The organism is Hymenobacter roseosalivarius DSM 11622 (assembly GCF_900176135.1).
GTDB classification, from domain to species: Bacteria; Bacteroidota; Bacteroidia; order Cytophagales; family Hymenobacteraceae; genus Hymenobacter; species Hymenobacter roseosalivarius.
In genome coordinates this window covers 1-44,270 of record NZ_FWWW01000096.1, presented here as the reverse complement: position 1 = coordinate 44,270, position 44,270 = coordinate 1, and the positions used below count along the sequence as shown (strand labels likewise).

The window sequence follows — 44,270 nt, the reverse complement described above, 5'->3', positions numbered from 1 at the left end:
CCAGAATGACTCTGGGGGGCTTTTTTACGTGGTTAGAGTTTCTCAATAATGGGTGGAAAGTTAGCTCCTGAACCATGAATAGGACCTAGCACAGAAAATATTTAAAATATTTTGTTATTTATATTAATAGCCTATATATTTGTACTATATGTAAACAAGGGCAAACAAAACCTTTTTATTATCCACTCGTTGTAGCGCTCAATCTCACGTACCGTTTACCTTTCATTTCCTTCATCTTTTCTATGAAATCACTATTACTACTCGCACTCTTTATTGGTTGTTTTTGTGGTTCGGCCTCCGCTCAGAAGCGTGACTGCTACGCTGAGCGCCCCGGTGCTTTACTGCCTTCATTGGCCCGTGTAGATGGTCTTACCCGACAAATGGGTAGCCAGCTTCGCCTGAACGAAGCCCAGTACATTCGTCTGCGCTTCGTTAATCAGATTAAGCTCGCCCGGCTGGATGAGATTGAGTATGAATACACGGATGCTGAGCAGCGCCGTCAGAAAGCCGCTGAGCTGGAGGCGCAGTACGAGGCCGAGTGCAGCCGCATTCTGACCCCAACGCAATTAAGTGTCTTTCGCGCTGAGCAAAACCAGCAACCGGAGCAACCCAATAAGAATGATACAAATGCAGGTGGATTGGGTTAACCAACTCTGGCCTCTTTTGAAAGAAGATCATATTCGATTATAAAAAAGCCCCCCAGACATGACTTAGGGGGGCTTTTCTATGACCTGGTTTTTGATTTGTTGTCATAATTTATGACGCAGGCACCGCTAACGGGCGCTCATACAAAACCTCCGTTACCACTCCTAAGGGACCGAAGCGAAAGGTAAGCTTGTTGGCCGTGGAGCGCTGATGGCTTGGCTCGCACTGCGCACCCGGCTCCACATAATAGTAATAGGTCTTCTCGGTCTGGGCGCTCAGCTCTTCCTCATCGGGACGGCCCAGCAGGTCATCAATGCTGGCAATGCGGGCACCGTAGAGCTGTTCCCGGTAGCGGTTCAACGCTGGCAGCTGCGCGGCTCTCTTGTTCAGGCAGGCGTAGGGGTCACTGCGCCACGCCGCATCATCAAAGCCATCCATTTTGGGCAACGAATGCCCACAGGCGGTTAAAAGTAAAGTAGCCGCTCCAGCCGCAAAAAATCGGAATAGGTACATAGGTTGACAAGCGCAAAGATGGGGCAGCCGGCCGGCCATTGACTGGCTGAGTATTCGACGCTAGGCCGCTAAGCTACTTGTTAGAAACCGGATGAAGGACGATTAGTTGGCTAAAACAAATCGGGGGACGGGGCGGATGGCTTAAAATCTGAAATAGCCTTTTCCCGCTCCCAATACTCGAATTGGTCAGGAGTAAGGCGAGCTGCCATAAACTCGCGTAGGTAGATGCCGCGCCGCTCCAGGCAAAAAAGCTGAAACTGCGGGAGCAGACACGTCATATCGAGGCCCTGCTGCCGGTACCGGCGACGATTGTCAGCGTCCAGCGTATCGAGCCAGTCGTTAAAGTCAATGTCAGTAGGATAAAGCTCACGGGCCTGTCGGTAATAGGCAGCCGTAGCACGCGCGATTAAGTGCGGCAAGGAAGACATAAATAAGAGAAATGCAAAGGCGGAAGCAGGGAGCGGAGCGAGGTACTGGTAAGCGTACTGGATAAGCAGAATGTAAGCGTAGCTTTAAAGGAGTTTGTGCTGGATATGAAGGGATATAATCAGGAAAAAGCCAAAGCAGAATATTTGGACGTAGACTGGCTACACTGTAATCTGCTGAAATTACACCTTAATTCTGCTATAATGCTACTTGTGCGAGCCATAAAGTTAGTTTTTAAGTAAAAACGCTAAATCATTAAATTATCCATTTGTTTTAATATTGATTAGTAAAAGACAATTAATATCCTAAAATTAAGGATAATTTCTACATAAACAACAAGTAAGCCAGTTCATTCGCTACGTTGTTTAAAAATATAATTATTTTAGGCTAGTAAGATGTAGGTGTTTTTTAGACGATTATAAGTACCTGTTCGCTATTGGATAGGAAGGTACGAGCCTACGTGAGGGCATAAAAGCTCGTTAGCCGTTGTTGGCCACAAAATTAGTAATGCTAGGTGTTATGGTTGCAGTAAGTATCAAACACTCGGCCCATCTCCCAACTGAAACAGGCTTTTTGCATTAATTGCCGACCACGCTGCTGTAATGTAACCATTGTATCATACAACTTTTCAGTCGCGGGAGCCAAGGCCCGGATATGACGTGTCAGTAGCGTAATCTGCTGACCGTTTATGTAGTAGAGAGTCAGCTCGGCCCCCTCCATAGGCTGAGGTACACGCACGCTTAAAGTAGCCGGTGGCTGCCGCGAGGTGAAGAGCAAGAACAGAGTCAGGCGAGCGAGCAACTGCTGTTGAATGTGAGGCGGAATATCAGCGGCATGCATCAACGGCCGTAACTCAGCGTGCAACTGCTTGGATAAAGCGCTAAACGTTGTCATAGAAGGAGAATATGACAAGAGTAAACTATGAACCCACTTACTCAAGCGAATCCGATGCGATAGGGGTAGAGCGGCGGGTAGCAGAGTTCTATAACGAAACACCAATTATATTGTATAATACAGAGAAAATAACAGAAAGTTGCATTGCATTTCAATGAATTTTATACTAACGATTTGCGCTTTTATCACTATTTAATTTTTAAGTGAGAGAATTATCAAAGGCTGACTGGAAGGGAGAGACTCGCTTTCTCACTATTTAGCTAGCTACCTGAAAGGTCGTCCCGTGTAGTATTTACCTGCTCTGCGCAATAATTATCGTGTAATGTTGTTAGGTTTGAAAGGTCCGACTTTTGCATAAGCCTTTTTTTACCCTGTTTCCGCGACAATAGCTCCAGCCGATAATGCGTACACCGACTGCCTTCGCTTGCTTTTCCTTAAGTCTGCTTTCCCTATTTTGCCCCTCCGAAGCTATACCTGCCGCCAAAGCCAGTCCGGTAGCCGATAATACCCCGGAGTCGGTTTTGAGTGGAAATCGGCGGGCTATCTACTTGGCGGCCTTTGAGCAGCATACGCTGCATACGTATGCCCTGGCCGGCCTGACTACCTCCGGCCTGCCACTCGACGTGTATAGGCAGGCTTTGATGGGCTATTATCAGCTTCAGAAACGCGGCCTGGCAAACCCTGCCAAACAAACCCTGACCATCATCGACTTCAATCGCTCCAGTCGTCAGAAGAGGCTGTGGGTTATTGATTTGCAGAAATCGCAGGTGGTACACCACTCGCTGGTAGCCCATGGCATCAACACGGGGGAGGAATTTGCGCAGGCTTTTTCCAATCGGGTAGGCTCGGAGATGAGCAGCCTGGGGTTTTACGTGACCAGCCACACCTATACCGGTAAGCACGGGTTGTCCTTAAAGCTACGCGGCGTTGATCCGAACTATAACACGAATGCCGCCAGCCGAGCCGTGGTGGTGCACGGAGCTGAGTACGTGTGTGAGAAGTTTGTGCAGCAGCACGGTCGGCTGGGGCGCAGCCAGGGCTGCCCCGCGCTGCCCATGAAAGAAAGCAGCGCTATCATCCGAACCATTCAGGATGGCACCGTACTCTTCGCGCATGCCCCTGCCAGCGTCCGCTACGATTCCGACTGGCTCGACCTGGACCCAGCCCTACAGGCTTTCGCCCAGGTAAAAGGCCTGAACTAGTAGCGGTTATGTTTCCGGCCCACTAAAAAGCCCCCCGACCAGAGCGTCGGGGGGCTTTTTAGTGGGCTTTACTGTCTGGTGAGTTATGTTTTGGTTATGCCCGGTCGCTGGTAGTTTTGACTAAGTTGATGCCAGCGAGGAAGAAAATAAGGCCCACGATGAAGGGCACCAGGCTGTTCATTTTGCTGAGGTTCACGCCAGCTATTCCCAAGAACCCTAGGGCGGCGTAGATAATGCCAATGATACCCAGGATGGTAAGAATGGCGCCGAAGGTGCGTTTCTGATTCATAAAAGAGGGAGATTAGAGAGTACAGGCGAACAACAGAAACCGGTTGCGGACCGGTTTTGCGCCTGATACGCGAATCAGGGCAAATTGGGTGCCGCGTTGTAAGCAACCCTGCTGCTGAGTGCGCGTTAGAAGCCCGGCGGCTCTCTTTAAGGCCACCTTTTCCCTCCCCTAATTCCCCCTACTGCTATGAGAGGAAGCCTTCGTTTTATCATTGCCCTGGCCGTTGCCGCCTTTTCCTTTGTAACCTACTATTGCAACCGGCAGACTAACCCCGTGACCGGTGAGGTGCAGCACGTAAACATGACCACCGAGCAGGAAATCGCGCTCGGCTTGCAGGCGGCTCCGCAAATGGCCCAGCAGTATGGTGGTCTGCACCCCGATCAGCAAGCCAGCGCCGCCGTAAAGCGCATTGGCGCCGCGCTGGTCAAGTCTTCCAAAGCCGACCAGTCGCCCTACAAATTTGATTTTCATCTGCTGGCCGATGAGCAGACCATCAATGCGTTTGCCCTGCCCGGCGGACAAGTATTTATCACGGCGGGCTTGCTGAAAAACATGAAGTCGGAAGGGCAGGTGGCCGGCGTGCTGGCCCACGAGGTTGGCCACGTCATTGGCCGTCACTCGGCTGAGCAGTTGGCTAAATCGCAGCTGACGCAGGGCTTGGCTGGTGCCGCTACCATCGCCGCCTACGACCCTGATAGTCCCGGTAGCTCCATTGGCAAAGCGGCCGTAGCGGCGGCTATTGCGAAGGTGGTGTCGTTGCGGTTTGGGCGCGAAGATGAGCTGGAGTCGGACCGCCTGGCCGTGCAGTACACCGCCGATGCCGGCTACGACCCGCGCGCGATGATTCAGGTAATGCAGATTCTGGAGCAGGCTGGTGGCCAAAGCCGCGGCCCTGAGTTTATGAGCACGCACCCCAATCCGGGCAACCGCGTGGGTGTGCTGGAGCAGGAAATCACGGAGCGTTTTCCCGGCGGCGTTCCCAGCGGATTGAAGCAGTAATTACCTAATCCTGAATAGAAAGGGAGGAGACTTAAAGCATAGTGCAGGAAACGCATTATTCGCCTTGGCTCTCCTCCTTTTTGTTCTTAAAACCTACTTCCAATGGCTGCTGAATCAACTCCCCACCTGCATTCACTGCTGTTTGTGCTCAATCCGATTTCCGGCGATATTGATAAGCAGAATCTGGAAAGCACCATCACCGCCTTCTGCACGCAGCGCGGGCGGCAAGCTGCGTTTTTTCATACCTCCGGCGAAAACGACCTTGACAAGCTCCGGGCTCACCTGGCGGCCAACGCCTACAACGCGGTGTTTGCCGCCGGTGGCGACGGTACCGTGAATCTGGTAGGCGAGGCGTTGCTGGGGGGCAAAATTCCGCTGGGAATACTGCCCCTGGGGTCGGGCAATGGCTTGTCTAAAGACTTAGGCATTCCGCAGGATATGGGCGGCGCGCTGGAGGTCATTTGGAAACATAAGCTGCGCGCCCTGGATACCCTGCACGTTGGGGGGCATTTTTCGGCGCATCTCGCCGATCTGGGCTTTAATGCGCTGGTGGTGGAGCGGTTTTGCAGCGGCGACAAGCGTGGGCCGGGCGCTTACATTCGGATTGCCCTGCAGGAATACCTGAGCTACGAGCCCGTCACCTACCACATCGAAACCGACCGCGAGCAGTTTGAGGGCCCGGCTTTTATGCTCACCATCGCAAATGCTAACACCTTCGGCAGCAACGTCGTGATTAATCCTGACAGCCACCTCGACGACGGCGAGTTTGAGCTGTGCCTCATTGAGCCTTTTCCTGCCACCGCGGCTCTCGGTATTCTGTACCATCTGTACACCGATGCATTTGATACCTCCGTGTATACCAAGCGCCTGCGCTGCCGCCGCGCCAGTATTCAGGTGATGGGGCAGCCGCGCGTATTAGTGCAGGTAGATGGAGAGCCCCTGACGCTGGACACGCCGATTGAGGTGAAGATTAATCCGCGGAGCTTGCAGGTGCTGACGCCCGCGCCGTACTAGTAACCGCGCCAGAAATGCCCCCCAGGCCGGTTAGCAAGCGACGCCGGAAGGGTTCGGGCGCGCGCTCGGTGCCGTCGGCGTTGCCGGGCTCCAGGGTGCGCAGCCAGGCTTCCCCATTCTCATAGAAGTCCAGCGCAAAAAAGCCTTTATGCTCGTGGGTGAAAGTGGCCTTGCCGCCTTTACCCACGTACGCCGTTTTGCTGCCCGACCCACTGACCAGGTAGTGACCTTGCTTGTAAGCAAAGTATTGTAGGTTGTGGTCGTGGCCGGCGGCGTAGATGATATTCGGGAACTGATGCAGCACGCGAAGCAGGCGACGGCGCATTTTGCGGTAGCGCGGGTGGGCCATGTCCTCTTCCGCGCCCACCACCCGCCGATACATCGGAAACAAGGAGCCCACGCCCGGCAGCGGCACGTACGCCCGCTTATGCACGGCCGTGAGGGGAAATACGTGCTGCTTGGTCGTGAATTGACCCCCATGCATGGCATTGGAGTAGAGCGGGTGGTGCCCGGCTACCACAATTTGCTGGTGGCGGTTGGCTTCCAGCAGAAGCTGCAATTGTTGAAACGGCATACGGCTATCCGTAGCCGTGCAACCATCGGCGGGGCCCAAGGGACGTTTGCCGTGTTGCACCCACCACTGCGTATTCAGCACCACGAGCAGCAGCTTGTCGGCCAGCTGCACTGTTACGGGGTCGGGGCAGCCGCGGGGGGGCAAATACTGAGCAGCGGGCAGATGTTCCCGCACATAGGCTTCCTGGCGCAGCAGGTACTGCAAACCGTCGCTGCGGCCTTTGTTCCAATCGTGGTTGCCGCTCAAAAACACCACGCGGCCAGGGTAGCGTAGGGCATCGAGCTGAATAGCTAGGCGGCGCTCGGCAGGAGCCCGCCCGATGGACGTTTCGGCGGGCAAACCGGTCGGGTACACATTATCGCCGAGAATAACCACCGTACTGTTGGCACCAGCTTCTTCCAGCCAGCCGTGCAGCAGGTTCAGTACCGGGTCGCGGCCGTCGGTGGCGACGGCACCTAAGTCGCCAACCAGGGCAATGCGGTGGCGCAGCGGCCACGCAGGATCGGGCTGGTGCTGCTCCCAGTCGCGCACCGCTGGGGCTACATAGGGCAGCCGCCGGAAGCGGCGCTCCTGCATGTATCGCCACAGCAGCCATGCAATCAGCACCAGGGTGAAGCCCAGCAGAATGTAGAAGAGAAGGGTAGGAGTCGGCAAAGCAGATAATCAGGTGGACGGTAGCTTATACGCGCTACTGGCAGCGTAGTATAGAAGCATCTGGCCTAGGCAAGTGTTTTAGGTACGTTTTGAAAACAGAGCACATTTCAGGCTATCGGGAAGCTGGCGCGGGGCGCTTGCTTCGCTCCCAAAAGTAGCTGCCCAGCGCCGCGATGGTCAGTGCCGCCAGCAGCCAGGGAGCGAAGGTAGCTGCTTGCTCCACCAGGTCAGTAAGCAAGTTGCTTTGCCCCCATAGGCGCTCACTCATCCAGGCCAGCGCGGCTACTCCGGCAAATATGCCCCCCAGAACCCTAATAGGGCCATAAACTGATGCGCGGCTCAGGAGCCGCCGCCAGAGTACGGTCAGGGCCACGACAAATAGTTGCATCAGGTCAATACCGAGGTTAAAACCGAAAATGCTCAGCGCCATGCGGCCTGCGTCCAGGTGCAGATTGGCCAGCGTACCAGCGAAGGCCAGGCCATGTACCAGCCCAAAGCCAGCCGCCACCCCGGCTTCACACCCCGGAAATAAGGGCCGCACCGCGTGCAGGGCAGAAATCAGAATCGAGAAGGCAATCAACAATTCCACTGACTGACTGGGCAACCGTAGCCAGCCCGCCGCGCCGGTTAACAGAGTCAGGGAGTGCCCCAGGGTGAAGGCCGTGACAATGAGGAGCAGGCGCTTAAGGCTGTAACGCACGCCGCCAAAAGCCCCCCAGCGTCCGCGGGCGGCCAATAATGGTGCCGGCAAAAGCAGCACCAGCAGAAACAGCAGATGGTCAGTGCCCTGGGCAATGTGCTGAATGCCAAGCGCTATCATCGCCCAAAAGCCCGTCCAGACGCTGCCCGCGGCCAGGTTGACCAGCAGCGGAAGCACCCGGTTGTTGACAATATCTAGTTCGATAACGCCTACCTGCGCCGGCGGCGCGCCGGCTACCTGCCCCCGCGCCCAGTCCTGCCGCACCGACACCAGAATTTTATGCGTCACCACTTGGTGGAGCACGACATCGTAAGTCAATGCGAAGCGCCGAATGTCCGCTCCGGCTGGCGGGAGCAAGCGAACCTGCGCCGTAAGTTCGCGGTAGCGGCTCATGCGGGCGTTTGCTGTTGGTGCGCCGGGCTGTATGCTGCTCGCTACCGGTGGCTTCTTCGCAGATCTCTTCGTGGGCATAGTCGGTGTAGCCCGCGTCGGTGTAGAGGACACTGCCCTCCGGCAGGTCCGGGTCGAGTTGGCGCAGCCCGGTCAGATCGGCCTCACTGCCGGGGTGCAGGTGGTAGGCCACGGGCAGCCCGTCGGCCGTGGCCAGCACTTGGACTTTGACGCTGTAGAACCAGCAGCGTTTACTGGCACAGTGCCCATGATAGGCCTTGCCGGTCAATAACTTGTAGCGTGGAATCCAGGTGTTGTGGCATACCGTTACCGGAAACGAGTCGAGCACGTAGCGCGCCGCCGCGTTCTGTTCTTTCAGCAGGTGGCCGAAGGTAACAAACAGTTCGTCGAGCACGTCCTTAAGCCGGTGCAGGTGGCGTGACAAGCCACTTTTGTGCAACGGTCGCTGCTCCCAATGCGCCTGCCTATAGCGCTGGGCCTGGGCCAGGTTGCCGCCGAAGTAGAGCGCTGCCAGCAACGCCGTGGTCAGCACTTCAGCGTCCGACAAGCGCTAGCGCGGGTCGGGGGCAGGGGCCCAGGCCGGACGGATGGCGGCCAGCAAATCGTCGATGAAGCAGTACATTGCTACCATCTGTTCCGTCATGGGGCGAGTAAGAAGGGAAGCGTCATATACTTCAAACCTACTCTGTTTCATGCGGAACAGACTTTTTTATGCTTATGCTACTACTCCGCAACTTGCGTTAGCTAGATTAAATCGAAGGCGCGCGCGTACTGCCCCAGTTCAAAGGCCGAGGTAGTTTGCAGCTTCTGGCGCAGGTTGCGCCGGTGCGTGTCTACGGTTTGAGCCGAGATAAACAGAGCCTCAGCCAGTTCGCCCGAGCTCAGCCCCCGGCTGATGCCGGCCAGCACCTGGCGCTCGCGCTTAGTGAGGCCCGCGAAGCGGGCGGCGTGGGCACGCAGGAAAGTGTTCTCATCCAGCAGCCGCTGCACTTTTGTTGTAATGTGGCTGTCGGGGTCGATGCGGCAGGACAGGCAAATGGTGAGCAGGGGCCGTCCCTGCTGCCCCTGCAGCAAGACCCGCGCCGTGCTCAGGTGGAGCTCAAAACAACCCTGGGGGCCAGTGCGCACCTGTTGAAAGAAGGTGACCGTGTAGCTCAAGTCATTGCGCTCAAGCAGCCCCACCACTTTGGGCACGTACTCGTGGGCTTCGTCGGGATTGAAATAGCGGGCGTAGTACTCTTCCCCCAGAGCCGTTACCTCGGCTAGCGTAGTACCCAGTTCAGCCAAGCCCCGGGCCGACATATAAAGCACCCGTCGGCAGTCATCGTTGAGCACGATCACCACGCCAGGCATAGAGTCGGCCACGGCAGCAATCTCCGCTAGTCTCTGCTGGATGCGGTGCTCGTCGGTCATGGAAAGCAAGCGATTCGGTAAACGATGAGGATAGAAACAGCGGCCGTGGAGCGCGTGCCTGCCGGAATTTGGGCAATATACGGGAGTCGCCTCGAACGGCAAATAGGGTGAGAAGCAGTCGGAAAAATCGGCCGATGGCCCAGGCCGCGCAGCACCAGTTTGGCTTATATTCCACTGGGGTGCCTGTTCACGCACCCCGCACCAGTAGACAAGGATGAAGATTGCTACAGCATTAATTATACCTGTTAGCCAGTATATGAACACTTACCTGTAGTTATGGATAGTTATAGATACTTATATATAACTAATTTGATATTTTACATTATCAAGGCGGCTTATAAAGCCGCACACAGCCCATCATCCTTGATTTTATTCTCCGTTAGTGGTAATAATCTATAATCTGGCGGCTGAGAATGGCTTTTCACTCAGGTACAAACTTTTCTAATACCCTCTTCTATGCCCAAACTCTACCGTTATCTGGTATTCCTGTTCATGCTCTTGATAGCCGCGTGCTCCAAGTCCGATGATCCGTCTGTTAGTTCTCCATCCCCTAATCCGGCCCCCCCAACCGTTCCGGCTCCTACACCGGTTCCTGGCGGAAGTCGGCGCATTAGTATTACAGTCGATAGTCAGTATGACCTGCGCAATACGAAGGCGTACAGCTTAATGGATTCGATCACCATGAAAGCCGAAGCGTCAACGATGCTCGCGCCGTCAGGTTTTAAATCCGCTGTCTTTTTTAAGGACGGGACCTCGGGCAAAATCTTAGCTCTAGTCCGTACCCCAACAACCAGTGCTAATGTGGTCGTGAACGCGGAGACAGTTGCCGACGCCTTGCTTACGCTCATTCCTGCCTATCAAACCCTCTCGGTAGAGCAAAAGCCAAAGTTTGAGCAAAATGGCCGAGCCAGCAAGCCCTACCAAGACTTTGTGCAATTGGTAGACGGGCTACTGAAAAGCAAACGACCCATTTACTCGACGGATGCTAGCTTCCTTACGCAGGCACTGGCCCTGAATAGCTATATTCTACAAGAGTATTTAGGCAACCCAAAGCGGGAAGGTGGGCGTTTGACAACAGCAGCGATTAAAGCCGTCAAGAATGGCGGAAGCGAGTTTCCCAACTTGCTGGCTCCTCCCTTTTATCGCTGGATGCTCCGGAAAAATGGCGGCACCATCCACTAATGGGTACGGAGCTATGTGGACGCGGAGTTTACGCCTATCAAGGAAAAAAAAGTGATTTATACGCTTCTGGATCCACTGCCTTTATAGCCTGAGTGCGCCTTGTTGACTACGTTATCTTCACTAGGCTTACCCGATGACTGCTACACCGTTCGGCTCAATCAAACCCACGTATCGGCCAAAGAAAGGAATCAGTTAGCCATCGCCACCAAAATTACAGGTAAGTTTCTCGGCGCTATTTTTGGGAAAACAGGCGATAAGGATCGAAATGATTGCAATGCCGCCATTGCCTTATCTATAACAAGCGATGTGTCCACCGCCGTGACGGGAATGGCCAATAGTGCCTCGCAACTGGAAATACTCTTTGCCGCCCTAAACGGCCTGGTCCTCGAAGGCTTGTTATAGCTTAAATACAGGGGCATTCCTAGAAAATACAGCGATGGGACGGGAGGGGCGATGGGATCCTATTCGTTCGTGCCAAACATTGCCTATATGTATACGACTTGTCCGAGCTATATCATCAAAGAGAAAGATGTGGGTGCGATTAACTTAAATGCGCGGGAAGCGGTATTGTCTGGGTTTATTATTATCAACGAAGATGGCTCGTTGAGCGCGAATAGTTTTTATGCCTGTAAGGATTGGATAACCACGTTTAAGATAGAGTAAGCGGTGACCTGCCGGGCACCTATGACAGGTAGCCGTACCGACTGCTGTCGTTGTTGCGCCGGATTAACTGGTAAAGCTCAGTCTAATTAAAAATTTGGCGGGGTCAGGTTCTTGAAGTGACCGTTGAGGCGGGCCCGATCCTTTAGCCGCTCGGTTTCCAGAATAATGGGCAGCACGTTTTCCAGGTGCTCCAGTACCATGGCTTGGCGCTCCAGCTCGCTGGTGGCCTGCAAGAGCTGATACTCCTGCTCGGTGCTGAAGCCCAGGTTGTGCGCGATGTCGTAGATGCGGTAGCTGGGGGGCAAATCCAGGAATATTTTGCGCAGGCCCAGCGTATCGTAGAGCTGGCGCACGTACTCGTTGATGCGTACCTTTAGGGCAGGGTCTTCTTCGGGGTCGTCCTCGATTGTGTCTACCTGACCGGCAGCGTAGAGCTTGCCGGGGGCTTCGCGGTAGAACTCCCGGATGCGAAACACCCCCACCGCCTTGGTTTTAATATCCAGCTCACCGCTGTCATAGGCCTTTTCTACGCTCAGCAGGCGTACTTCAGTGCCCAGCTCGCTTACGCCATCATTGAGGAAAGGCGGAATGCCAAATGTCAGGTCCGACTCGATGCAGTCGCGCACGAGCTGGCGGTAGCGCGGCTCGAAGATGTGCAGATTGAGCTTCTCGCCGGGAAATACGACGAGGTTCAACGGAAAAAGGGGGATGGTACGAGGCATAAAGACTCAACAATGTCGGCGACGAAAATAGGCTAAAAACGCTGGTATTGGGTTGCTGCGCGCCCAAATGCGTTACTTTTGCTCTCTCTGTGCCTCTCAGCGGGATGGATAGGAAAGGAGAATGGCTTTATTTCATGAAAACAAAATTTCGGCAGCTTGGGCGGCGGGTGTGGCGGGTATTGCTGCAACTAGTAGCGACTCTGTTTCTTGCCTCGGTGGCCTGGGTGCTTATGTATCGGTGGCTGGCCCCGCCCGCTACCTGGCTCATGCTCGACCGCCGCGCCCATGCGCCCATTGGCCGCGGCTACTACGGTATCCGCGAGGACGACCGTCGCATCAGCTACAATTTCAAAACCCTGGACGAAGTGTCGCCCCAAGTGCCGCTGGCGCTGGTGGCGGCCGAAGATCAGCGCTTTTTGCAGCATCGGGGATTTGATGTGAAGGCCATTCAGCAGGCGGCCAGGCGCAATTTTGAGGGCGGCAAACAGTTGGTTGGCGGTAGTACCATCAGTCAGCAGGTAGCTAAAAATGTGTTTTTATGGTCGGGGAGGAGCTATTTGCGTAAGGCTGCGGAAGCGTATTTTACGGTGCTCATTGAGCTGCTGTGGAGCAAGCGCCGCATTATGGAAATGTATCTGAGCGTGGCTGAAATGGGCGACTGCACCTTTGGGGTAGAAGCCGCAGCCCAGCGCTATTTTCACAAATCAGCCGCTAAGCTTAATGCCTCTGAGGCTGCCCTGCTGGCGGGTGTGCTGCCAAATCCGCTACGGTTTCGGGCCAGCAATCCGGGTCCGGTGGCGCGGGCCAAGCAGCGGCGAGTGCAGCGCAATATGCGCCGCCTGGGGGGCATTTCTTACGTGCGGGCGCTGCTGGAAGAATAGACGCAAATTCAGAAGCGCCGCCGATGCCTATATTCAGGTCGTTATATAGTTGTTTTCACGTTTCTCAAAGAATTGACATGAAGCAAATTGTCGGATTGGTGCTGGGCGCCGCCCTGTTATGTAGCTGCGCGACCACGCGTCCCGGCAGCCAGCGGCAGGATATCAGCCAGGTGCTGACTACCCAAACCGCCGCCTGGAACCAAGGCGATATAAGCGGCTTCATGCAAGGCTACTGGCAGTCCGACTCCTTGGTGTTTATCGGTAAAAGCGGGCTGACCTACGGCTGGCAGCCTACCCTCGACAACTACCGCCGCAGCTACCCCGATGCCGCCGCTATGGGGCAGCTTACGTTTTCCAATCTGCGCATTACGCCTATCAGCCCCGACGCGGCCCACGTAGTAGGGCGCTGGCAGCTCGCCCGCCCCGCCGCCGGCAACCTTGGGGGGCATTTTCTGCTGGTTTTTCGTCGCATTGCCGGCCGCTGGGTAATTGTAGCCGATCATTCCAGCTAGGTTTATTCTGGAATTAAGAACGTCATGCTGAGCACGGCGAAGCATCTCGCGTGCTCAGCGTGACGTTTAAGAGCCAGCGGGCGAGATGCTTCTTTCCTCAGCATGACCGCCGTTTGGTAGTGCAACAGCCATACGCAAGTTGGTTCGTGCCATGTAGCCGCTCTCAGCATGACAGGCTACTAACTACCCTTACGCGACGTTACGGAGCATGTGCAATACCATATGCTCGGTAGGAGAGAGGACATCGTTTTCGGTTGGGTCGATGTCGTGGTGGCGGAGGTAGTTGATGAGCTTGTCGGAGTGAAAAAGCTCTACTACCTGCGGATGAATGTAGTACTTGCTGCACACCGTGGGCGTGTTGCCCAGGCCGGAGGCCACGTCTTTCACGGCGCGTTTCAGCACTTTGTCTTTCGGTAGGTCCGGCTCCTCTTGCAGTACGCTTTCGAGGCACTCCACCATTTTGACCGTGCCGCCCCAGGTTCGAAAATCTTTGGCAGACAGGCTAATGCCCGTTACATCCTGCAAGTACTGGTTTACGTCGCCCGACTCCAGCTCCTGACGGTGGCCATCGGCGGCGTAATACTGAAACAGGTGCTGACCGGGAATCTCCTTGCATTTGCGCACCATGCGGGCCAGCCGACGGTTTTGCAGGGCTACATCGTGGGCCACGCCTTTTTTGCCCACAAAGGAGAAGCGCACTTCGTCGCCTGCTATCTGCACGTGCCGGTCGCGCAGGGTAGTAAGGCCGTAGCTCTTGTTTTTCTTGGCGTATTCCTTATTGCCAATGCGAATAAAGGACTGGTCCATCAGGGTCAACACCAGGGCAATAACCTTTTGCTTGTCCAGCTCCGTGCGCTTCAAATCCTGTTGCAGACGCTGGCGCAGGGCCGGCAAAGCCTCCCCAAAGGCCAGCAGGCGACTGAACTTGGTCAGGCTGCGGGCCTGGTCCCAGGCAGGATGATAGATGTACTGCTTGCGTCCCTTCGCGTCGCGGCCCGTTACCTGAAGATGAGCCGAGGCCGACGGCGCAATCCAGACGTCGGTCCAGGCCGGCGGGATGACGAAGCCTTGCAGCCGGGCAAGCGTTTTCTCATCCGTGATTTTCTCGCCTTTAGCCGTGAGGAAGCTGAACGCGCCATCGGGGCCGGGCTGGCGGCTGATGCTGGGCTTGGTATCAGGCTGGTAGCGGAGGCCAGCCAGCTCCGCCTGCCGGGCCGGATCTTTATACAGTTCGTGCGCCTCTTCTGCGGGTGGCAGGTGCTTCTTTTTGGTTTTTGATCGGGGGGTGGAGGTGGTGGGCATAAAGCGCTAAAAATGCCCCGGCCAAAAGCAGCCTGGGGGGCATTTCTGTACGCAAAAGCCGGGAAAAAGTAGCACTGCCTGGTCCAGCGGAAACGCAGTAGCAGGGGCCTTCTGAGTGAGTGCAAACCAAAAGAGTAAGGAAAATGATTAATAATGCCCCGCTGCCGGAAAATAAAATTTCAGAGTGAGCATCTGAGCCACAGCCTTATTATCCACGTATTGGCAACGCCATGCAGTCCGTGCCCGTAGGGGTAGCCGCCAGCTTTGGCACCGTTTTTAGACGGTCAGTTCTGCCCCCTGTTCTATCTACACTCCTATTTGCAGTATGCGTCGTATTTGGCTTAAACCCTGGATTTTTCTTGCTCTTTTAACATACTTGGGCACTTCTGCCTGCTCCGGGAATGGGGATGGGGTGGTGCTGTTTTCTGTGGAAGATGATAAAGCGCTCGGTCAAAAAGTGGCCGCGCAAACTGACTCCACCTACCGGGCCAGCGGGCAGCTGCTGGAGCGCAACGTGGTAGCCAACCAACGGGCCTACGTTCTGCTGGATGCGGTAGTCAGCAAGGTGCTCAGCTCCAACCAGCTGCAGTATCGCAATGAATTTCCCTGGGACGTTAAAATCATCAAGAACGATGAGATTCAGAATGCCTTTGCCACGCCTGGGGGGCATATTTATGTGTTCTCGGGCCTGATTAAGTTTCTGGAAACCGAAGACCAGCTCGCCGGGGTATTAGGCCACGAAATTGCCCACGCCGACCGCCGCCATACGTCGCGCGCGTTGCAGAAGGAGTTTGGTATCTCCTTTCTGCTCAGCCTGCTGTTAGGTGAAAACCCCAATCAGCTGGCGCAAATCGCGACCAGCCTGGGCCAGCTGCGCTTCAGCCGTGAGTATGAAGTAGAAGCCGATGACTATTCGGTGCGCTATCTCAACGGCACTTCCTACTCCTGCGACGGCGCGGCAGGCTTCTTCGTAAAGGCCGCGGCCCAGGTGACTACCAGCATTCCCGAGTTTTTGAGCACGCACCCCAACCCCGGCGACCGGGTGCTGGCCATTCAAGCCAAAGCCAAAGAGCTGAATTGCGCGGGCCGCACCACCGACAATGCTGGCTTCCGGGAGCTGCAAAGCCGCTTATAAACGTTGTGTTATTAATCGCTTAGTAGATGGAGAGCCGGCCTTGACAAGGCTGGCTTTTTTTATTTTGGGCGGGCGCTAACTGAATTGGCAGCGTGGTTCCTAGGCTCGCTGCTACGTTATGCAACTCCGGCTTGGGTTTCGCTCGTACCTTGCTTTCTATTCTTTTGCTTTCTCTATGGCATCATTTCTAAACAAACTAAGCGACATGGCCGAGCGGGCCGATGATCTGGTAACGCGCACCCGCGCCCGTCTGGGCCTGTTGCACCCGCTCCAGCTGGTTACGTATCGCAGCTACGGCACCGCCGGCCGCCTGTACGTAAAAGGCCGTTTGCTTACCGACAAAGGTATTGGCGAGCCCGGCGAGGGCGACTCGCGCTGGCAAAACCTGCTGAATATGTATCGGCGCTTCGAGAGCAACGAGATTCCAGGTGCCGAGCTGGTTATCCGGCCCGGCGACGGCACTGAGCACACCGTAACGACCGACGAAGATGGCTACTTCACATTGAATATTGAGCCCAAAAGCCTGCCGGCTCCCATCGATTTTCTGTGGTATCCGGTGGAGGTAGAGCTGAAAAAAGTCCCCCAGCACCTCCAGATGCCCGCCGACGTCAAGGAACCGGCCCACGTCCTCATTCCGCCCCTCGACGCCGAATACGGTATCATCAGCGACCTGGATGATACCGTGATTCAAACCTCCGCCACCAACCTCGTGCGCATGGCGCGCACGGTGCTGGTGCGCAATGCCCATTCGCGCCTGCCTTTTGAGGGTGTGGCCGAGTTTTACCGCGCTCTTCAACTGGGGCGCAATGGCAAGCGCAATAACCCGTTTTTCTACGTGAGCAGCAGCCCCTGGAATCTGTATGATTTGCTCGACGATTTCCTGGCCCTGAACGACGTGCCGCCCGGTCCGCTGCTGCTGCGCGATATGTCATTGGCCCGCAAGGCAACGAAGCCCGAAGCCTCAGCCCACCACGGCCACAAGCTGCACGAGATTGACAACCTGTTGCTCACGTACCCCGAGCTGCCGTTTGTGCTTATCGGCGACAGCGGGCAGGAAGATGCCAATATCTACCGCGAAGTAGTCCGGCGCTACCCTGGTCGCATTCTGGCCATCTATATCCGCGACGTGCAGCGCCAGGATCGGGCGGCGCTGGTAGAGCGGGTGGCCGAGGAAATACGTCAGGATAAGGTAGAAATGCTGCTGGTGAAAGACACAGTACAGGCCGCCGAGCACGCCGCCAAGATTGGGCTGCTGTATACGGAAGCTATTCCGGCCATTGAAGTTGAAAAGGAAAAAGACCAAACGGCGGTGGAACCGACGTTGTAGTTTCAATGCTTTTTAGAAGCTTGCTATGGTATAAAAAAGCCCCCCGCACAGTTAGCAGGGGGCTTTTTTGTTTTTTAGAACGTCATGCAGAGCGAAAGCAAAGCATCTCGCGTGCTGATGTTGGAATACTACAGCGGTTTCGTCGTCTGAGTACGTGGACCTCACCCCCGGCCCCTCTCCTCGGGGAGAGGGGAGCCAGCCGGAAGCTTCCGTCAGAACGCACCCCTCTCCCCGAGGAGAGGGGCCGGGGGTGAGGTCCCCCTAGCGCGACAACACATACGCTGACTGCGAAACGGCTGTACTCCCACTAAACACGCGAGATGCTTCGCGTTGCTCTGCATGACGTTCTAAGGGTATTATTACCAATTCTAGACTACCACTATCAACACCAACTCACGTTCCTTCCCGGTCGTAGGCGTGCATTTTTACGCCCTTCTCCGTTTTGTCGCGGGTTTCCTTGCTCTTGGTCAGCTCATTATCCGAGTGGGTATCGTAGTAGCGGGTTTTCTTGCTTAGGCCCCTTACCTGGGTTGAGTCGGTGACTTTGTCCGAGTTGGGGCCGCCGTAAATATTGATGCGCGGGCCGCGGCGCACTTCGCCGCTTAGCTCAAATACGTCCTTGCCTTCGAGGCCGTGCAGGGTAATCTCCTGGGTTTCATCACTGCGAAACACGCGGTTATAAAATACGGAATCCCGGTCCGATTTGCCCCCCAGGGTGTACACCGTTACGGCCGTGGTCGAGTCGGTGAGGCGGCGCACCACGAAACGCTCGTTCTGGTCGGTGCCGACTACCGTGACGTGGCGGGCCAGCAAACGATAAAACGCATTGGCCGCCGTCGGCAGATTGGCGCGGCGGGCCTGCAACGACTTCTGAATATACGCGCCTTCCCTGGCAAACACCGGCGGCGGGAAACGCTTGAGGGCATCCGCAATAACGGCGTCATCGAGGCGCGTTTGTAGGTCGGTGGCCAGGCGCTGGAAGTCGGCGGCGGTTACTTCATTCAGGAAGCGCTCATCGATAAAGCGCGAGTTCTGCGTCATGCCTTCAAGACTCTCATATTCAGGGCGAAATGTGCGGAACTTGCCCACCAAAAACGGCCGACTCACGATCCAGGGAATGATGCCGTCCTTGAAGCGGAAGAACGCCTGGTCGCGGTCCTGGGGTACGGGCCGATACGTGGTAATACCGTTGGCGTCGGGGTAAGCGGCCCAGCTCCACTGGCCCTCGTGGCGGTCCCAGTCGCCAATCCATAAGTCGAACAGACGGGCGCGGGCGAAGGCTACCTGATCGACGCGGTGGGCGGGGTCGGCAAACCGGTCGCGCAGCAGGTCGTCGCTTTCCAGCAGGTCGGTGGCCTTGCCAAACGCGGGCGTCAGGCTGGCTTTATCCTCAAACTTCTCCTCCAGCAGCACCAATTTTCCCTGAAAAAGCGCCGACTCCTCGCCCAGGCCGGTTTCATCGGAGCGCACGTAAAACGGGCGCGGCGTGGTGTGCAGCAAACCGGCCGCTTCCGCCAAAGGAGCCACCACAAAGGAGCCATACGGATTGGCCGCCGAGGTGGCGTCGCGCACCAGATTCAGGGCGAATGTCTTGCGAAATATCTTGGGCAGCGTTCGGAACGGGTCTTTGTCGATGCTGCGCAGCGCGTACTCGCGGCCATCGGGGCCAAGCACGGTCATGCTGGTGCTCTGAAAACCGCCCCCCAGCTTGCCGGGCGTCAGGCCCCCCGGTACGGCGGTGGCCGGGTTTAGCACCGGCACCCACACCGGCGTGGCCCACACCGGGCGGTAGTGCTTGCCTAGCAGCAGGTTGTGTACGGGGCCGCGCTGGTAATGCCGACCAGCGGTAACGAGGACACTATCGGTGGCGGCAGGGTCGGAGGTGGCATCAAGACGAGCATCGGGCTGGAAAAAGTTTTCACGTGCACAGCCCGTCGAGAAGGCCAGTAAGAGAAGAAGGGTGGATAAGCGTGGAGGCATGGGCAACAGATGTGACGTAACTTACTGCCTTCAACGCAACAGTGGGCAAAAGCGGTTGCCGATAGCATAATTTCCCAACGCAATTGCTCTTTTCCCGTTTGCGCTATAAATTAAGTCATCGACTGCCTATGCAGCCGACTTAACTCGTAGCGCTATTCCTGGATCTGTGTACTTTCTACTGCAAGCCTTCCGGCCCGGCCGCTTATTGAAATTAGGTACTAGTTGGCTGGTGCTGGCCGCGTGCTCGTCCCGTGAGGTGCCGGCCAGTGCGCTGCCCGTTATTGGCCCCGACTCCACGGTGCGCGCGGCAGCCGGGCCGCAGTACCAGCGCGGGGCCGTACATCGGTTTTTCTGGGGCGAGCACTACCGCCGCGAATGGGCTACGCCGGTGGAGGCACCCGTATTTAATCTGCGTACGGCCGTGCCGGGTGGGTTGCGCCCCTTACAGGCCGGCGGCAGCTTTCAAACCAAAAACCTCCGCCTCGTGGATGGGGCCGGCCAGGAGTATGTATTGCGCTCCGTGGATAAGGACGCGACCAAAGCTCTGCCCGCGAAGTTGCAAAACGGCCCCATTGGCCGCCTGATGAAGGACCAGACCAGTGTTATTCAACCGTATGGGGCCTATATCGTGCCGCGCCTGGCGCAGGCGGCGGGCGTGTATCATACCAATCCTCGTCTGGTGTGGCTGACGGCTGAGCCGGCGCTGGGCGAGTTTCGGGAGGAGTTTGGCAATGCGCTGTATCTGTTTGAGGAGCGCCCCGACGGCAACCAGATCAACAACCCGAACTTCGGCCACTCATCACTGGTAGAAAGCTCCCGCAAGGCGTTCACTTCCCTGTTTACTACGCATAACTACCGCGTGGATGCCCGCCACTACCTGCGCGCCCGCCTATTCGATATGTGGCTGGGCGACTGGAGTCGGCGCGAAGACCAGTGGCGCTGGGCCAGCTTTCCGGGGCCGGGCGGCACAGTTACGTATCGGGCCATTCCCCGCGACCGTGACCACGCCTTTTTTAAGTTCGATGATGGCGTGATGACGCGGGTAATAAGCTGGTTTAAAGCTAACTACCAAACATTTAAAGAGAATATTCGTCTTCAGGACGTGGAGGGGCTCAATAAAGCGGCGCGCCCCATGGATAAGTCGCTGCTGGCTTACTTATCGGCCGAGGACTTTCGCCAAATCGCGGATTCCTTGCGTCTGCGCCTTACCGACGGGGCCATTAAAGAGGCCGTAGGAGTGTGGCCGCCGCAGATTTACGCCTTATCAGGGGCGGACTTTGAGCATAAGCTGCGCAACCGACGAGAACAGCTGTCGGCCGTAGCGGCCAAATTCTACGAGCTGCTGGCCCGCGACGTCGAGCTGCCCGGCACCGACCAGGCTGAGCGCTTTCTGATTGAAGCAGTAGCGCCGGGTGAGGTCCGGATCAGCCTGCTGGCCCGCCGGGTGGCGATGGCGGATAGCCTGCTGAACCAACGCACGTTCAAAGCCGGCGAAACCCGCACCATCAAGCTCTTCGGACTAGGCGGCAACGACGTATTCGAGTTTAGCGGCCTGCCCGACCCTGATTTCGCCATCAGCATCTACGACGGGGCCGGCCAGGACCTGCTCATCACCGAAAAAGCCCCCCAGCCGGATTCTGACACGGATGTAACCATCTACGACAGCGGCGACGGCAATCTGTTGCAGCTGCCTGCGGATAGTAAAATCAAGGTAGAGGCGTACCTGCCCCTGGCCAACGAGTTCGACGCGGCCGGCTGGCTGCTGCGCCACCGCCTGTACTAAGCCCGTATTTCCGCGCTACTGCCTGTGCGCTGTTTCGGCAACTGCTCTAACTGGTGAGCCAGCGCATGGCCTCGCCCTCGTCATTGAACAGGCGCAGGTCGTAGGGGCGGGCGGGGTCCAGGATGTGCTGCATATCCGGCTGCGTAACGGCATTGCTCAAAAACGCCTGTTCGCGGGCGGGCGTGATGAGGTAGGCCATGCGCGGGCGGGCAGGAGCCAGGGCAACGATGGTGCGGGGCAGCCAGTCGTGCGTGACCCACCCCAAAACGTCGACGCTGAGCTGGACGCGGCGGCGCACGTCGAGCAGCCAGCGGGCGGTATGGTGGGTTCGGCCGGCGACCAGCACCGCCTCGTAGTCGGCCCGGATGCCGGCCAGGGGCGAGTCGGCGGACCAGCGCCCCGTGAGCACGTCTAAGTCGGGGCGGTAGCTAAGTAGGATAGAGGAAAAATCGGGCATATAGGCAGTAGGGCGCAAGGGGTGTTTCCACCCTATACGAAGAGGCAAGCTAAACAGTGGGTTTGGCCTTGCGGGGGGCTTTTTGGTCGCGGGCGGCAGCAGAGGCGCTTGCAGCTGCCGATACTGCTCAAACAAAAACTCCAGGCGGCTTAGCTCGGTGGGGAAAGCGGCCAGGCGGTAGCACAGGTCCACGGCTTTATCGAGCTGCTGGTGGGCTTTCACTAGGGCCGGGGGCATAGAGAGAGAGTCGTAGAGCGCGGCCAGGCTCTCCTGCGGGAACTGCGCCCGCGCCGCCAGCACCTGCTGGGCCGCCGCTTCTACGGCGGTGGTTTGCTTGGGGCTGGGAGTTGGGGGGAAAGGGAAGTTGTTGTAGACGAGAGTGCCGGAGTAACGGAAGTCGCTTTTGAGACGGCCACAAACCTGCCGCATCCAGGCCATGTGCATTTGCGAAGTCAGAATGCCAAACAGATAAGGTGTTGCATCCGGAATAATGCGACACAGGTCCGTTGCGATTACTTCCGATGACATAAACCCAATAGGAATGTATTTGCGGTTCTCGGAGGAAACGCCGGGAATAATCAGATAGTCAGTATCCGGCTGCGCTCGTTGGCGAAACAGCGTCGCGAACTTGGCGTAGTCGCGTGTACTAGCTGCTTTACTCGCCGCCCTGAATTCTTTGACAGCTTCGACACGCTTCATAACTTCTGGCAATGCTTTTAGCTCAGACGGAGAAGCGTTGACAAGCCATAAACACCATCTTGGCTCATTATAGAGAAACTCACGAGCGCCTGTTAAGGGCCTGATGAATTTTGCTGACGCTGGTTCCTTTTTTAGAAGCTCGTTCTTTTCATCATCCGACATAATTAGATTGCCACCGTCAGTCGGTTTGCTTCCCCACAAAATCGGTGGCACCGGACAAAGGGGTTTCGCTCTATTTAAGACGAGAGTGTCATCAGTGTCCACCAAATAGGGATTGATTCGCGGTACTACTCGCGCTAACGGTGTAGATTTCACTGTTTGATATTCATATAGAACAGCTTGCTTAGGTGAATTCACCCCAAAGCCTACTATCACGCAATACACAGCCGCATTTCCTCTCGCCTCATTTGACCATCTAAAGGTGCGATGAGCGAAATGAATTTTTATGTGATACCGCCTAAGCATCTCTCCCCATAAGATTCCTACCTGCTCACCTTGTGTAATCGAGTTAGTGCTGACAAACGCCACCTTTACATCGGTTCCTTGAATGTATCGAGCAGCTTTAAGATACCAGGCAGCTACATAGTCTAACTGTCCAGCGGAGCCTACCCCGCTGAAAATCCTTGCCATCTCGGCCTTCTGTTCGTCAGTCTGAAAATGCTGTCCAATGAACGGCGGATTGCCCAGAATATAAGTGAGTTGGTCTTTGGGGGCGACGGTTTTCCAGTCGGTGGTCAGGGCGTTGCCGTGTATGATGCGGGCCGTGCGGGTGAGGGGCAGGCGCACGTACAGCTCGCCGAAAGTTTCGGAGAGGCGCAGGTTGAGCTGATGATCCATGAGCCACATGGCTACCTCCGCGATGCGAGCCGGGAATTCTTCCACCTCAATGCCGTAGGCCTGATCCACCTGCACGCGGGCAAACAGGTTGAGATTGACGGTCTGGGGGGCATTTTCGCGGCGGTACTGGCGCTTGAGAATTTCCAGCTCCAGCAGGCGTAGCTCGCGGTAGGTGACCACCAGGAAGTTGCCGCAGCCGCAGCTGGGGTCAAGGAAGCAGATGCGCTCCAGGCGGCGGTGCAGGGCATCAAGCCGGGGCCGGTTGAGGCCGGCCGCGTCCAGCTCCTGGCGCAGCTCATCCAGAAACAGGCCCTGAATCACCTTCAGAATATTGGCCTCGGAGGTGTAGTGCGCGCCCAGGTTGCGCCGCTTCACCGGATCGGTCACGGACTGAAACAACGACCCGAAAATAGCCGGCGAAATGCGCGACCAGTCGAAGTAGGTGCAGCGAATAAGCTGCTGGCGCAGAGCGTCGTCGAAGGCGGGAAAGGCAAAGAACTCGGTGAACAGGGAGCCGTTCACGTAGGGCAGGGCCCGCAGGTAGTCGGGCAGGGTGCGCTGGCGCTGGCCTTCGGCCTGATCGAGCACGGAAAACCACTGGGCGAGCTGCCCGCCCACGTCGGAGCCGTCGGGACGGGTGTGCTCTTCCAGAAAAACCCGGAAGGCGTCTTTCTCGAAGATGGCGGTGTCTTCGGCAAACAGGCAGAACAGGATGCGTACGAGCAGTACTTCCAGCTTGTGACCCGCATAACCGTTGGCCAGCAGCTGGTCGTGGAGCCTGCCCATCAGCTCGGCCGCCTCGATGTTGGCGGGGTCTTCGGCGGCGTACTGGCGCTTCTGGTAGCCGGTAATAAAGGAGAACAGGTGCAGGTGCTGGTGCAGCTCGTGCAGGGCAAACTCGTGCTGAGTGCCTTCTTCCAGATCATGCAGGCGGAAGCGGGCGAAGTCGGAGACGAGGATGTACTTGGGCAGCTCGTAGTCCTGGAGGCCGGGGAAGTAGTCTTTGGCCTGGGCAAAAGCCTTGTCGAGGTCGCGGCCCAGGCTCTTATGCTCCACCAGCAAAGTGCCTTTCCAGAGCAGGTCGGCGAAGCCCTGTTTGCCCCCCAGCTTCTTGATGGGCACCTAAAAGGAGGCCACGCGCCGCCGCTTCACGTCGAAGACGTGGAAGAAATCAATCCAGAAGGATTGGGCGGAAGCGCGCTCGTCGGTTTCGCCGGCCCACTCCTGGGCAAAGCGGATGGCGCGGTCTTTTAGCTCGGAAAGGGAGAGGGGCATATGTTCTTTGCGTTTGCCTCACCCCCCCGGCCCCCTCTCCTAGGGGAGAGGGGGGAGCCAGACGCTCGGCCTGCGCGGCTGCGTCGGCTTTCGCCTCCGCAACCGCTATCTGTTCTGTTGTAAGTATCTATTTTGTAAGAAAGGTAGCAGTCTTCGCCTAAGCTAAGGCTTCGCAGAACAAGTCGGCTGGCTCCCCCTCTTTTTGGGAGAGGGGGCCGGGGGGTGAGGCAAACGCCAGAACGACAGGTGTATTCAACTTACTTAAACACCTTCACCTTATCCTTGTGCTTGGTCCTTAAATACTGCCGGATAATCTGCTGCACGTCCTTATTATCGCCATAGGCCGTAATCACCTCCCGGAAGTCAGCCAACCGGCGCGCCGAAAACTCGCCATCGACGTAGCCGAAACCCAGGTAGCGGCCATTTTCAACCACCACAATCGACTTCTCATCTTCGCGGCGGCCCTGGCCGATAACCACGAAGGAGCCGTGCTCAAAGGTGAAGCTCTCGATGGCCTCATCCACGCGCAGGTTATACTCGGCGGCGGGCTCCAAGCCCACGCAGGCACCTTTGCAGCGATGCACCTGGTAGTCGAAGCAGGAGCCCTGGGTTTTGTACAGGTCGCAGAGCTTCTGGCAGAGGTTGTACTTCGAGACTTTGTGATACAGGAAGCCTTTGGCCTTGAACTGGTTAGCCAGCGCAATAAGGGGCGTGGCGGGGTTGTCGGCGTCGGCGCGGCCGTAGTAGAGATGCTTGTAGCCCTGCTCGTCCTGACGCAGATAGATGCCGGCCGGAAACACCGAGCGGCGCTGGGCACGGTTGTAAAACGGCTTCATGCGCTTTATCTCCGCCGACTCATACAGCAACGCCACCAGCTCGGAGCCCGTCAGCTCCCAGGTGATATCGGAGATGCTGTTCTTGAACTCCAGTGACTTGCGCGACTTGTAATCGACGGCAAAGTGCTGCTGAATGCGCTTGTAGATATTGATGCTTTTGCCCACGTAAATCACCTCGCCCTGCTCGTTGTGGAAGTAATAGACGCCTGCTTCCTGGGGCAGCGCGGCTACTTTTTCGGGGGTGATGTTGGGGGGCAAAAGCGCCGTTTTGATGGCTTCCTGCACGGCCGTCACGCGCCGGGCGCTGGGCTTTTTGGTGGCGGGGGTACGGCCGCTGGGCGCCAGCGCATCCACGGTGGCCAGCGTGTCGGCGGGGCTAAGGTCTGGGTTAGCCAGCGCCTCATCCTGCTGGGATATTTTAAGCAGCCGATCAAAAAGAATAGCGGTAGCGGCGGCGTCGCCGGCGGCGCGGTGCCGGCCTTCCAGCGGAATACCGATGTTCTGGCAGAGCTTGCCCAGGCTGTAGCTCGGCTGGCCCGGAATGAGCGAACGGCTCAGGCGCACCGTACACAGAGTTTTGCGCGAATAATTGTAGCCCAAATCCGCGAATTCCTTCTTCAGAAAAGAGTAGTCGAAGCGCACGTTGTGGGCCACGAACACGCAGCCTTCCGTCATCTCGACCACCTTGCGCGCCACCTCATGAAAGCGGGGCGCGTCGCGTACCATGTCGTCGTTTATGCCCGTGAGTTGGGTGATAAAGAAGGGAATAGCCCGGCCCGGATTAACCAGTGTTTCGTAATGGTCCACCACCTTGTCGCCATCGTGAATGAAAATGGCCAGCTCGGTGATGCGGTCCTGCGTGGGCTGACCGCCGGTAGTTTCAAGGTCAATGATAGCGTACAAAGGCGGCGCGGATTTGAATTCTTAGTTGGCTAATGCTATTGGTAACAAAGATAGGCCCTGCTAAGGTTGCAAATAAAAATAGTAGAAAGGCCTGAATAATAGAACGTCATGCAGAGCATTCTGCGCATCAAGCAGCGACGAAGCATCTCGCTCGCAGTCGTCTGATCACTACTCCAGCATCAGCACGCGAAATGCTTCGTCGCTGCTTGATGCGCAGAATGCTCTGCATGACAGGCTTTGTAAGTATTAGACAAAAAAAGCCCCCCAGATGACTCCGGGGGGCTTTTTTGAAGAAAACAGAAACGCTAACTAGCGCTTCATCGACGTAATCTGGTTTTTGGCCGCCAGAATTTCGCCGTGCTGCTTCTGAATAACCGACTTGGCTTCAGCGGGCAGACCTTCCGCTTTCAGCGCTTGCTCGTAGGCTTCGAGGGCTACTTTGTCGCCGGTTTCGCACTCGCCCAGAATGGCGTTGTCGTCCTGGCCCGTGATGACCGATTTGATGTTGATCCAGCCACGGTGTACTGCGGCAGCGGCGTCGGTCGCCAAGCCTTGCACCGTAGTAGTATCTTCGGAATTAATGCCAAACTGGCTGGCTTGCTGCTTTAGCTCCGACGCGAACTTGGCGCGCTGCTGGCTGAACTGGCTCAGCTGCGACTTGAGTTGCGGGTTTTTGATGCCTTCAGCGGCTTCCTGGTAGCCCTTGGCACCGGTTTCGTTGATTTCAACGAGGTCATTGTACGCGCGGGCAGTGTTATCGCTAATAGAAGCCATGAGTAGTTTGTTTTGTGGTTGTGGGTCAGAAAAGATGGTCAGCTGCGTCAGGCAGCTAACTGTAGAGTTATACTAGCAAGTTGCCCCCCAGGTTACGAAGCGCCCCGCATCCGCTGCCAGAGCCGCCCAAAAAATCCCGGCTCCGCTTTGGCGTCCACGATATCGTCGCCGTCGGCCACGTCGCCGAGCAGAAAACCGAAGGGCTCTGTGGCTTTGGAGGCGTCCAGCACCACCTTAATCACGGCTATCAACGGAATGCTGAGAATGATACCCGGCGTGCCCCACAATTCGCCCCCCAGAATCAGGGCAATGATGGCCGCCATCGGGTTGATGCTCACTTTGGAGCCGGTAATCATGGGCGTGATGAAGTTGCCCTCCAGAAACTGCACGAACACGAACACGCCCACCACCCCGAGCGCCTTGGCTGGCGAGCCGGTTTCGACCAGCGTAATGAGCGCCGGCAGGGCCGAGCCGATCAGAATACCGATATAAGGGATGATGGTAAGCACGGAAGCAAACACGGCGAAGAAAATGGCGAATTTGACGCCCAGAACAAGGAGACCAATGGCGTTGAGCACGGCCACAATCACGATAACCGTCAGCAAACCCGTGATATAGGCCTGCACTACGGTCTGAATGCTATCCATGGTATGCAGCACGGCCGTGCGCCGCTCCGGGCTCACAAAACGGAACATGAACTGCCGGATATGGTCGCGGTAGTACATAAAGCAGAAGATGTAAATTGGCACCAGCGTCACCACGCTTAGCACGTCGGCGGTCGTGTTCAGGGTAGCGCCCAGGTAGCCGCCGGCATCTTTTTTGGCGCTCTTAATGGACGAATTAATAAACTCGTCCTTGCTGATGGGCTCAATGCCGAAGCGTTCGTTCAGCATCTGCTGAATCTGGTCGAAGTACTGCACCAGCCGGGTTTGCAGCAGAGGCAGCTCGGCCTTGAACTGCGTCATCTGCGAGCCAAAGGCGAAGACAATGGCCGCCAGGGCAATAATCACGAGCAGCAGGCAGGCGATGATGGCCAGCACCCGCGGCCAGCCCCAGCGCTCGAAGCGCCGGCAGAGGGGCAGCAGCAGAATCGCGAACAGGGCGGCGAAAGACAGCGGCAGCAGAATGCTGTCGAGCTTCCAGAGCACGAACACCAGCAGCGTCAGGCCCACCAGAATAAAGGTGTAGTAGATGGCGGGGGGCAATTTCAGCTCGGCCGGCGGGGCGTTGGGCTTAGGACCGTTGAAATGATTAGAGGTAGGCAGCATTAGCTAAAAAATTTAGGAAACCAGGGAAGGGGAAAAGCTACTGAAAGAGGTGTTATTCGTTGATTTTTAAAGGAACCATGTCTTGTTTTTGCCAGTTTTAGGTAGAATATTTACTAAAATAACTGGCTAAAGTAAGCGCCGCGCTTAGATCAGCAGCAGCGTTGGGCACTCCTACGGACAGCATACGGGAAAAGGCCGATTTTCTGCGTTATTTTACCTCAAATTTGATTACCTAGCTTACATGGCTGACGAACAACTCCCCATCGCCCCCCAACACGCCTACACCGAAGACAGCATCCGCTCCCTGGACTGGCGCGAGCACATCCGTTTGCGGCCCGGTATGTACATCGGTAAGCTCGGCGACGGCTCGGCCTACGACGACGGCATTTACGTGCTCGTGAAGGAAGTTATTGATAACTCCATCGACGAGCATGTCATGGGCCACGGCCGCACCATCGACATCAAAATATCCGATCAGCGCGTGCAGGTGCGCGACTATGGCCGCGGTATTCCGCTGGGCAAAGTGGTGGACGTGGTGAGCAAAATCAACACCGGCGGCAAGTACGACTCCAAGGTTTTCCAGAAGTCGGTGGGCCTGAATGGCGTGGGTACCAAGGCGGTGAATGCGCTCAGCAGCTACTTTCTGGTGCAAAGTGTGCGCGAGGGCCTGATGAAGTCGGCGGAGTTCTCGCAGGGCAAGCTGGTGCAGGACCCCAAGCCCGCCAAAACCTCGCAGCGAAACGGCACCCTGATGGTGTTTCAACCCGACGATACGGTGTTCAAGAACTACCGCTTCATCCCGGAGTATCTGGAAAATCAGATCTGGAACTACGTGTACCTGAATGCGGGCCTTACCATCAACTTCAACGGGCAGAAGTATTACTCCGAAAACGGTCTGCTCGACCTGCTCTCGCGCAAAGCCGACGCGGAAAGCCTGCGCTACCCCATCATCCACCTCAAGGCCCCTGATATTGAGCTGGCTCTGACCCACGGCAACGACTACGGAGAGGAGTATTATTCCTTCGTGAACGGGCAATACACCACTCAGGGCGGTACGCACCTGGCGGCTTTCCGCGAGGCAGTGGTCAAAACCGTGCGCGAGTTCTACAAAAAGGAGTACGACGCGGCCGACGTTCGGGGCTCCATCATCGCGGCTATTTCGGTGCGGGTGCAGGAGCCGGTGTTTGAAAGCCAAACCAAAACCAAGCTCGGCTCCATCAATATGGGCGAGGACGGCCCGACAGTGCGCGGCTTCATTCTGGACTTCGTAAAAGAGCACCTCGATAACTACCTGCACAAAAATCAGGCAGTAGCCGACGCCCTGAAAAAGCGCATCGAGCAGAGCGAGCGGGAGCGTAAGGACATGGCCGGCGTGAAAAAGCTGGCCAACCAGCGAGCCAAAAAAGCCAACCTGCACAACCGCAAGCTCCGCGACTGCCGCTTCCACCTGGGCGAAGGCAAGCAGGAGGCCGAAGCCCTCACCACCCTCTTCATCACTGAAGGCGACTCCGCGTCGGGCTCCATCACCAAGAGCCGCAACGTGGAAACCGAAGCCGTATTCAGCTTGCGCGGCAAGCCCCTGAACTGCTTCGGCCTGAAGAAGAAAATCGTGTACGAGAACGAGGAGCTGAACCTGCTTCAGCACGCGCTCAACATTGAAGAAGGCATCGAACACCTGCGTTACAACCGCGTGGTTATCGCCACCGACGCCGACGTGGACGGCATGCACATTCGCCTGCTGCTGCTCACGTTCTTCCTTCAGTTTTTCCCCGATCTGGTGCGCAACAACCACGTTTACATTCTGGAAACGCCCCTGTTCCGCGTCCGCAATAAGAAAACGACCATCTACTGCTACAACGAGCAGGAAAAGCAGGCCGCCATGCGCCAGCTGGGCCGCAACCCCGAAGTAACCCGCTTCAAAGGTCTCGGCGAAATCAGCCCCGATGAGTTCGGTAAGTTTATTGGCGACAACATCAAGCTGGAGCCCGTCATTCTGCAATCCGACCGCTCCATTCAGCAAGTCCTGACCTATTACATGGGCAAGAATACGCCCGCCCGCCAGGAGTTTATCATCGACAACCTGCGGCAGGAGAAAGACCTGATAACCTCCGACGTGCTGCCGGTAGAAGAAGTAGCCGAGGAAGATATGGCGTTTGCGTAGAGCAAACCATATTTTCTGCCTAATGAAAAGCCCCGGCCGATACTAATCGGCCGGGGCTTTCTTTTGGTAGTAAAAAGTATGCTGGGGGGCTTTTTAGGAGAATTGGAAGACGTAGGGCGTTACCTGATACTCGCAGGAATGCAAAAGCAAATGCACCAGTAAAGGCGGTCATGCTGAGCTTGCCGAAGCATCTCTACTGGTTATTAATCAATAGCATTGTAATGAAGCGGTAGAGATGCTTCGGCAAGCTCAGCATGACCGCCTTTTTTTGCGGGATTGTTTTCGCGCAGCCACTTACTTGGCGTTCTGAATTTCTTTTACGGCTGATTCGACCAACATCCTGGCCTGAGGCGCGCTCAGGCGGGCGGCCTGCTGCTGCTGTATCTGCTGAAGTCCGCCAATGATGGGTTCGGCGACGCCGAAGGCCTTAAACTTCACGGCTAGGTCTTTCATGCGCGTTATTCCTTCAGTAAGCGCCGTTGGGTCTTCCAGGCGGCCGAGCAGTGGAACGATGCCAGGCAGCATATCGAAGCGACCTGACGGGCTGGCCGCATCGTACTTGCTTAAGACCAGGGGCCACTGGGCTGGTCCGCCGGCCTGGCCATACACGCTCACCAGCGCCACCGTCAACGGGCCCTTGTTATCGGCCTCGAAAGCGGTAGCGCGGGCGAGTGCCTGCTTCGGTTGCAGCGGCAGCAACGCCTGTAAAGCCGCTCCCTGCACCCGATACGATTTGCTGTCGAGAGCTTTGGTAAACAGCTTGGCGTAGCGCTTTTCCTCAAGCGTCCCCAGCGCCGTAAGCGCCGCCGCCCGCACCTGCACCGACGAATCGGTGGCGGCTAGTTTGGCTAGTACGGGGGCCGTCGCCTTGCGCTGGGGGGCATTTTTGAGGTCGAGTACCTCAACAGCCAACTGCCGCAGAGCCGATGATTTATCGGTCAGGCCGGCCAGCAGGATTTTTCGGGCCAGTGGGTCGGTAGCTTTGGCCTGAGCGGCGGTCAGGGCTTCGCGCCGGTCGAGGTAGTGGGGCGCGTGGCGGTACTGGTAGGCGTATTCGGCCAACGATTTATTGTCCTGCTTCTGCCAGACCAGGACTTTAGCGGCATCCACGTCTACCAGCTCCGGTTTGGTAGCGGCCGGGAAATACAGCGTGTCTACGGCCTTGCGCAGCGTGGCGGAGTAGCGTTGAGCTTTGCCTCCGGTATACACATCAACGAGCAGCGGCAGCACAAAAAGCCCCCCGGCCTGCGTCTGGCGCACTACCACGGCCTGGCGCTGGCGGGCCGCATCCCATTGGTAGTCAATGGTCACAATGGGGTGGCCCACCCGATAATACCATTGATTAAAAAACCAGTTCAGATCCTGGCCCGATGCTTCTTCTAGCGCCAGCCGCAGCTGGTGGGACTCGCCCGTGCCGAAGGCGTTTTGCGTGAGGTAGCGCTTCAATCCTTGGAAGAACACTTCCTCTCCCAACGTGGCGCGCAGCATGTTCAGAATGCTGCCGCCCTTCTGGTAGGAAACGCCATCGAACAGGTCTTCTTTATCGGCATACTGGAAGCGCACCAGAGGCTTCTCATAGTTGGCAGGAGTGCGCAGGTAGTTGCGTAAGCTGCGGTCAGCCTGGGCGGCGCCGGCATCGGGGCCGTAAGCGTGCTCGGCCCACAGCACCTCACTGAAATTGGCAAACGACTCGTTCATGGTCAGGTTGCTCCAGCTTTCGGCCGTTACGTAGTCGCCGAACCAGTGGTGAAACAACTCGTGGGCAATTTCGCGCTCTACGCCGGCGTATTCCCAGTCCAGCAGCTCCCGCACCGAGCCCTGGGCCTGCTCCCCGAACAGCGAAGCCGTAGTATTTTCCATGGCCCCGCTCACGTAGTCGCGGGCTACTATCTGGGCATATTTATTCCACGGGTAGTCTACGCCGAGCTTTTGGGAGAAAAACTCCAGCATTTTGGGCGTCTTGCCAAATATAGCGCGGGCCTGGGGGGCAAATTTTGGCTCCAGATAGTAGCTCACTTCCTTGCCCCGCCAGGTATCCTTCGTAATGCGGAAGTCGCCGACGGCCAGCATAAATAAATAGGGCGCGTGGGGCTGCTCCATCTTCCAGGTGTCGCGGCGCAGGCCGGGGCCGGCGGGCTGCTGGCTGGTCAGCGCGCCGTTGCTTAGTGTCACGTACTTGCTGGGCACGGTCAGGCTGATTTCGGAGGTCATTTTCTGGTTGGGCCGGTCGATGGTAGGAAACCACACCGACGAAGCTTCCGTCTCACCCTGGGTCCAGATCTGCACGGGCTTGCCGGCCACGGCGCTGTCGGGGTTAATGAAGTACAAGCCCTTCGCTTCTGAAATAGCGGCACTACCCTTCACGTTGGCCTCGTCGGGCTTGGCCATGTACTCGATGTACACGGTGTAATCCGTGCCGGGGGCCTTTTTTTGGCCCAGACTCACGCGTAGGTGCTGCTGGTCGTAGCTGTACTTGAGCGGCTGCAATGACGAGCCATTCACCAAAGCCACCATCTTGATATCCATACCCTTGGCGTCTAAGCGCAGGGAATCGGTGGGGTAGGCGTGGGGCTTTAGCGTTAGCCATTCCTTGCCGTAGGCGTAGCGCTTTGCATAATCAAATTGTAGATCGAGCCTGGTATGCACCAGGTCATTCACCTGCCGCTCGGTGGCGCGGTAAGTGGTAGCGTCGGGCTGCTGAGCACCAGCAGAATTGATAACGGTCAGCGTCAGAATGACCGGCAGAAATTTGTGAAGGGAACGCACAGGTAGGGAGAGTGTGGTGGCTGAGGCAGGCGAACTTAGTAAGGCTTTTTGCTCGTAAAGAAACTTACGTACAAATGACGCATTTCCCGGCGCTTTAGCCTCCAGATGCGCCCATACTGCCGGGAGTTGCCTGCCACAGGCGACAATTTGCCCCCCGAGGGACGGTTTGTTCTGGTGTAACTTGAAGAAACTGTCAGGTCAGGGAAGAGTAATTATCGGCTGTGTTCTATGTTTAACTAATTTGATTAGTAGAGATAGGGGTATAGACTTGGCACGATGAACTACTAAAACCGATTTTCCACGCTAAAAAATTGGCTTTACTCTTGTGTTTGGCTAATATTATTGGGAACTTTATGAGCCAGCTTCGCATTACAAATATTGCGTTCTGCGCAGCTAACGGTACTTTTGATACACTAGGCAGTTGCGCAAGCAGCCTGGTCACTGCTGATTTTCTTCGTAGCTTTTACCCAAACTCTGTGAGTTGATTGATAGATCTTTGCCTATGAGTCTGTCTCTGTACAGGCGTCTTTAGTTTAGTGAAAAGCCTTTTAGCCCTGCGGCTGAAAGAGAGGTACAAGAACATTAACCGTGGCAAGCGCCACACCCCACTGTGTCAGAAGAGAAGAACCCCCAGGATCCGAACCAAGAAGAACAGCCGAACCTATTTGGCGCCGGCGATTCCTTTGAGTTTGGGTCCGCCTCGGCCGCGCCCGAGGATGCTGATGCCTTACCGGAAAAGGAAACGCCGGAGTTCGTGGTAAGCGCCGCCGGCGAGCTGCTGCTGTCCGAGTCGGGCGACGACGTGCAGGCTACCACCGAGCCTACGCCCGTGACGGAGGAAACCGAAGAGGAGCCCAAATTTGCCCCCGGCGAAACCATTCACGACGTGGCCACTGTGGCTGGCATGTACCAGAACTGGTTTCTGGACTACGCCTCCTACGTGATTCTGGAGCGCGCCGTGCCCGCCATTGAAGATGGCCTCAAGCCCGTGCAGCGCCGCATTATGCACGCCATGAAGGAGATGGACGATGGTCGCTTTAATAAAGTGGCCAACGTCATTGGGCAAACCATGCAGTATCACCCCCACGGCGACGCCTCCATCGGCGATGCCATGGTGAACCTGGGGCAGAAGGATCTGCTGATCGAAACTCAGGGCAACTGGGGCGATATCCGCACCGGCGACGGCGCAGCCGCGCCGCGGTATATCGAGGCGCGCCTGTCCAAGTTTGCGCTCGACGTGGTGTTCAACCCTGACATCACCGACTGGCAGATGAGCTACGACGGCCGCAAGCGCGAGCCGACCACGCTGCCCGTCAAGTTTCCATTGCTGCTGGCCCAGGGCGTGGAAGGCATTGCCGTGGGTCTGAGTACCAAGATTATGCCCCACAACTTCCGCGAGCTGTGCAAGGCCAGCATCGACGTGCTGCGGGGCCGCGACATTCAGCTGTTTCCAGATTTCTCCACGGGGGGGCTTTGTGACATTACCAACTACAACTCGGGGCAGCGGGGGGCAAAAATCCGCCTGCGCGCCACCATCGAGAAGGCCGACAAAACCATGTTGGTCATTCGCGATATTCCCTACGGCACCACCACCACGGCGCTGATGGAAAGCATCGTGAAGGCGTCGGAGGCGAATAAGATCAAGATCAAGAAGGTAGTGGACAACACGGCCGCCGAGGTCGAGATTCAGGTGCAACTGCCCACCGGCGTGTCGCCCGACCTTACCATGGATGCGCTGTACGCTTTCACCGACTGCGAAATCTCGATTTCGCCCAACACCTGCGTTATTATCGAGGACAAGCCGCGCTTCGTGGGCGTGGAGGACATGCTGCGGTTGAGCACCCGCAAAACGGTGCGGCTGCTGGAGCGGGAGCTGGAAATCCGCCAGGATGAGCTGCACGAAAAGTGGCACTCGGCTTCTCTGGAGAAGATATTCATCGAGAACCGCATCTACCGCAAAATTGAGGAGTGCGAAACCTGGGCTGAGATTCTGGAAACTATCGACGCGGGCCTGAAAAAGTTCGTGAGGGTGGAAGGGGAGAAGCTGAAGGCTAATGACACGCGCATCGTGCTGCGCCGCGCCATCACCAAGGACGACCTCACGCGCCTGACTGAAATCCGCATCAAGCGCATCTCCAGATTCGACGGCTTCAAGGCCGACGAGTACATCCAGAAGCTGGAAGCGGAGCTGGCCGAAGTAGCCGATCATCTGGCCAACCTCACGCGCTACGCCATCAGCTATTTTGAAGGCTTGTTGAAAAAATACGGCACCGGCCGGGAGCGCAAAACCCAGCTCCGCACCTTCGACGTGGTGACGGCCCAAAAAGTAGCCATAGCCAACCAAAAGCTCTACGTGAACCGCCAGGACGGCTTCGTGGGCTTCGGCCTGAAAAAGGACGAATTCGTCTGCGACTGCTCCGACCTGGATGACATCATCGCCATCCGCCGCGACGGCTCGTTTATGGTCACGCGCATCGCGGAAAAGACCTTCGTGGGTAAAGACGTGCTGCACGTCGGCGTGTATAACAAAAACGACGACCGCCTGGTGTACAACATGATGTACCAGGATGGCCCGTCGGGCGTGACCTGCGCCAAGCGTTTCCTGGTGACGGGCATTACCCGCGACAAAACCTACGATCTGACGAAGGGGGGCAAAAATTCCAAGGTGCTCTACCTGACCGCCAACCCAAACTCCGAGTCGGAAATCGTGAGCGTACAGCTGACGGATAAAGCGCCGGCGCGGGTAAAGCAGTTTGAGTTCGACTTCGCCGAGCTGGCGATTAAAGGCAAAGGCTCCCAAGGCAACATCGTGACCAAGCAGCCTATCAAGCGCATCAAGCAGGAAGCCCTCGGCGACTCGACGCTGGGCGGCCGCGAGATGTTCTTCGACAGCGTGGTGGGCCGCCTCAACACGGCGGGCCACGGCCGCTACCTGGGCACCTTCGACACCGATAACACGGTGCTGGTAGTGAACAAAGACGGCAGCTACGAGTTGAAGTCCCCCGACACGGCGCACCACTTCGAGGTGCCGAATATCGTGCTGCTGCGCAAGCTGGAGCCTGATACGGTGCTCAGCGCCGTATATGTGGAGGGCGAAACCAAAGTACACTACGTGAAGCGCTTCAAAATTGAAACCAGCACGCTGGATAAGCGTTTCTCCTTTATTTCAGAAAGCAAAAGCTCCAGGCTGCTGGCCGTCACGGCTAACCCCGAGCCGCTGGCGGAAGTGAAGATGCAGCGCGACAAGAAAGCCGACCGCGAAACTGAAAAGCTGCCCCTGCACACCTTCATCGACGTGAAGGGCTGGAAAGCGGCCGGCAACAAGCTGGCTTATTATAAAATCCACGCGGTGACCCTGCTCACCGACGAAGGCCCAGAGCCGGAGCGCCGGGCGGCGGCCAAAAAGCGCGGGCCGGCCACCATTCCGCGCCCCGCCGCACCTGAGCCAGCTGCGCCTTTGCCTGAGCTGACCGGACCGGTAGAAGTGACCGACGAGGACGTGGAGCGGGCCCAGGCCGTGCTGCGTCGGCCTAAGTCGCAGCTGAAGTTGTTTTAAACTAAAAAAGCCCCCCAATAAGACTCTGGGGGGCTTTTTTGCTAATAAACGCACAAAACCAGCTCCTCGGGAACAGCACATGCTACTTTAATGGTTTTCTTGGTGTAGCAATGAATGACTAAGTTTCCGGCTCCAATCGATTCAGAGAATTGCCAGTTCGCATTGTATCTGGCTAACCATTGTTAAGGCTGGATTCTGTTACCTGTTGCTACAGCTTCAATGCTGGCAACGCTGCCTAGCCATTTTCTAGCCTATGTTTTTGCCCCGTGTTTTCAGGCTCTTCATATTGCTGGGAATGCTCATGTTGAGTAGGGGAGAAGGCTTGGCTGCCACGATTTCCGCACCAGATATAGGCAAGCTATTGGCCGAAGCGCGGCTTCTGCAGTACAAATACCTTGATTCGGAAGCCCTGGCCAAATATGAGCAAGTATTGGATGAGGACGCCAAGAACTACGAAGCCCTGTGGCAGGCCGCTGTGCTCAGCGTGCGTATCGGCACGCGCTACACCGACGAGACGCGCCGCTCAGCATATTTTACTTCGGGCGGGCAATATGCGTATCGGGCCTTTGTAGCCAAATCCGATGGGGGAGAGGCCAACTACGCCGTGGCCTTATCATTGGTCAACCAGGCTACGTTGCTGCGGGCCCGGGGTCGTTTGCTGATGTACAAGGAAATGCAGCCCTACGTGTTCCGGGCCGTGGCGCGCCGCCCCGACTGGGCCGATACCTGGCAGCTGCTGGGCCGCTGGCACTACCGCGTGGATCATTATAATGTGCTGGAACGAATATATACTGAGCTGATTCTGGGCGGCATGCCCGGTGGAGCCAGTAGTCGCAAAGCGATTGATGCACTTAAGCGCGCTCACGAGCTGGACCCCAAGCGTATTCAGTTCTGCTACGACCTGGCCAGGGTGTATCAGAATCAGCACCAGTTCGATGAAGCCATAACGGTGCTGGTTGAGTCGCAGAAGCTGGAGCCGGTTACGAGTGAGGAATTGGAGGTGAGCAGGCGCTGTCGGAATTTATTGCAGCAATTAGCACGGAAAAAGCGCGGCCGCGATGAGGGGCACCTGTAGGCTCTGATAATGACACTATCGCTATTGGCTTTGAGGTTATCTTTGTAGACGGATGAGCCGTTTCTTCGGTTGAACAAGAAAATTTAACCTTGTGTAGTCCGTAACGGCATTCCACTACTTTGCAACCAGGTTCGTACGCTTCCGTGGCTTTTATGCGCCGTTTTCTGCCTGTGCTTTTGTGCGTCGCTGCTGCCTCTGCCTGCGACCAGACACCTACTGGCCCACCGGCCACGATGGTAAACCTGGCCACCGTGCAAAGCGGCCCCCAGCTACAGGCAGAAACCCTGGAAGGTGCCATTGCCCGGCAGCCCCGAAAAGCTTCATTATACGCCCGCCGCGCAATGTTTCGCCTCGATGCCGGTCAAATCGCCCCTGCGCTGACTGACATCAATCAGGCCCTTCGGCTCGATGATGCCCCCGGCGAGTTCTACTTTATTAAGGCCCGCGCCCTTCGCACTCAGAATCGGCTCGATGCTACTTTAGCTGCCGCCGCTGAAGCTTCTAAGCGGGGCTTCTCATCCCCAGAGCTTAATTTATTAGTGGGGGAAACGCATCTAGCCGCCCGCCACTACCAAGCCGCCCTCGACCACCTCGACCGGGCCCTGCAACAGGAACCGGAGCTGGCTGCTGCCCTGTTCTATAAAGGCCTAGCTCACGCTGCTCTCGCTGATACGGCGCAGGCATTGGACTACCTGCGTGCCAGCTTATCCCGTGACCCCCGGCAGCCTGAGATACTACATCAGCTGGCTTTTTTGTCAAACGCCAACCGCCGGCCGGCCGCCGCTGCCGTCTACGCTGCCCGTGGACTGCGTTTGGTTCCCTCCTATGGTGCACTCTGGTATGACTACGGGCGGCAGCACGAGTTGCAAAATCGGCCTGATAGCGCCGTCAGCGCTTATGCCCGCGCCGTGCAACTTGATACGACACTATACCGCGCCGATTATCGCTTGGGGTTAGCGGCTTTTAAGCAGCGAAAGTACGCTGACGCGTTATCCCATCTACAGCGCGCTCTACGCCGTGCATCTAGTTTGCCCGCCGCCCGCCAGATGGTTGCCGAAAGCTTCGAGGCTTTAGGACGTCCCACTGAAGCCATTGTCCAATATCGCCTCCTGGTGGCCGAAAATCCAGGCAATAAACACTGGACCTACCGCGCCTGGAAAGCGGGAGAACGCGCCCGTCAGCTACGTGGAGATACCCTTCGTCGTCCCGTCCGGCAGGCAATTGAACCCCTGCCTGAGCGGCCCCTGCCCAAATTGCGCTAGGCGCGGCCGGGGGGCTTTTTGTGCTGTTTTTCGGGAAAGCGATGTTCACCGGGAGAGAACTAGAACAGCGACTTCTTCGGGTTTCTATACTCTGTACTCCAAGCAATCGCCACAATAAAAGCCCCCCACATTCGTCCTAACCCGCTAACTTGCGGGCTAACGCTGTTTGTAGAGCATTTTTTCCTAACCAATGATTGACATCACTCTTCCCGATGGCTCCGTGCGCCAGTTTGTAGATGGCGCGACGGGCTACGACGTAGCCGCTAGTATCAGCGAAGGCCTGGCCCGCAACGCTTTAGGCGTGCGCGTAAATGGCGAAGTCCGCGACCTACACCGCCCCATCACTCAGAATTCTGCTATCGAGATTCTGACCTGGAATGACGACGCGGGCAAGAATGCTTTCTGGCATTCGTCGGCTCACTTAATGGCTGAAGCCCTGGAGGCTCTATACCCAGGGGTAAAGCTGGGCATCGGTCCGGCTATTGAAAATGGCTTCTATTACGATATCGACTTAAGCGAGGGCCGCTCCATATCTACGAATGACTTTCCGCAGATTGAGCAGAAAATGCTGGAACTGGCCAAGAAAAAAAGCCGGTACGAGCGTCGGGAAGTGCCGAAGGCCGAGGCTATAGCCTACTTCACCGAAAAAGGGGACCCTTACAAACTTGATTTGCTGGAGCGTCTGGAGGATGGTACTATCAGCTTTTATTCTCAAGGCGATTTCACTGACCTCTGTCGCGGCCCACACATCCCCGACACAAGCCCCATCAAGGCAGTAAAGCTGCTGAATGTAGCTGGTGCCTTCTGGCGCGGCGACGAGAAGAATAAGCAGCTCACTCGTGTTTACGGCATCACCTTTCCCAAACAAAAGGAGCTGACCGAATACTTAGAGCGACTGGAAGAAGCCAAGCGTCGTGACCACCGAAAGCTGGGCAAGGAATTAGAGTTATTTGCTTTTTCGGAGAAAGTAGGAGCGGGGCTTCCCCTTTGGCTGCCTAAAGGCACTGCTCTGCGGGAGCGGTTGGAGCAGTTCATGCGTAAGGCCCAAGTAAAGGCCGGTTATCTACCCGTAGTGACCCCTCATATTGGCTCTAAAGAGCTTTACGTGACGTCGGGGCACTATGAGAAGTATGGCGCCGATTCTTTTCAGCCGATTAAGACGCCTAACCCCGGCGAGGAGTTCTTCCTCAAGCCGATGAATTGTCCGCATCACTGCGAAATCTACAAGACCAAGCCTCGCTCGTACCGCGACTTGCCATTGCGCCTTGCTGAGTTTGGAACGGTATATCGCTACGAGCAAAGCGGTGAGTTACACGGTCTTACTCGGGTCCGTGGGTTTACGCAGGATGATGCTCATATCTTCTGCCGGCCCGATCAGGTAAAGGAAGAGTTTATCAAGGTTATTGATCTTGTACTCTATGTGTTCCGGGCTCTCGGCTTTGAGAATTATACAGCTCAAATCTCCCTCCGAGACCCCGAAAACAAGGCGAAGTACATTGGCTCCGATGAAAACTGGGCCTTGGCCGAAAGCGCTATTCAGGAGGCTGCCGCTGAAAAAGGCTTGACTACCGTTACGGAGTTAGGCGAAGCTGCTTTCTATGGTCCTAAGCTCGACTTTATGGTGCGTGATGCTCTAGGTCGTAAATGGCAGCTAGGTACTATTCAGGTTGATTATAATTTGCCTGAGCGCTTTGAGCTCGAATATGTTGCCCCCGACAACTCGCGTCAGCGCCCCGTGATGATTCATCGAGCCCCCTTCGGGTCGTTGGAGCGCTTTGTTGCAGTGCTGATTGAGCATTGCGCCGGTAATTTCCCGTTGTGGCTCTCGCCTGAACAATTCGCCGTACTACCTATCTCTGAGAAATACCAAGACTATGCACAGCAGGTCTATGACCGCTTGGTACAGGCTGAGCTGCGCGGATCGCTGGATAGTCGCGATGAGAAGATAGGGCGTAAAATCCGTGATGCCGAAATGGCCAAAGTGCCCTATATGCTCATTGTAGGGGAAAAGGAGCAGGAAAATGGTATCATCTCGCTCCGCAAGCATGGAGAGGGTGACTTAGGAAGCATGCCTATTGAGGCGTTTATCCGAAGTTTTCAAAGCCAGGTAGCTGAGACAATAGAAGGCAATAAATAGCTTATCATAAAAACATGCTCATTACGACATTTGCCGTAATGAGCATGTTTTTATATAGTGGCTTTTTTAGATTCAAAAAATAAGCGGATATTTGCCCGCTGATTGAAACTCATCACGCCTCATTGTGTTGGGTTAAATAGTACCTAAAGATTATTCGCTCACCTTTCAGAAGGAGGACCAACTCATAGCAACCCCAAATCGCCGCTACATCCCCCGTGCTCAGGTGGAGGAGCCGTTTAAAATCAACCAGAAGATTACGGCCCGCGAAGTGCGCCTAGTCGGTGAAAACATCGAGCAAGGTGTTTACCCAATTGAGCAGGCCCGTCGCTTAGCCCAGGAGCAAAACTTGGACTTGGTAGAAATTTCGCCTACGGCTGTACCGCCTGTATGCCGCGTTATCGACTACTCTAAGTTTAAGTATGAGCAGAAGAAGCGCACCCGCGAAATGAAAGCCAAAGCCACTAAAGTGGTACTCAAGGAAATTCGTTTCGGCCCAAATACCGACGAACATGATTTTGCTTTCAAGCTGAAGCACGCGCAAGAATTTCTGCGCGAGGGGGCCAAAATTAAAGCTTACGTACACTTTGTAGGCCGCTCAATCGTGTTCAAGGAGCGCGGTGAGATTTTGTTACTTAAGTTTGCCCAGGCACTCGAGGATTTAGCTAAAGTAGAACAGTTGCCTAAGCTTGAGGGCAAACGTATGTTCCTGTATTTGGCCCCTAAGGTCGCTGTTGTTGCTAAGCCTAAAGCGCCTACCACCAAAGAAGGAGGGAAGGAAGCCGCACCAAAAGAACCTAGAGAAGTTAAAGCCAAAGAAGAGCAGGCTTAGAACTAGAACACCAATTGCCTAAGCAAATGATGTTCTAGGTTTTTCAACAAGCATTTCTTTTTTCTCAATTTTATACAACAATGCCAAAAGTAAAGACGAAATCCGGTGCTAAGAAGCGTTTTACGCTCACCGGAACGGGCAAAGTGAAGCGGAAGCACGCCTTCAAAAGCCATATTCTCACCAAAAAGACTACCAAGCAAAAGCGTAATCTGACGCACATAACGCTTGTTAGCTCGGCCGATATGAACCGGGTAAAGGATATGCTTAATATCTAAATGATGGATCGTTAAGCGGTTGATTTTAAGACTTCAAGCAGCCATTTAACATTTCAGTCAATTAGTAATTTAATTTTCACCAGGCACCCGGTTTTACAAGACAGAAGTCACCGGTTGCCAAAAAAAGTAGGTTATGCCAAGAAGTGTGAATAATGTGGCTTCACGCCACCGTCGCAAAAAAGTAATGAAGCTTGCGAAAGGCTATTTTGGCCGTCGCAAGAATGTATGGACTGTCGCAAAGAATGCTGTTGAGAAAGGTTTATTATATGCCTATCGCGACCGCAAAACCAAAAAGCGTGAGTTCCGTGCCTTGTGGATTCAGCGTATCAATGCAGGTGCTCGTGAGCATGGCCTGTCGTATTCACAGTTCATGGGCGGCCTGAAGAAAGCAGGCATCGATTTGAACCGTAAAGTATTAGCTGATCTAGCTTTAAATCATCCCACTGCCTTTCAAGGCATTATTGAAAAGATTAAGTAATATCGTTTTTGATGAAACGAAAAAGGCTCCACTTGTCAGTGGAGCCTTTTTCGTTTGGGGCTTAAGAAGCAAATTCTGTAAAAAGTGGAGTAACACTTTATTAAGCAGCTAGTTAATTGCTGCTGAGACCGCGAAAAATTTCGGAGTCCCTGAATCGACCCAACCGGAGTCGTGCCCAGTTTCAGTCGACTGGGTAATCCCTTTGACAAGACCCAAACCGGCTGGAGTACCCTTAAACCGAATTGCTGCCTCATGCATGGCACAGCTTTCGCTTTTCTCGAAGATGTCCGCTTGGAAATGGGCCACTACCTCGACACCTACTTCAACCTCGACCGGCGCCACTCCATCCTCGGCTACCAAACCGCCCCATTATTTTGAGCATGAATTGAAAACTGTACTACTCCCCAAAAACGGGACAGTTTAGGAGGCTGTTGTTAAGCAAATTCGTGGCGGGTTGAAGGTAGGGGTTTGGGCGAAAAATTGGGCCGGTGTGAGCCTGGGGTGGTCCAGTGAAAACAGAGAGTGAGCTAAGGTAGGTTGGGTTTCAGTTCGTGTTCAACTTGGTGGGGCGAGCGGTAGCCGAGGGCGGAGTGGCGGCGGTCGAGGTTGAAGTAGGTGTCGAGGTAGTGGCCCATTTCCAAGCGGACATCTTCCAGCGAGGCAAAGGGGCTGCCGCTGGGCAGTAATTCGGTTTTGAGGGTGCTTCAGCCGGCTTCGGCCTGGGCATTACCATAGGGTTGCCCTGTCGGCTGAAGCTGAGCAGGCCCCCGGCGGCCATGTGGGCGCGACAGGACAGGCCTGACAGGTATACTGACTGCCGCGGTCGGCGTGAATGATGAGCCCCGACGGCCACTTGGCGTACGCTCTCGGTCTTCAAGGCGGGCGTGTATTTCTTGCGGGTGGTGAGCAGCCCATCCTGTTTCAGGTTTTCATTCATGGGCAGCGGAAGGTAAGATTTCTCACTGTCCGTTTTAGCTAGACCACCCCACGCTTATGGTCGGGCACTTGCTTGCTCGCATCGTAGCCGTAATAGTCTCACTTTTACCGCCCGGACTACGTATCAATGACGCCGGCCGTCGGGTCGACCGTACGGCCACTGGCTTCGCGCACAGCCTAGCACGAGGCCCTCATGGAGCCGGTCCCAGTTGCCATCTTTGCGCTCGGCCTCGACCTGCTTAGAGACCGTGCGGTACTCTAGGAAATCAGGTGGCAGCCGCGGGCAACAGGCTTTGCAGAAAATGGCATCCAGGATTTCGTGCTCACTCTACCTAGCCATCCGTAGCTGCTCATTGCCACGTAAGGAGCCGCGACAAGCCATTACGCATCAAATAGATCCATTGAATAGGCAGTACAGTGCATCAAACAAAGGTATACCGCTTTCTTTTTACCCTACATGCTCTGAGTAATTCGTGTGAGTAGGGGTGAAGTCCTTCTTCGTTCCTCGTCAGGGATGGCATAAAT

General features: G+C 56.0%; 35 protein-coding genes and 3 pseudogenes. 20 read left to right on the top strand and 18 right to left on the bottom strand.

Features of this window, described 5'->3' with window-relative positions; translation table 11 throughout:
* Positions 1-242: 242 nt before the first annotated feature.
* On the top strand, positions 243-647 hold the full coding sequence (locus B9A24_RS18475) for a hypothetical protein (protein WP_143435043.1): 405 nt from the start codon (positions 243-245) through the stop codon (positions 645-647).
* Between the two features lie 109 nt (positions 648-756).
* Here B9A24_RS18475 and B9A24_RS18470 read toward each other — a convergent pair whose 3' ends face one another.
* The 3 genes from B9A24_RS18470 to B9A24_RS18460 form a co-directional block, all read right to left on the bottom strand.
* The gene (locus B9A24_RS18470; RefSeq protein WP_143435042.1) at positions 757-1,158 is read right to left on the bottom strand and encodes a hypothetical protein; all 402 of its coding nucleotides are present in this window, start codon (positions 1,156-1,158) and stop codon (positions 757-759) included.
* Between the two features lie 110 nt (positions 1,159-1,268).
* Positions 1,269-1,586 carry a hypothetical protein gene (locus B9A24_RS18465; RefSeq protein ID WP_084447493.1) on the bottom strand — a complete coding sequence of 106 codons (318 nt, stop codon included), beginning with the start codon at positions 1,584-1,586 and terminating at the stop codon, positions 1,269-1,271.
* 508 nt (positions 1,587-2,094) lie between these two features.
* A complete protein-coding gene (locus B9A24_RS18460; protein WP_084447492.1) occupies positions 2,095-2,478 on the bottom strand; it encodes a hypothetical protein in 384 nt (127 codons plus the stop codon).
* 401 nt (positions 2,479-2,879) lie between these two features.
* Between B9A24_RS18460 and B9A24_RS18455 the strand changes: the two genes are divergently transcribed.
* Complete coding sequence (locus B9A24_RS18455) at positions 2,880-3,680, top strand: murein L,D-transpeptidase catalytic domain family protein (RefSeq protein WP_084447491.1); 801 nt, start codon at positions 2,880-2,882, stop codon at positions 3,678-3,680.
* Positions 3,681-3,774: 94 nt separating this feature from the next.
* Here the strand turns inward: B9A24_RS18455 and B9A24_RS18450 are convergent, their stop codons facing one another.
* On the bottom strand, positions 3,775-3,969 hold the full coding sequence (locus B9A24_RS18450; protein ID WP_084447490.1) for a hypothetical protein: 195 nt from the start codon (positions 3,967-3,969) through the stop codon (positions 3,775-3,777).
* 186 nt (positions 3,970-4,155) lie between these two features.
* On the opposite strand from B9A24_RS18450, the gene B9A24_RS18445 reads away from it, so the two are divergent.
* Together B9A24_RS18445 and B9A24_RS18440 are read left to right on the top strand one after the other, a co-directional pair.
* Positions 4,156-4,968, top strand: a complete 813-nt coding sequence (locus tag B9A24_RS18445) for a M48 family metalloprotease (protein ID WP_084447489.1) — start codon at positions 4,156-4,158, stop codon at positions 4,966-4,968.
* Between the two features lie 102 nt (positions 4,969-5,070).
* A complete protein-coding gene (locus B9A24_RS18440; protein ID WP_084447488.1) occupies positions 5,071-5,982 on the top strand; it encodes a diacylglycerol/lipid kinase family protein in 912 nt (303 codons plus the stop codon).
* Here the strand turns inward: B9A24_RS18440 and B9A24_RS18435 are convergent.
* From B9A24_RS18435 to B9A24_RS18420, 4 genes and pseudogenes are all read right to left on the bottom strand, one after another.
* The gene (locus B9A24_RS18435) at positions 5,939-7,210 is read right to left on the bottom strand and encodes a metallophosphoesterase (RefSeq protein WP_234997517.1); all 1,272 of its coding nucleotides are present in this window, start codon (positions 7,208-7,210) and stop codon (positions 5,939-5,941) included. The genes B9A24_RS18440 and B9A24_RS18435 overlap by 44 nt on opposite strands.
* A 112-nt stretch (positions 7,211-7,322) precedes the next feature.
* Positions 7,323-8,213 carry a HupE/UreJ family protein gene (locus tag B9A24_RS18430; protein ID WP_234997514.1) on the bottom strand — a complete coding sequence of 297 codons (891 nt, stop codon included), beginning with the start codon at positions 8,211-8,213 and terminating at the stop codon, positions 7,323-7,325.
* A gap of 82 nt (positions 8,214-8,295) precedes the next feature.
* Positions 8,296-8,964: pseudogene (locus tag B9A24_RS22835) on the bottom strand (transposase); the annotation flags it as partial.
* Positions 8,965-9,065: 101 nt separating this feature from the next.
* Positions 9,066-9,734, bottom strand: coding sequence for a helix-turn-helix domain-containing protein (locus B9A24_RS18420; protein ID WP_084447485.1), 669 nt, complete (start codon positions 9,732-9,734; stop codon positions 9,066-9,068).
* A gap of 456 nt (positions 9,735-10,190) precedes the next feature.
* Here B9A24_RS18420 and B9A24_RS18415 point away from each other — a divergent pair, with 456 nt between their 5' ends.
* Positions 10,191-10,916 (top strand): hypothetical protein, encoded by a 726-nt coding sequence (locus B9A24_RS18415; protein ID WP_084447484.1) that lies wholly within the window; start codon positions 10,191-10,193, stop codon positions 10,914-10,916.
* A gap of 99 nt (positions 10,917-11,015) precedes the next feature.
* A complete protein-coding gene (locus tag B9A24_RS18410) occupies positions 11,016-11,318 on the top strand; it encodes a hypothetical protein (RefSeq protein WP_084447483.1) in 303 nt (100 codons plus the stop codon).
* Positions 11,319-11,665: 347 nt separating this feature from the next.
* Here B9A24_RS18410 and B9A24_RS18405 read toward each other — a convergent pair whose 3' ends face one another.
* Positions 11,666-12,301, bottom strand: a complete 636-nt coding sequence (locus B9A24_RS18405) for an LON peptidase substrate-binding domain-containing protein (protein WP_084447482.1) — start codon at positions 12,299-12,301, stop codon at positions 11,666-11,668.
* Positions 12,302-12,435: 134 nt separating this feature from the next.
* On the opposite strand from B9A24_RS18405, the gene mtgA reads away from it, so the two are divergent.
* Positions 12,436-13,182 (top strand): monofunctional biosynthetic peptidoglycan transglycosylase, encoded by a 747-nt coding sequence (gene mtgA, locus B9A24_RS18400; RefSeq protein ID WP_084447481.1) that lies wholly within the window; start codon positions 12,436-12,438, stop codon positions 13,180-13,182.
* A gap of 77 nt (positions 13,183-13,259) precedes the next feature.
* Positions 13,260-13,694: a YybH family protein gene (locus B9A24_RS18395; RefSeq protein WP_084447480.1), complete on the top strand. Its 435-nt coding sequence runs from the start codon at positions 13,260-13,262 to the stop codon at positions 13,692-13,694.
* Between the two features lie 189 nt (positions 13,695-13,883).
* On the opposite strand, the gene B9A24_RS18390 is transcribed toward B9A24_RS18395, so the two are convergent.
* A complete protein-coding gene (locus B9A24_RS18390) occupies positions 13,884-14,996 on the bottom strand; it encodes a DNA topoisomerase IB (RefSeq protein WP_084447479.1) in 1,113 nt (370 codons plus the stop codon).
* Positions 14,997-15,423: 427 nt separating this feature from the next.
* Between B9A24_RS18390 and B9A24_RS18385 the strand changes: the two genes are divergently transcribed.
* Positions 15,424-16,131, top strand: a complete 708-nt coding sequence (locus tag B9A24_RS18385) for a M48 family metalloprotease (RefSeq protein ID WP_234997510.1) — start codon at positions 15,424-15,426, stop codon at positions 16,129-16,131.
* A 175-nt stretch (positions 16,132-16,306) separates the two neighbouring features.
* Entirely contained in the window at positions 16,307-17,458 is a 1,152-nt protein-coding gene (locus B9A24_RS18380) for an App1 family protein (RefSeq protein ID WP_084447477.1), read from the top strand.
* A gap of 393 nt (positions 17,459-17,851) precedes the next feature.
* Here B9A24_RS18380 and B9A24_RS18375 read toward each other — a convergent pair whose 3' ends face one another.
* Positions 17,852-19,438 (bottom strand): hypothetical protein, encoded by a 1,587-nt coding sequence (locus B9A24_RS18375; protein WP_084447476.1) that lies wholly within the window; start codon positions 19,436-19,438, stop codon positions 17,852-17,854.
* A gap of 166 nt (positions 19,439-19,604) precedes the next feature.
* On the opposite strand from B9A24_RS18375, the gene B9A24_RS18370 reads away from it, so the two are divergent.
* Positions 19,605-21,221, top strand: a complete 1,617-nt coding sequence (locus B9A24_RS18370; RefSeq protein WP_084447475.1) for a hypothetical protein — start codon at positions 19,605-19,607, stop codon at positions 21,219-21,221.
* A 46-nt stretch (positions 21,222-21,267) separates the two neighbouring features.
* Here B9A24_RS18370 and B9A24_RS18365 read toward each other — a convergent pair whose 3' ends face one another.
* The 5 genes and pseudogenes from B9A24_RS18365 to B9A24_RS18350 form a co-directional block, all read right to left on the bottom strand.
* Complete coding sequence (locus B9A24_RS18365) at positions 21,268-24,000, bottom strand: class I SAM-dependent DNA methyltransferase (protein WP_317044262.1); 2,733 nt, start codon at positions 23,998-24,000, stop codon at positions 21,268-21,270.
* Positions 23,983-24,489, bottom strand: a pseudogene (locus B9A24_RS23115) (type IIL restriction-modification enzyme MmeI); the annotation flags it as partial. The pseudogene B9A24_RS23115 and the gene B9A24_RS18365, both read right to left, overlap by 18 nt.
* A gap of 257 nt (positions 24,490-24,746) precedes the next feature.
* Complete coding sequence (locus tag B9A24_RS18360; RefSeq protein WP_084447474.1) at positions 24,747-26,228, bottom strand: exonuclease domain-containing protein; 1,482 nt, start codon at positions 26,226-26,228, stop codon at positions 24,747-24,749.
* A 309-nt stretch (positions 26,229-26,537) separates the two neighbouring features.
* A complete protein-coding gene (locus tag B9A24_RS18355; RefSeq protein WP_084447473.1) occupies positions 26,538-27,002 on the bottom strand; it encodes a ferritin-like domain-containing protein in 465 nt (154 codons plus the stop codon).
* 92 nt (positions 27,003-27,094) lie between these two features.
* Complete coding sequence (locus B9A24_RS18350) at positions 27,095-28,270, bottom strand: AI-2E family transporter (RefSeq protein WP_084447472.1); 1,176 nt, start codon at positions 28,268-28,270, stop codon at positions 27,095-27,097.
* Between the two features lie 241 nt (positions 28,271-28,511).
* Between B9A24_RS18350 and B9A24_RS18345 the strand changes: the two genes are divergently transcribed.
* Positions 28,512-30,431: a DNA topoisomerase IV subunit B gene (locus B9A24_RS18345; RefSeq protein WP_084447471.1), complete on the top strand. Its 1,920-nt coding sequence runs from the start codon at positions 28,512-28,514 to the stop codon at positions 30,429-30,431.
* 294 nt (positions 30,432-30,725) lie between these two features.
* On the opposite strand, the gene B9A24_RS18340 is transcribed toward B9A24_RS18345, so the two are convergent.
* Complete coding sequence (locus tag B9A24_RS18340) at positions 30,726-33,197, bottom strand: M1 family aminopeptidase (RefSeq protein WP_143435041.1); 2,472 nt, start codon at positions 33,195-33,197, stop codon at positions 30,726-30,728.
* Between the two features lie 829 nt (positions 33,198-34,026).
* On the opposite strand from B9A24_RS18340, the gene B9A24_RS18335 reads away from it, so the two are divergent.
* From B9A24_RS18335 to B9A24_RS23015, 8 genes and pseudogenes are all read left to right on the top strand, one after another.
* Positions 34,027-36,753, top strand: a complete 2,727-nt coding sequence (locus tag B9A24_RS18335; RefSeq protein WP_234997518.1) for a DNA gyrase/topoisomerase IV subunit A — start codon at positions 34,027-34,029, stop codon at positions 36,751-36,753.
* Positions 36,754-37,054: 301 nt separating this feature from the next.
* Positions 37,055-37,828, top strand: coding sequence for a tetratricopeptide repeat protein (locus B9A24_RS18330; RefSeq protein ID WP_159452102.1), 774 nt, complete (start codon positions 37,055-37,057; stop codon positions 37,826-37,828).
* A gap of 152 nt (positions 37,829-37,980) precedes the next feature.
* Positions 37,981-39,090 (top strand): tetratricopeptide repeat protein, encoded by a 1,110-nt coding sequence (locus tag B9A24_RS18325; protein ID WP_084447469.1) that lies wholly within the window; start codon positions 37,981-37,983, stop codon positions 39,088-39,090.
* 190 nt (positions 39,091-39,280) lie between these two features.
* The gene (gene thrS / locus B9A24_RS18320; RefSeq protein WP_084447468.1) at positions 39,281-41,227 is read left to right on the top strand and encodes a threonine--tRNA ligase; all 1,947 of its coding nucleotides are present in this window, start codon (positions 39,281-39,283) and stop codon (positions 41,225-41,227) included.
* 184 nt (positions 41,228-41,411) lie between these two features.
* A pseudogene (gene infC, locus B9A24_RS18315) lies at positions 41,412-41,969 on the top strand (translation initiation factor IF-3); the annotation flags it as partial.
* Between the two features lie 167 nt (positions 41,970-42,136).
* A complete protein-coding gene (rpmI, locus tag B9A24_RS18310) occupies positions 42,137-42,331 on the top strand; it encodes a 50S ribosomal protein L35 (protein WP_084447466.1) in 195 nt (64 codons plus the stop codon).
* Between the two features lie 133 nt (positions 42,332-42,464).
* On the top strand, positions 42,465-42,809 hold the full coding sequence (gene rplT, locus B9A24_RS18305) for a 50S ribosomal protein L20 (RefSeq protein ID WP_084447465.1): 345 nt from the start codon (positions 42,465-42,467) through the stop codon (positions 42,807-42,809).
* 252 nt (positions 42,810-43,061) lie between these two features.
* Complete coding sequence (locus tag B9A24_RS23015) at positions 43,062-43,187, top strand: hypothetical protein (protein WP_262490613.1); 126 nt, start codon at positions 43,062-43,064, stop codon at positions 43,185-43,187.
* Positions 43,188-43,336: 149 nt separating this feature from the next.
* On the opposite strand, the gene B9A24_RS23295 is transcribed toward B9A24_RS23015, so the two are convergent.
* Entirely contained in the window at positions 43,337-43,450 is a 114-nt protein-coding gene (locus B9A24_RS23295; RefSeq protein ID WP_394334647.1) for a hypothetical protein, read from the bottom strand.
* Positions 43,451-44,270: the final 820 nt, after the last annotated feature.

Coding starts and splice junctions, on each gene's coding strand:
- B9A24_RS23015 (WP_262490613.1), top strand. CDS start 43,062: ATGCATGGCACAGCTTTCGCTTTTCTCGAAGATGTCCGCTTGGAAATG.
- B9A24_RS18470 (WP_143435042.1), bottom strand. CDS start 1,158: ATGTACCTATTCCGATTTTTTGCGGCTGGAGCGGCTACTTTACTTTTA.
- mtgA (WP_084447481.1), top strand. CDS start 12,436: ATGAAAACAAAATTTCGGCAGCTTGGGCGGCGGGTGTGGCGGGTATTG.
- B9A24_RS18445 (WP_084447489.1), top strand. CDS start 4,156: ATGAGAGGAAGCCTTCGTTTTATCATTGCCCTGGCCGTTGCCGCCTTT.
- B9A24_RS18440 (WP_084447488.1), top strand. CDS start 5,071: ATGGCTGCTGAATCAACTCCCCACCTGCATTCACTGCTGTTTGTGCTC.
- B9A24_RS18355 (WP_084447473.1), bottom strand. CDS start 27,002: ATGGCTTCTATTAGCGATAACACTGCCCGCGCGTACAATGACCTCGTT.
- B9A24_RS18405 (WP_084447482.1), bottom strand. CDS start 12,301: ATGCCTCGTACCATCCCCCTTTTTCCGTTGAACCTCGTCGTATTTCCC.
- B9A24_RS18450 (WP_084447490.1), bottom strand. CDS start 3,969: ATGAATCAGAAACGCACCTTCGGCGCCATTCTTACCATCCTGGGTATC.
- B9A24_RS18380 (WP_084447477.1), top strand. CDS start 16,307: ATGGCATCATTTCTAAACAAACTAAGCGACATGGCCGAGCGGGCCGAT.
- B9A24_RS18415 (WP_084447484.1), top strand. CDS start 10,191: ATGCCCAAACTCTACCGTTATCTGGTATTCCTGTTCATGCTCTTGATA.
- B9A24_RS18365 (WP_317044262.1), bottom strand. CDS start 24,000: ATGGGCAGGCTCCACGACCAGCTGCTGGCCAACGGTTATGCGGGTCAC.
- thrS (WP_084447468.1), top strand. CDS start 39,281: ATGATTGACATCACTCTTCCCGATGGCTCCGTGCGCCAGTTTGTAGAT.
- rplT (WP_084447465.1), top strand. CDS start 42,465: ATGCCAAGAAGTGTGAATAATGTGGCTTCACGCCACCGTCGCAAAAAA.
- B9A24_RS18345 (WP_084447471.1), top strand. CDS start 28,512: ATGGCTGACGAACAACTCCCCATCGCCCCCCAACACGCCTACACCGAA.
- B9A24_RS18420 (WP_084447485.1), bottom strand. CDS start 9,734: ATGACCGACGAGCACCGCATCCAGCAGAGACTAGCGGAGATTGCTGCC.
- B9A24_RS18455 (WP_084447491.1), top strand. CDS start 2,880: ATGCGTACACCGACTGCCTTCGCTTGCTTTTCCTTAAGTCTGCTTTCC.
- B9A24_RS18330 (WP_159452102.1), top strand. CDS start 37,055: ATGTTGAGTAGGGGAGAAGGCTTGGCTGCCACGATTTCCGCACCAGAT.
- B9A24_RS18395 (WP_084447480.1), top strand. CDS start 13,260: ATGAAGCAAATTGTCGGATTGGTGCTGGGCGCCGCCCTGTTATGTAGC.
- B9A24_RS18465 (WP_084447493.1), bottom strand. CDS start 1,586: ATGTCTTCCTTGCCGCACTTAATCGCGCGTGCTACGGCTGCCTATTAC.
- B9A24_RS18325 (WP_084447469.1), top strand. CDS start 37,981: ATGCGCCGTTTTCTGCCTGTGCTTTTGTGCGTCGCTGCTGCCTCTGCC.
- rpmI (WP_084447466.1), top strand. CDS start 42,137: ATGCCAAAAGTAAAGACGAAATCCGGTGCTAAGAAGCGTTTTACGCTC.
- B9A24_RS18375 (WP_084447476.1), bottom strand. CDS start 19,438: ATGCCTCCACGCTTATCCACCCTTCTTCTCTTACTGGCCTTCTCGACG.
- B9A24_RS18390 (WP_084447479.1), bottom strand. CDS start 14,996: ATGCCCACCACCTCCACCCCCCGATCAAAAACCAAAAAGAAGCACCTG.
- B9A24_RS18350 (WP_084447472.1), bottom strand. CDS start 28,270: ATGCTGCCTACCTCTAATCATTTCAACGGTCCTAAGCCCAACGCCCCG.
- B9A24_RS18475 (WP_143435043.1), top strand. CDS start 243: ATGAAATCACTATTACTACTCGCACTCTTTATTGGTTGTTTTTGTGGT.
- B9A24_RS18460 (WP_084447492.1), bottom strand. CDS start 2,478: ATGACAACGTTTAGCGCTTTATCCAAGCAGTTGCACGCTGAGTTACGG.